Raw genomic sequence first — 57,671 nt, forward strand, 5'->3', positions numbered from 1 at the left:
ATAACGACCCCTAAGAATCCTGCAAACAATAAATCAGATACTTGCTCACGGTTCCAAACACCATCAGAACGATCTGCACGACGATTGGCAAGCCACATTGCAAACAAGAAACCGACCAGATACATCATTCCATACCAGCGTATAGAAATAGGGCCAATGGCGACCAGAACGGGGTCAATATTTGGGAACTGAAGATAACCCTGAGACATAAAATACGTTCTCTTCTACTTAATGAAAAAAGGAATTACTGAACCAGCATGGTTACAGCAACAAACATAAGAAATACAGCAAAAATTCGTTTCAGCGATGCCGTTGGGAGTTGTGTCGATAATTTCGCACCAATACGCGTAGTCATCATTGAAGTTGCCGCGATGGCAACCAAAGCAGGCAAATACACATAGCCCCAGCTGTACTCTGGCAAATCAACCACCTGATATCCGCTGACAACAAAACCGAGCATACCGGATACCGCGATGCCAAAACCGCACACGGAGGAAGACCCCACCGCTTTTCGCATTTCCACTCCGTGACGATTTAAAAACGGTACTGAAAGTGAACCGCCACCCACGCCAACAAGGCTAGAGACAATGCCAATTCCACCACCACACAACGCCGTGATCACTGCATTCGGCATGGGATGATGAGAGAGAACTTTAATCGAACGAAACATCTGCCAAGCCAGCATCATCACAATGATACTGAACACTTTGGGAAGATATTGATTGGGAATCCAATCAGCGACCGTTGCGCCGAAATAGCCGCCAAACAAGACACCCGGCATTAACCATTTCACAGCGAACATATCTACGTTACCGAGCTTAAGGTGGCTCAGCGCAGAAGAAAATGAAGTAAGAATAATGGTAGCTAAAGAGGTGGCTAATGCCATATGCATTAATATTTCGGAAGAAATGCCCGCCTTAGGTAACAGAAAAACCAACGCAGGAACAACAACTAAACCACCACCAATTCCCAGTAGACCTGCAAGCACGCCAACAACAGACCCTAACACCAGTAATAGAGCCAGTAATTCGAAATTCACATTTAATTCCTATTTCTTGCCAGCGCGGACAAAACCTGCAAGCCCTTGTTCTTCAATATAACCTAGCATCATATTATAAATATCTTTGCCGTAAGGCTGCATCAACGCTTTGTCAGCAAGTTCAACTAATTGTGATATTTTTGCATTTCGTACAAGGTATTTGACTTTAGCTACATTGGAGGTGTTCATACTCAGTGTGGTATAGCCTAAACCGATAAGCAGCATAGAACCTATCGGGTCACCAGCTAATTCCCCACAAACACACACCGGAATATTGTGTGTGGTACAAATTTGCTGAATTTGCTTAAGCGCCATAACAACAGCCGGATGCATTGATTCATAGACATCAGCAACGCGCGAATTGTTCCGATCTACGGCCAATAAATATTGAGTCAAATCGTTGGTACCGACTGAAACAAAATCAATTTTATCGGCAATCAGAGGAAGCAGATAGAGCATCGATGGCACTTCCACCATGATGCCGATTTCAGGCATCACTATGCTCGGGTCTAACTTCACCGCTTCACTATATGCTTGATGAATCAACTTGAGTGAATCATCTAACTCAGTGGTGCTAGAAATCATCGGCAGCAAAATACTGAGGTTATTGTGCGCTTTACTGGCGCGCATCATTGCCCTCAATTGGATAAGGAAAATATCAGGATGATCTAAGGTGAAGCGAATACCGCGCCAGCCAAGGAACGGGTTGTCTTCCTCTATTGGTAGATAAGGAAGCGGCTTATCACCACCGACATCTAATGTACGCATGACTACCCGTTTATCTGGGTAGGCATTGAGTACACTGCCGTATTGCTGAATTTGCTCTTCTTCTGAAGGAAAGCGGTGTTGCAGCAAAAATGAAAACTCGGTTCGGTATAACCCGACACCATCGACCCCTTTATTGATCGCAATATTGGTATCGGCGCTGAGCCCCGAGTTCAACATCAGCTCAATGTGAGAACCATCTTGAGTAATCGCAGGTTGATCAATGACTTCATTGACCATTTTAGACAGTTCAGTCTCTTCGTTCGCCAACGCTCGATATTCAGAGAGAATCGACTTCGCTGGTGAAATAAAGATCTTGCCACTGTAACCATCAACAATGCCGGTTTTGCCGTTGATATCTTTAAGGTTTAAAGACACCCCCATAACGGCGGGAATGCCTAACGCCCGTGACAAAATAGCCGCGTGCGAGTTAGCTGCCCCTTCAATAGAAACGACGGCTAATAATTTGTCTTTAGGTAACGCAGCCAAAATGGTGGCGGTTAGCTCACGAACAACCAAGATGATGGGTTTTTCTAACTGATGTTGTTCTTGCTCTGTATTGTGCAAAAAGAACAATAGACGCTGGCCAAGCTCGCGAATGTCTTGCGCTCTTTCACGAAGATACACATCTGACATGCGAGCAAACCGGTTGGAATAACTTTCCACCACTTGTCGCAAAGCCCAATCCGCTCTGTCACCTTTTTGAATCTGAGTTTTCAGATCCTTGCGCAGCATAGGGTCATTCAAAAGGTGAGTAAACAGATCGAAGATCGCCAGTGCTTCTTTGTTAATGTCACTGTCGAGCTTTTTGCGCATTTTGCGAAAATCGCCTAATGCACTCTCAATCGCCAGCGCTAACCACTCTTGTTCACGATCGATATCTAACGTCGATGCAGGGTAAACTTCAGAAAGTTGAGGTTGAGTGTCATCCCACCAAAACTCGCCAATCGCAACCCCAGAAGAGGCCGCAACACCAGAGATGGAATGTTGCTTCTTCTTTGATAGCAACCATTGTCCCTGAGTTTGAGCGTGCGCGACAATGACCGCAAGCTGAGCTGCTAATGTTACGAGGAAAGAAACTTCCATCTCGCTAAAAGAGCGAGGAGACTTTTGCTGAACAACCAGTACGCCGAGTACTTGTTTACGGTAAATAATTGGAGTGCCAAGGAAAGAGTGGTAGACCTCTTCCCCTAGTTGTTTGAAGTATTTGAAATTTGGGTGCTTAGACGCTTCTGCTAAGTTAATCGGTTCCGCTGAACGTTTGACTAAACCCACCAGACCTTCTTCGAAGCCGATATGAATTTTATCGCCTTTGAACTTCAAGCCTTGAGTTGCCATCAGTTCTAAACGTTGCATTTCCTCATTAGCAAGATAGACAGTGCAGCACTCTGTTGCCATAGCGCTGCACGTTTGCTTTACAAAGATATCTAACGCCTGATTGACATTCTCTACCTTTGAAACCTGTTCAACTATCTCCCTTAGCTGAGAAAGCATGTCTATCCTCTTCGATTTTTGCGTTTACCTTTAACTTTCCGCTCTCTAAACGGCATCGCTAATGAAGCAAATTCCTTCATTGCACGACGATATACATCACGCTTAAAAGACACCACTTGTCTCACTGGGTACCAGTAACTCACCCAGCGCCAACCATCAAATTCAGGGGAACTGCCACGTTGCATGTTAATCTTCGATTCATCACTTTCCAAACGTAGCAAGAACCATTTCTGTTTTTGTCCAATACAGACAGGTTGAGAATCCCAACGAACTAGGCGCTTTGGTAATTTATATCTTAACCAATGGCGGCTTGTCGCAATGATTTTCACATCTTTCTTTGTTAACCCAACCTCTTCGTAAAGCTCTCTGAACAACGCTTGCTCAGGAGTCTCACCTTCATCGATTCCCCCTTGAGGAAACTGCCATGAATGTTGTCCGTATCGTTTCGCCCAGAATACCTGACCATGGTTGTTACAAATCACAATACCTACATTGAGTCGGTAACCATCGCCATCTATCACTGGCAAACCTCTAGTAAAATCTGTAATTGTTCTGATTTTTCCACATATCCCCAATATGAGCAAACTTACTAGTGTGATTCACACGAGATTTATCGTCGACAACCCCTTAATAGAATAGTTTTTAATCAAAAAATAAGTTATCAACAAAAGAGTGGGAGCTAGACCACATTTATTCACGTTTTCTGTGAATAACCATGTGAAGAAGACAGTGAACTGTGTAAAAAAAACATAAGCCCAATAAATACCTAGCAGACAAATAATATAGAAAAACCAATTTAACCCTTAATAAACATAAAGTTAAAATTAAATTTCTGATAACCAACTTAAAACAATAGTCATTCTATTTTTTGATCACTTAGGCAGGTTAAAGATCAACCAATATCACTGTTATCCACACTACCAAAAAAAAATAGCTGAAAATAACGCCAACATAGTGGTAAATGACTGTACAAACCCCTGTTTATTCATACATGAAGGTATTATTTCATCTGCTTTAATGTATTTTTTGTGGATAACTTGAAAAAAGATCATAATTTACTCACTATGTTCATTCTGTCACCAAGATCCTTTATCACCATATTTTTGCTACAATCGCCGTTTTCGTCATCAAATTAGATTATTCAAACTCAGGCTATGAAACCAGAACCGAAAAGCGAACAAGAGCTATTAGAAAGAGCTTGGCAAATAGCTGGAATGAACTATCAACAGTTAGCAGATGAAGCCAAGATGATCGTTCCGCCTGATCTTAAAAAAGACAAAGGCTGGGTTGGTCAGTTGCTGGAGTGGCATCTAGGCGCAAGTGCAGGTAGTAAACCTCAGCAAGACTTTGAAGATCTCGGCATTGAACTGAAAAGTATCCCTATCAGCTACAGTGGCAAACCATTGGAGACAACCTTCGTTTGCGTTGCTCCCTTAACCGGAGTTCACGGACTCACTTGGGAGAATAGCCATGTGAGAAACAAGTTGTCGCGCGTGCTTTGGATTCCTGTCGAAGGAGAGCGCGAAATCCCACTAGCAGAGAGACGAGTAGGTTCTCCGCTGATTTGGAGCCCCTCTTTGGAAGAGGAAGCGCAACTTAAAGCGGACTGGGAAGAGTTAATGGAATTTATTGTGCTGGGCAATGTTTCGCAAATTACCGCTAAGCACGGAGAAGTACTGCAACTTCGCCCAAAGGCAGCCAACGGCAGAGTGCTAACGGAAGCATACGGCGCAAATGGAAAGCCAATTCGCACACTTCCACGCGGCTTCTATCTTCGCACCCAATTCACTGCCAAAATTCTACAAAACTACTACGCGTAAGATGGGTTCAGCCACACTCTATTATTCGTGTTTTCTGAAGCTTATCTCATTCATAACTGCCATTCCCCTATATGTGAAGAGGCGGCTTGCCTTGTCTGCTTCTTCCCTATTGAGCTAAGTGATAAATAAAATTCATTTCCGTTTCGACTCGTTATTCGCTTATAGTAAAAATCATCTTATAAAAAGCTGTTTTAAATTCAGCGCTCTACACCACTCGTCGTGGTGAACAGAGAACAAAAAACAGCGAATCTCGAGTTAAACAAGGAAGTGCTATGCAATATACCAAACTGCCACACTCAACCTTAGAAGTGAGTAAACTCTGTTTAGGTACAATGACATTTGGCGAACAGAACACTCAAGCAGAAGCGTTTAGTCAACTAGACTATGCTCTGGAACGTGGTATTAACTTTATTGATACCGCTGAAATGTATCCCGTTCCGGCAACGCTGGAAACTCAGGGAAAAACCGAAGAATTCATTGGCAACTGGATTGAAAAATCAGGCAAGCGTGAAAAAATCGTGCTTGCCTCGAAAGTATCTGGTCCAAATAGAAACGCACCGATTCGCGAGAATATGGCGCTCGATCATCGCAATATTCATCAAGCCATTAACGACAGCCTTTCTCGCCTAAAAACCGATTATATCGATTTATACCAACTGCATTGGCCTCAACGCCAAACCAATATGTTTGGTCAACTCAACTACCCTTATCCCGATAGTCAGGAAGAAGTCACGCTAATTGAGAGCCTAGAAGCGTTGAATGACTTAGTGCGTATGGGGAAAGTGCGTTATATCGGTGTATCTAATGAGACGCCATGGGGATTGATGACCTACCTGCGCTTGGCAGAAAAGCACGATTTACCTCGTATGGTCACCATACAGAACCCTTACAGCCTCCTAAACCGTTCGTTTGAAGTGGGCCTTTCTGAAATCAGTCACTTTGAAGGTGTTAAGCTGCTGGCGTATTCGCCATTAGCCTTTGGCGCTCTGAGCGGAAAATATTTGAACGGATCTCGACCTGAAGGGGCTCGTTGTAGCCTGTTTGAACGTTTCCAACGCTACTTCACTCCTCAAGGTGTCAAAGCAACGGAAGCTTACGTGAACTTGGCTCGAGAGTTTGGTTTAGATCCAGCACAAATGGCACTAGCGTTTGTTAATCAGCGTCCATTTGTCGCTTCGACAATTCTCGGAGCGACAAACTTGGAACAATTAAAAGCAAATATTGATAGTTTGGATATTGAACTAAGCGAAGAACTGCTGCTTAAAATTCAAGAGATTGGTACTACCTACTCCAATCCATGTCCTTAACAAGTTATAGGGGCTAGAGCAGTCACTAGCCCCTAGTATCACGTCGGTATTCGCAAACTTAAAACACGACGGATATGACGTACATGGCGCTTAGCTTTGGCTTCAATAGGAACACTCACACCAATCGGACGACCGTCTGGTTGTAAACCAATATCTTTCAAAAGATGAGCATTATGCCAAGGTAAGTCATAGCGGCTACGGCGTATTTTTCGCTTCCACTCTCTTTCTTCTCGACGTAAATCAGCACGAATTAAAAGTGTTGCTAGTTTTATATAAAATGAGTGACTCATGGTATTTCTCCAGTTGGTTAAAGTACTTGATTTAACAAGTAAGCTGAGAGAAATAGCGACTAAGTTAGAAAGCATCGTTAAGACGCAATAAGGGTAGGATTACCTCTAAACTTCGCTGCTATTTCCGCAGCCTGATTTAGAGGTTACGGATTAACTAGATATCTTTGTCTTGTTTGCTGATTTTTCGATCAGCCATGGACGCGGCCATACCCGCAGCAATAAAGGCGGTATTGGACGCATTACGGGCGCAAACAGTATGAACAGATACGAAATGTTTCATGGTGCGCCTCCAAGCAAAATAGTTAATCCAAAAGTTAGTGATTTCAGTAAGCTAGGCTTACGGTTAAATAGTATGCAACTCAGATAATAATTCAACCCCAAAAGATTAAAAAAGACAAAATAAAACCTTTCATCTATTCACCATATAAATACAACGATAAGCGTGAAACATTTCAATAACATTGAGCTAATGTGAAGAATTATTAACCAAAAAAGAGGCCACCAACTGGTGACCTCTTACTTAATCATCGATTACAGACCGATTATCCCGTGATTGAGATGCTGAATGCGGGTGTTTCCTCCTAAATGAGAAGGAAAAAAACAATCAATAAGTGCTGTCTGTGATTAAGTTGTGCTTATTGAGCAGACGATACATAGTGGCTCGTGATACTCCCAGCTCCTTAGCGGCAACAGAGACTTGTCCTGAATACGATTCCAATACTAACAGCAGCGCATCGCGCTCTGAACGCTCTCGAATACTCTTCAGACTACGTTTTCCGTCACTGCGCTTAGGAAGCTCTAGATGAGACTCTTCAAGCACCACTGTATCGGACATCAATACTACGCGTTTTATCTGATTCATCAGTTCACGAACGTTACCAGGCCAATGATAACGAGTTAACGCACGTGTCGCGTCTTCTGAGAAGCTTCTGGCTTGCGCATTGTACTCTTTCGAATACAGTTGTAAGAAATGACGAGCCAAAATGGCAATATCCCCTGCTCGCTCCTTCAAACTCGGCACATTGATACGCAAAACATTAATGTAGTGGTAAAGCTCCTCATTAAAGTTGCCATCTATCAATGCTTTTTCAATATCCGATGAGTTAGCAGACAGAATGCGAACATCCACTTCTTTCACTCCATCCGGAGTTTCTACCGTACCTTCTTGTAAAAAGCGCAACAGATTCAATTGCTGACTCTTTGGTAGTGTCAGGATGTCATTAAGCAGTACAGTTCCGCCGTCAGCTTGCAACAAAATAGGCATTTCACTGCCATCGTTACCGATACCAAACAGTTCGCTTTCAATTCGATTTTCAGGCATAGCACGGCAGTTTACTGACAAAAACGGTTTTTGCGCGCGTGCTGACGTTTTATGGATAGCTTTCGCCACCGTTTCTTTACCAGTACCGCTTTCCCCATAAATCAAAATGCTGACATCAGTTGGACCAATACGCTTAATTTGATCACGCAGGCGTTTGACTGGAATAGAATCGCCTATCAAACCCATATCGCTATTTGAGCCATAATGAGGCCAAACTTTTTTCTCTAGCTTTAGCATACCAAGCTGATGACCAATGGTACTTAACAGTTGAGTATCAGGAATTGGAGCAGTAAAGAAGTCGATACAGAAGTTCACAATAAACTGGCAGATGGTGTCAGAGCTCAGTTGAGATTCACGAATAAATGCCAACCAACGAACTTGCTTATGGTTGCTTACTAGGTTTGCTATGCCATTTAAACTGAACTCATCATGACACAGGTCAACAATACCAATACAAGGCCCTGTTTCCGCAAACAGCGTATCAGCCTGACGAAGATCCGCGCACTGCGTACATCTCCACCCTACTTGCTCTAAAACAGAAAGCCATGGTTCGTATGTGCCACCGACAACTATCAACGACCCCGGTACAGAGTCCATACGGAACTGATTAGCCATGAACTTATCCTTATTATTTAAATTCTTGATTTGCCACTGCTGTTTTACGCTCAGGCAACTGACGATACAGTATCGAGACTTAAGACATTAGTCTGTCTCATATATAAGACTAGTAAGGAAATGGAAATATTTCTAATTAAAACCTTTATGTTGATCGAAAAACTCAATTAAGAAGTTGATCATTAAGCGAATACACTTTCTAGAAAAGCAATTCTCACAGATCTGAAAATTGAAGACACAAAAAAACCGCCCGTAGGCGGTTTTCTCATATCGACAGAATTCGAAACGGGTTCGATTACTGTTGTGGACGCATTGCTGGGAACAGAATGACGTCACGAATAGTATGTGCGTTTGCAAACAGCATCGCTAGGCGGTCAATACCGATACCTTGACCAGCCGTTGGCGGAAGACCGTGCTCAAGAGCAGTAATGTAGTCTGCATCGTAGAACATTGCTTCATCATCACCAGACTCTTTCGCATCAACCTGTGCTTTAAAGCGAGCATCTTGGTCTTCTGCATCGTTAAGCTCAGAGAAACCATTCGCAACTTCACGACCACCGATGAAGAACTCAAAACGGTCAGTGAAGAATGGATTGCTATCACTGCGACGAGCAAGTGGAGAGATATCCGCTGGGTAACCAGTGATGAAAGTTGGCTGGATCAGTTTTGGTTCAGCTGTTTCACCAAAGATCTCTTCAAGTAGCTGACCACAAGTCCAGAAATCTTCAACTTCAACGTGAACAGATTTCGCGATAGAAATCATTAGGTCACGGTTTTGTAGATCTTCTTCAGTCAACGCTTGGATTTGAGCGTGGTTTGGATTGTAGTGCTTAATCGCTTCAAACATGCTCATACGAGCATATTTGCCACCAAATTCAACCATTTCGTCGCCATAAGGCATTGCTGTCGCACCAAGAACATTAATGGCTACGGTGCTTAGCATCTCTTCAGTCAGATCCATTAGATCATTGTAGTCAGAGTACGCTTGGTAGAATTCCATCATAGTGAATTCTGGGTTATGACGAGGAGAAAGACCTTCGTTACGGAAGTTACGGTTGATCTCAAACACACGATCAAAACCACCTACAACTAAGCGTTTTAGGTATAGCTCAGGTGCGATACGAAGATACATATCGATATCTAATGCATTGTGGTGAGTCACGAACGGACGAGCTGTAGCACCGCCAGGGATCACATGCATCATCGGAGTTTCAACTTCTAAGTAACCTTTAGAAGTCATGAAAGCACGAATTGCACTTACTAGCTTAGAACGGATGATAAACGTCTTACGTGAATCTTCGTTAACGATCAGGTCAACGTAACGCTGACGGTAACGCATCTCTTGGTCAGTCAGACCGTGGAATTTTTCTGGAAGTGGACGAAGTGCCTTAGTTAGCAACTCGTACTCATCCATGTTCACGTAAAGATCGCCTTTACCTGATTTGTGTAACGCGCCTTTCACACCGATGATGTCACCGATATCTAGACCTTGGTATTTCTCTTTCAGCTCTTTTTGTACATCTTTAGATGCGTAAGCTTGAATACGGCCTGAAGTCTCTTGAATAACAAGGAATGGACCACGTTTTGCCATTACACGACCAGCAATAGCAACGATATGGTTTAGCTCTTCTAGCTCTTCTTTTGTCTTTTCACCGAACTCAGCTTGTAGATCACCAGCTAGGCTGTCACGACGGAAATCATTTGGATGACCATTCGCTTTGCAGCTCTTACGGATGTGCTCTAACTTGCTACGACGCTCTGCAATCAGCTTGTTTTCTTCTTGCGCGATTTGTTCTTGATTCATTTCGTTTTGAACAGCATCAGTCATTTTGCATGTACCCTGTATTGTCGGTAAAAAGCTTAAAGGCCAGATTTCAGGCTAGCTTCAATAAATTTGTCTAAGTCACCGTCTAGAACCGCTTGAGTGTTGCGGTTTTCTACGCCAGTGCGTAAATCTTTAATTCTAGAATCATCTAGTACGTATGAACGAATTTGGCTACCCCAGCCGATGTCAGATTTCGCATCTTCATTCGCTTGCTTCTCAGCGTTTTGCTTCTGCAATTCAAGCTCAAACAGTTTCGCACGAAGCTGTTTCATCGCCTGATCTTTGTTTTTATGCTGAGAGCGGTCATTCTGACACTGTACAACCGTGTTGGTTGGAATATGGGTAATACGTACCGCAGATTCGGTGGTGTTAACGTGCTGACCACCAGCACCCGATGCACGATATACGTCAATACGTAGATCAGCAGGGTTGATATCAATCGCAATATTCTCATCCACTTCAGGATAGATAAACGCAGAAGCAAACGAAGTATGACGACGACCGCCTGAATCGAATGGTGATTTACGAACTAAACGGTGAACGCCCGTTTCTGTACGTAACCAACCGTAGGCGTAGTCACCAATGATACGAACCGTTGCTGACTTTAGACCCGCAACTTCACCTTCAGATACTTCAATCACTTCTGTTTTGAAGCCTTTAGCTTCAGCCCAACGCAAGTACATGCGCAGCATCATTGAAGTCCAGTCTTGCGCTTCTGTACCGCCAGAACCTGATTGAAGGTCGATATAGCAGTCAGATGAATCGTGGTCACCAGAAAACATACGACGAAACTCAAGTTGCTCTAACTTAGTTTCTAGTTCAGCCAATTCTGGCTCAATCTCATCAAATGTTTCTTGGTCTTCGGCTTCTACAGCAAGCTCAAGAAGTCCTTCAACATCGTCGACACCTTGATCAAGCTGGTTAATCGTTTCAACAACCGCTTCTAATGCTGAACGCTCTTTACCAAGCGCTTGTGCACGCTCAGGTTCGTTCCATACATCCGGTTGTTCAAGTTCTGCGTTTACTTCTTCTAGACGCTCTTTCTTAGCGTCGTAGTCAAAGGTACCCCCTCAGGATATTAGTGCGCTCTGACACATCCTGAATACGGTTTTTAATTGGATTGATTTCAAACATTTTTGCTTAAGCTTTATGAGTAGAATTTAACCGGAGAATTCTACTTAAAAATGTGATGAAGATACAGGAAAAAATGGGGATATTTTGATTGGAGGATATGCAGGGATTCTAGGTAGTCTGGCTAAATCTCTACCAATAAAAAAGGCGCTGAAGCTGTTTAAGGACAGTCTCAAGCGCCTCTTCAAAACGAAATAACAGTTACACCGCTTTTTGTTCTAACTCTGCTTTTGTTGAACCACCAACAAATGTCATCACAATCATCGCTACAAATGTAGGTAGCAACCAGCCCATACCAATTTCAAACAATGGTAGGAAGTTAAAGAACGAAACGTCTAAGCCAGACACTTTTGCCGCATCAATCAGAGCAAACAGCAGTGACACTAGAATCACCACACGGTATGCAGCTTGAGGGTTCGCAAGCTTAGTGCGGATGAAAGTCAACGCAACCAACGCAATCGCTACAGGATATAGTGCAAACAGTACTGGTACTGAAAGTGCAATCAACTGAGCCAGACCTACGTTCGCCACTACCGCGCACGCAACACCATTTATGACTACCCATGCTTTGTATGAGATAGGCGTGTGGGTGCTAAAGAAATCAGAACAAGCCGAGATAAGACCAATAGCTGTAGTTAAACATGCTAGTAGTACGATCACTGACAATACTAACTGACCTTTATCGCCAAATAGAGCAATAACGTATTGACTTAATACCACACCACCATTGTCGGCGTCAGCAGCAACAGAGGCACTGGTTGCACCTAGGTAGAACAGTGAAATATAAACAAACGCCAGACCAGCAGCGGCAATGACTGCAGCACTGATTAGGTATTTGGTTGTCGCTTTTTCTTCAGTGATACCTTTCGCTCTCAGAGCATCCACAATAAGGATACCGAACATCAGAGCACCAAAGGTGTCCATCGTGTTGTAGCCTTCCAAGAAGCCTTTTGTTAGCGGCTGTGTAGCGTACTCACCTTGCGCAGCAAGCATTTGTCCTTGTGGATCAATGAAAACCCCCAAAGCCAACACAATCAAACCGATGAATAACGCAGGAGTCAGCACTTTACCGATCACGTCAATCAATTTGCCTTGAGACCATGAGAAGAACATAGCCACAGCGAAGAATAAAATTGAGAAAACCGTCAGGTTAAGATCAGCAAACAGTGGTTTTACCGCCATTTCATAAGCAACGAGACCTGTACGAGGTGCTGCAAATGCAGGGCCGATAATAATAAAGATAAGAGCTGCCATCACCAAAGACGCTTTCGCAGGAAGGTGTTTGGTTAAGTGTTCCCAGCTACCACCTGAAATGGCAACGGCAATAATTGTCACTAACGGTAGGCCTACCGCAGTTACTAAGAACCCGCTCATTGCTGGAAATATATGGTCACCCGCTAATTGACCTGCCAGAGGAGGGAAAATGATGTTACCAGCGCCCAAAAAGAACGCAAAAAGCATAAAGCCTAAAGCTATAATATCTGTTAATTTCAAAGTCTGTTTCACAGATACCCCTTAATAATTATTTGTTAATGTAATACATCCTTCGCTTGAAAAACGGCTTTCCAAAGCTCAGGAGAGGTGGCGAATAATGACGAAACTATCATCACTTAGCAACCCGTGAGCCAAAAACGCCACATAAAACCATATTGAAAGCAAAAAACCAGTTCATAACACTAGATACAAAAACAAAACCAGAACAATTGACTATAATTTTAAGACATAAAATGAACACCAAATAGAACAAAAATCTATACATTTATGCAACACCAGCGTTAGTCACTTAAATTTCAACAAATACCGATATTTTCATGAAAAGTAGCACATTAAACACTAAAGGCTTTAAATTTAAGCAATTTTCGATTGAAGGTGGTCAAAGTGGCATGCCTGTCAGCACGGACGGAGTTCTTCTGGGATCGTGGGCTTTCCAAGATTCTAATTCTGCCAAAATGGCCCCATTGCATATCCTTGATATTGGAACTGGCACAGGACTACTGGCACTCATGTGTGCACAGCGCTTTCTCAATGCTGAAATACATGCGATTGATATCGATCAGAACGCTTACCATGCCGCGAAAATCAATATCAGCCATTCTCCATGGGCTAAGCGAATTGTTGTTGAACAGGCCGATATTTTAAATCTCACACAGAGTAAAACCTTCGATGCAATTATCTGTAATCCGCCTTACTTTAACGACGGTGAACACTCACAACATGCTCAACGGGCGACAGCCAGACACACTAAAACCTTAGAGCATAAGCAACTGATTCAGATCAGCTATCAGTTGCTCTCTGAGCATGGAATCGCCAGTTTTATTCTTCCCATAACGGAAGGTGAACAGTTTATAGCGTTAGCGAAAGAGTCGGGCTTTCACCTATCACGGTTATGCAAAGTTCAACCGACCGCCAATAAGCCCGTCAGCCGTCTTTTATTTGAACTGCAAAAACAAGAAACGAACACAGAGCATTCAGAGCTGATCATTCGTGATGAATTAGGCTACACTCAAGCCTTCACAGAGCTAACACGATCTTTTTATTTAAAGATGTAGAATTAAAGATGTGATCTAAGTGACGATCCATCTATAATGTGCGCCCTTAATTTTTACTGGTCAGCGATTGCTGATCGGCTTTGACTGCTCAGTCCGAGCGCTTGCGGAGTATTAACAGTGATCAAATCTTTTGCTGACTTAGAACTGGATCCAAACCTCATTGAGGCTATTGAAGAGATGGGTTTCGAACGCCCTACTCAAGTTCAAGCTGAAGCAATTCCTCAAGCCCTCGACGGAAAAGATGTGTTTGCATCAGCCCCAACAGGGACAGGCAAAACAGCTGCGTTTGTTATTCCAGCGCTGCAATACCTACAAGATTTCCCTCGTAAGAAAGCTGGCCCAGCTCGCGTTCTCATTCTGACGCCGACTCGTGAACTGGCACTGCAAATCACTGAGCAAGCGAAAGCTCTAGCGAAATACACTCGCATGAATATCTTCAGTATTACTGGTGGTGTTCAGTACCAAGAGCACGCTGACGTTTTAGCAACTACTCAAGATATCGTGGTTGCAACACCAGGCCGTTTATTGGAATACATTGACGCAGAACGTTTTGACTGTCGTGCAATTGAGTGGCTGATTCTTGATGAAGCAGACCGTATGCTTGATATGGGCTTTGGCCCTGTTGTTGATCGCCTATCGGCAGAATGTCGCTGGCGTAAACAGACCCTTTTGTTTTCAGCAACACTGGAAGGCAAAGGTGTTGATGGGTTCACCGCTGATCTGCTAAATGAACCTGCGATTGTCAATGCCGAGCCACCACGTCGTGAACGTAAGAAAATCACTCAGTGGTATCACCGTGCCGACGACATGACACACAAGCTTGATCTGCTGAAAAACATCTTAACTGAGCAGTCAGAACGCGCGATCGTATTCTTAAAAACTCGTGAACGCCTAGCAGAACTTCGTACAGAATTAGAACGTGCGCAGATCCCATGTGTATGGATCCAAGGTGAAATGCCACAGGATCGCCGTAACAACGCGATTGCTCGCTTCCGTGACGGTTCAGTCAACATTCTTCTGGCGACGGACGTTGCCGCTCGTGGTATCGACATTCCAGACGTAAGCCATGTGATTAACTTTGATATGCCACGTACTGCGGATGTTTATCTTCACCGTATCGGCCGTACCGCTCGTGCGGGTAAAAAAGGTAACGCGATTTCTCTGGTTGAAGCGCACGATCAACCAATGATTGAGCGCGTTGCACGTTACATCAAAGAAGAGATTAAAGAGCGATACATTGAAGGAATGCGTCCTAAACACAAAAAACCAGTGTTTAAGAAAAAGAAACCTGCAACGGTGAAGAAGAAAAAAGACACAGCTAAGAAGAAAGACACCACTAAAAAGAAAACTTCGGCGAAGAAAAGCAAATAATTCTGAGCGATGATTTCTGAACTATAAATAGTAGAAAGCCGATGCAATGCATCGGCTTTTTTACGTCTGGCAGAATCAATGCTGATTGGGTGTGGTGAAGCAAACATACAAGGGCATGGAAGCCCTTGTTTAAGCAAACAAGATGTCTTGAGCGGTTTGCGGAATCATACCCTATTAGCTAACTGAAGATTAATGTTCGCGTGTTGCGCGGAACTCAACTTCTGGTGAACGCTCTTGAGCCAAGTTCAGGTTAACCATAGTAGGCGCGATGTAAGTTAAGTTGTCACCGCCATCTAACGCTAGGTTGCTTTGGTTCTTGCGCTTGAATTCTTCAAACTTCTTAACATCTGAACACTCAACCCAACGAGCCGTTGCTACGTTCACGCCTTCGTAAATCGCTTCAACGTTATATTCAGATTTCAGACGAGCAACAACCACATCAAACTGAAGCACACCAACAGCACCAACGATCAAATCGTTGTTCTGCAATGGACGGAATACCTGAACAGCACCTTCTTCTGAAAGCTGAACCAAGCCTTTAAGCAGCTGTTTCTGTTTAAGTGGATCTCTCAGACGAATACGACGGAACAGCTCAGGAGCAAAGTTTGGAATACCTGAGAACTTTAGTTTTTCACCTTGAGTGAAGGTATCACCAATTTGGATCGTTCCGTGGTTGTGAAGACCGATAATATCGCCCGCATAAGCTTCTTCTGCACGAGAGCGGTCACCTGCCATAAACGTCACAGCGTCAGAGATGCTCACCTGCTTACCGATGCGTACGTGGTTCATCTTCATACCTTGCTTATAAGTACCCGATACGATACGCATAAACGCGATACGGTCCCGGTGTTTAGGATCCATGTTCGCTTGGATCTTAAATACGAAACCAGTGAAGGAATCTTCCGCGGCTTCCACAATGCGCTCGTTTGATTGGCGCGGTTGTGGTGCTGGAGCCCACTCAGTCAGACCATCAAGCATATGGTCAACACCAAAGTTACCTAATGCAGTACCGAAGAAAACAGGGGTTAGTTCACCTTTAAGGAACAACTCAGAATCAAACGCATGAGAAGCGCCTAGCACAAGTTCAAGTTCTTCACGCAGTTGGATTGCCAGATCTTCACCAATTGCAACATCCAACTCAGAATTGTCGAGGCCTTTGATGATGCGCTCTTCTTGAATGGTGTGACCGTGACCTGTTGAGTACAGAATCGTTTCATCACGGTGAATATGATAAACACCCTTGAACTCTTTACCACAGCCGATCGGCCAGCTCACAGGAGCACAAGCGATGTTTAGCTCATTCTCAACTTCATCTAACAGTTCCATTGGGTCACGAATATCGCGGTCCAACTTGTTCATGAAGGTGATGATCGGAGTATCACGCAGGCGAGTAACTTCCATCAGCTTACGCGTACGGTCTTCGACACCTTTTGCTGCATCAATAACCATCAAACATGAGTCAACGGCAGTCAATGTACGATAAGTATCTTCCGAGAAATCTTCGTGTCCTGGGGTATCCAGTAAGTTCACCAACGCATCACGGTAAGGGAACTGCATTACAGAAGTTGTTACCGAGATACCACGTTCTTTTTCCATCTCCATCCAGTCTGATTTAGCATGCTGAGATGAGCCGCGTCCTTTTACAGAGCCTGCGGTTTGGATTGCACGTCCGAATAACAACACCTTTTCAGTGATGGTTGTTTTACCAGCATCTGGGTGAGAGATAATCGCGAAAGTCCTACGTTTATTGACTTCGCTTAGAAAAATCGGGTCTGCCATTTGATCATTCTTTTCGTTTGAGCACGGATTAAGGGTACAAACAGCCACCTGCAAGGTGTTACTCGCACAAATCCGTTAGTTAATCGTGATTGGCGGGTATTTTCGCTGATTCTGCCTCCATAAACAATCAAAGCTTATATAAAGTAGTATCCACTGGCGGATTGGACTAGAAATGAAAACAAAAACATCATTAATTTCAGTCAACTAAGACAAAAACTTAAAACACCGTCTAGCCCCTCAACTATCTAAAAACATCAATATCAGATAATCACACTATTTCTATTGAGAAGATTAGATAATTAACTTACTGTAAATTTTAATCTTATTCGTGCGACACAGGGATAGCACAGTAAAATGGCAAGTCCTGTAGGATTTCAAGATAAGCCACCATTCAAAAGTTAAACAAACACTCATTATTGGGGATTAATTTTCAGCCAAGATGGGCTATAACTTTAGAAGAATAAAAGGACTTTTGGGCGCAATGGCTAAAACTAGACAGCTAAATTCATTGGCATTTAAACAAGCCAAAACTGTGTTCTTGGTATCAGTGATACTGGGGATATGTTTTAGTTTTTATCAAATTCTTATCGACCTTCATCAAGAGCAGAAAAAAGTAGAAGAAAGTTACCATTTCAAGCTGATGCAAAGTTATGCCAATGCTAGCCTTGCTGCCTATCACTTAAACAACCTTCTAGCTGGACAAGTTGCCACCAGCTTAATGGCGGATCCCGCTATTTATCGTGTAGAAATTATTGATGATTTCGGTGATACGTTAATCGTGCAGCAGCGCCCTATCCCGGATATGAACGAGTTTGTCAAACTGCTTTCTCACTACTTCACTCCGAATATCCCAAGCTTCACGACCGATCTGCACAAACCGGAATCAAATGTATTGGTTGGCCGCTTAAGTTTCTCTGTTGACGGTACTTCTCTAGCAACAGAATTCATCAACAAAACGACTCAGGTGCTTCTGTTTGATCTGTTGAGAAATGTTCTGTTGACCAGCATCTTGCTACTTTTCTTTTATCGGAAGCTCTCCTTACCCATCATCAACTTAAACAAATGGGTTCGCTCGCTCAAACACAAGCAGCACATCACACTTCCTCCAGTCCGAGAACATAAAGATGAGATCAGCGAACTGGCTTTTACTTTCCACAAGTTGTGGAAGGACAGAGAAGAAGCAGAAGCAAAACTTAATCAACTTGCTTATTACGATAGTCTGACTGGGTTAGCAAACCGTAGCTTATTGTTGCAAAACCTATCAGAAGCGATTGATAAAGCGCGACTTCTCAAAACAACGGGGGTGCTTTTTTATATCGACATTGACCGCTTTAAAACCATCAATGATTCATTAGGCCACACTATCGGTGACAAGTTGATCAAAGCGATTGCTCTGCGGATGGAAGGGTGGGCTAAAAAAGGCTACATGCCAGCACGAATTGGCGGTGACGAGTTTGCTATTCTTAATCACGATGTCGCCGCTAGAGATATCGAGAGCGCTGCCAAGCAGCTACTTGCTTTAATTTCAAACCCCTATTTAATCGATGGTCACCAGCTCTACTGCACCGTTAGTCTTGGTATCACAACCTTTCCAGAGAACATCACCACAAACATTGACCTCCTGCGTCAGGCAGACACAGCCTTATACCGAGCCAAAGTGGGTGGACGAAACAATTATGTTTTTTACAGACCCGAGATGCAGGCGCAAATTGAATCGTTCTTAGCCATAGAAAAAGGGCTGCATGAGGCGCTTTCAAATAATCAGCTTGAACTCTATTACCAGCCTCAAGTAGACATTCACCATAATATCGTCGGTGTTGAAGCATTGATTCGCTGGAATCACCCTCAAAAAGGTCTGTTACCACCGGGATTATTTATGCCTATCGCAGAAGAAACCGGGCAAATCCTTCAAATTGGCAACTGGATTATAGAACAAGCTTGTTATCAGTATGCACAGTGGAAAAAAGCCGGAGTGCTTCCGCCACATTTCCGCCGCTTAGCCATCAACATCAGTCCTTTACAGTTTGCTCAAGACAGCTTCGTTGAGTTTATCAATGACATTTTGCAACAAGTGGAAATCTCAGGGGAACACATAGAACTAGAGATAACCGAAGGTCTGCTGCTAGAGAATGTTGAAAGCTCTATGGAGAAAATGGCAAAGCTCAAGCAGAACCACATCAATATCTCTATCGACGATTTTGGTACAGGCTACTCGTCACTTCGCTACTTAAAGCATCTCTCTGTCGATATGTTGAAAATCGACCGTTCTTTTGTGACTCAGCTTCATTTGGATGAAAGTGATCAAGCGATTGTCGATACGATCCTCATGATGGCTCGAAGACTCAATTTGGAAGTGATCGCGGAAGGGGTGGAAAATATTGATGAACTCAATGCGCTAAAAGAACTAGGATGTGAGCAATTCCAAGGATATCTATTTGATAAACCACTTCCAGTAAATGACATTGAGCAGCGCTTTCAAGACAATCACTATAAAGATATAGCCAACCATAGCCACGTTATTCGCCTTGGCAACAAATAGCCACCAGCCGCGGCGACTAATCGTTACGAGAAGAAGTAGTAGCTCATAATAATGGCGTCTTCTTTACCTTTTTCTGTCGGATAGTAGTTCACACGGCGGTCTATCTCGTTGAAACCGAGATTTTGGTATAGATCAAACGCGCGAGTATTACTTTCTCGAACTTCAAGCCAGGCACTCTCCGCTTTGACGTCTTCACAATGAGTTAAGAAAAATTCAGCCAGTTGCTTACCGTAACCCTTTCCCTGCAATACAGGATCAATCGCGATATTAAGCAAAGAGACTTCACCTACGATGTTTTGCGCATAGAAATAGCCAATCACTTTATCGTCTAGCAACATACAAAAGTGACAAGCACCTCGGCTGTCTAGCTGACGAACCATTGACTCTTTCCAAGGATGGCTGTGAGCCTGCTGCTCGATTTGCCACACTGAATCCAGATGTTGTTCTTCTATCGGTAAAAACTGAATCGACATAAAATTAATTCGCCTCGTAAGAACATATCTGCTGCCATAAATCGCGGCGGTGTTGGGTGTTACCGTCTACTTCGGACAATGGTGGTGTGTGGAGTTTTTTGATGCCGGAAATACTTGTATCATCGCAACCTGCAAACCAGATCCACTCTAGGCTTGAAAGATCTAAACTCGCCAAATTGTGCAAATAAACATGCTGAGCTTGCTGCAATTCCACATTGAAGCTCTTCAACACTCTTTCAAACAGTGTCACTTCGCTTGGGGTTGGATAGCTTTCACTGACCAGCAACAATTTACACTCTTTGTCTAAGCCGACTTTCGAAGCTTGATAACCTTGTAAACGCTCAGGATGAACCAGCTCCCAGCTTTGAATTCCCATCGCTTGTAAGTATTGTTGCTCTTGATTAGGCATAGTAATGATCAGTTCAGGCCTGTTGGCTAAGTTGTACATGATGATGTAAGCGAATGCTAACAAACTTCCTGTGGAATCACCACAGCTCATAGAGAGCGTAAAGCTATTAAGGCATCAGCCGAAATTGCTTGTTCAACAGGTGATAACTCGAATAGAAATATCTAGATAAATCAACAAAGGTAAGAAGTAAGAAGAAGCGGACGCTTCTTCTTAATGGAACGATTTAAGCGAGTTCATTAAACTCTGGGCAATATTCAATTAGCCCTTGGCGGTTATCGAGTTCGTTTTCCCACAATGCGACAATTTGAAATGCGTTCGCAGGTACTTCCCACTGGCATGTAAAGCCGAATTGATTGGCTGGTTTAAAGCCAAAACGTTGGTAGTAATCAGGGTTACCAAGAACAACGCAGGCTGGATAGCCCAGTTCACCAAGAGAAGCCAAACCTTCGTTAACTAACTCTGCACCAATGCCCTGTTTACGGTACTCTGCTTTCACAGCTAAAGGAGCCAAACCTTGCCAATTGAGGTGTTCACCAGCCAGTGATACTGGGCTAAACATCGCGAACCCCACCACTTCGCCATCATCTTCACAGGCAACCAGTGACAGCGTGCGATTACTATTCTCGCGCAGAGCCATTACTAAGTTTGCTTCCGCTTCGGTATCAAATACCGATTTCAGTAATTGGTCTACAACCAGAATATCGGCTGGAGCCTCAGTTCGAATAAGCATTCACTACCTCTTTATGTGCGTTAGGTGCTTGCATGCCTTTATGCACAAAATCGGCCAGTTGGTGAAGTAAAATTTGCAAAGCTTTCGGTAATTGTTCCAAATCCACACTGTCCATCAAGTTTTTGACTTCTAAGCCTAGCTCGGTATCGCCTTCAATTGACAGTCTGCGCTGGAAAAATAACGTGTCCGGATCTTCTTTGCGACCTGCAATCAGAACCAGATCATTCAAGTTGCCGCTGAAACTCACATCTTCATCTTTAATGTTGTCTGCAACCACAAGCTTGTCGTCTTCATAGCTGACATACCAACACAAGTTCATATCGCGAATTTCAACTTTTAACCACTTGCCTTCGAGGAACTCAAAATCACCATCTTCAAGCGCTTCATGGAAGACCATTTTCATGCCATCGAGTAAGGCTTTTTTTTGCACAAACTTAGGCAATAAGTGGACTGGAGATCTCAAAATTGATGCTGCATTTTGAACTAGTTGAATACGAATGTTGTTAATCACGCCCTTTATCCGTTACCTTTGTCTTTGGAAAACTCATCATACGGGATGTGATAGTGGCGAACCCTGTTATGCATCAAGAAATTGTGCAACGCAGAGAAGCTTTTCTAACCGTGAAATCAACGTTATAGTTAGTACGTATCGCTCTTAAATAATTCTTATTGAACAAATAAGCGCTTAAACACAGTTGGTAGTTTCTTAATGCCGTCGCAAATGCCTTCGCAACATTTACAGCACTGGTTCGCAAAAATAACGTCTAACAGTCCGTTCTTTTTTGCCATATTAGATGACCAACATAATTATGTCATGGTCAACGAAAGGTATTGTGATGTCTCGGGTTTAACCGCGACTGAACTGGTTGGAATGAATGACTCGCAAATTCTTGGTGAGCGATTTTACAACCACCTCAAAGGCTATTACCAAAGAGCATTCGATGGCGAAACTCTAGAAGCTGAAATGACACTCCATGACATCGACATGGAAATGAGTCTTCACTTCTCACTCTCTCCCATTTTCAGTGACAAAAAAGACGTGGAATACATTGTTTTCCATGCCATTGATACCTCTGAGAAACAAATCCTCATCCGCTCTCTGGAAGATTCTGAAAACAAATTTTCGACCCTGACCACTTTATTGCCGGATGGCTTACTGTTAGTCGAAGATGATTTCATTATTTCAGCCAACCCTTCAGCAGCTCGCTTACTGGGATTTGAAGATACCTCAGATTTGCTGGATGAAGAGCTGTCACGCTTGTTTATTGATGAAAAAACCAAAGGCGTATTTAACGCTAAGTTGGGTGAACTTTTAACAGACAACCCACTGGTATGTTTAACTGGCCCTCGTTGTGGTTTTGAGCGCAGAGTACAGCTGCATGCTGGTACAACTCAAATACTGGGCAGCAACTCCCAGTTAATTCTGATTCAGGATGCTTCTCAAGCGACGAAACAGCTTTCCGCTACCAGTCATACAGATATCCATGTAGACGCATTAACGGGGTTGTACAACCGATTAGGTTTTACTAAACGCCTAGAGCATTTAATTCAAAACGACACGCCATTGGTGATGTTGTATTTGGATATCGATAACTTTAAGAATATCAACGACTCTCTGGGTCACCACATCGGTGATAAAGTCATTCAGGAAGTATCGTCACGTCTGAAACGTTTGCTGCCACAACAAGCAATTTTAGGCCATTTAGGCGGTGACGAATTTGGTCTGATTTTGCCAGAGCCAGAGCACAACCGCTCTGCGGAAATGTTGGCTGAACGCATAATCTCTTTGATCAACCAACCGTTTGATTTGCACCACTTCAGTAAGCGCCTAGCCTGTTCGATTGGTAGTGTGCAATATCCGGGCGACGGTAACGACGCTCGTATTTTGCTGCAAAATGCCGATACCGCGATGTATGAAGCGAAAGATCGTGGCCGTAACCGCCTTATCAAGTTCCACGATCAGATGAACAAAGAAGCGCGCATGCGCTTATGGCTTGAGATCGAACTGCAAAAAGCCCTTCAGCAAAATGGCTTAGAAGTGTGGTATCAACCAAAAGTGAATGCTCGTGATTTCAGCGTCAACGGCGCAGAAGCTCTGGTTCGCTGGAAACACCCTGTTGAGGGCTACATCAGCCCTGCGGCATTCATTCCTGTCGCGGAAAAAGCAGGTTTGATTGAACATCTTGGCCGCGTGGTCATGCGTGATGTCTTCGCCACGGTGAAACGTTGGAAACAACAAGGCATTCTTCCGGGACGAGTGGCGATCAACATCTCTCCAGAGCAATTTGGTAACCCACAATTAATCGACTATCTCGAGAAGCTACTGCGGACTACATCGCTTGATCCAAGCTGTATTACTTTCGAACTGACTGAAAGTGCGGTAATGAGTGATAGTGAACACACGCTGCAAATGCTTAACGCAATCAAGAAGTTGGGCTTTAACCTCTCTATCGACGATTTCGGTACGGGCTACTCATCACTGGCGTATCTTGCAAGATTCCCTATTGATGAACTTAAGATTGACCGTGCTTTCATTACTGATATCGATACGCTACCTAAGCAGATAACCGTAATCGAAAACATCATTAACCTTGGTCGCTCACTGAACTTATCTGTGGTTGCAGAAGGTGTTGAAACACAACAACAAGCAACCCTGCTCTCCAACCTGAATTGTCATTCAATTCAAGGGTTCCATTTCCATCGCCCACAGCCTAAACATGAAGTTGAAGAACTGTTCGCTAAGCACCGTCGCCACCGTAAATCACTCTAAGTGAGTAAATTTTTCCTTATTCACTGAAACCTGCCTTACATCAAATTGATATCCAGTGTTTATTCTTAAAATATGGTCACTTTTTCATAAAAATAAGTAACCGAGCAATGGAACTTCTCTGTCCAGCTGGTAATTTACCCGCTCTAAAAACAGCCATTGATTGTGGTGCAGATGCCGTTTATATCGGCTTCAAAGACGACACCAATGCCCGCCACTTTGCAGGGTTAAATTTCACAGGCAACAAACTGAACAAAGCCGTTCAATATACTCATGATCATGGAAAGAAAATCCATGTCGCCTTAAACACTTTCGCCCATCCAGATGGTTTTGAACGATGGACTAACGCTGTCGATCAGGCTGCGGATCTTGGTATTGATGCCTTGATCGTGGCTGACGTTGCGATTCTTGATTACGCTGCGAACAAATACCCAGATTTGGAACTACACCTTTCGGTTCAAGCGTCAGCAACCAACGTCAAAGCCGTTGAGTTTTACCACAACAATTTCAACGTTAAACGAGTGGTATTGCCTCGCGTACTCTCTATCCATCAAGTAAAACAGCTTTCTCGTAACATTCCTGAAGGCGTAGACCTTGAAGTCTTCGCGTTTGGTAGCTTATGCATTATGTCGGAAGGTCGCTGTTATCTTTCCTCTTACATGACGGGTGAATCGCCAAATACGGTAGGCGCGTGTTCTCCGGCGAAATATGTGCGCTGGCAAGAAACTGAGTCAGGCTTAGAGTCACGACTGAATGAAATTCTTATCGACAAGTACGCAACGGGCGAAAATGCGGGTTACCCAACCTTATGTAAGGGTCGCTTTATGGCGAACATTGATGGTGAAGAAAAACGTTACCACGCGTTAGAAGAACCAACCAGTCTGAATACGCTTTCGCTGTTACCTGAGCTTTTTGCAGCGAATGTTGCCTCGGTAAAAATTGAAGGCCGTCAGCGTAGCCCTGCTTATGTAGAACAAGTGACGCGCACTTGGCGCGCAGCGATTGATCGCTACCTTGCTAATCCTCAAAGCTATCACGTAGAAAGTGCTTGGGATGCCACACTTGCAAACGTATCTGAAGGCACGCAAACCACGCTCGGTGCATATCACCGAAAATGGCAGTAATCAGTAGTAAGGGGAAATTATGAAATACGCACTAGGCCCGCTACTTTATTTCTGGCCAAAACAAGATGTCGAAAACTTTTACCAACAAGCTAAAGAGAGCAGCGCTGATATTATTTATCTGGGCGAAACGGTTTGCTCCAAACGTCGTGAGATGAAACCACAACACTGGTTTGATATTGCTAAAGAGCTCTCTTCTGCTGGTAAACAAGTGGTTCTTTCGACTATGGCACTATTTGAAGCGCCAAGCGAAATCAACGTACTAAAGAAGTATATAGATAATGGTGACTTCGCGATTGAAGCCAATGACGTTTCTGCAATTCAGATGGCTCATGAGAAAGGAATACCTTTCATTGTGGGACCTGCCGTGAATACCTATAACGCATACGCATTACAGCTCTTTCTAAAGCAAGGTATGACTCGCTGGTGTATGCCTGTTGAACTATCACGCGATTGGCTTAACAACGTTTTGCTTCAGTGTGAAAAAATCGGTATTCGCAATCAATTTGAAGTGGAAGTCTTTAGTCACGGCTATCTCCCTCTCGCCTATTCAGCTCGCTGTTTTACTGCTCGCGCAGAGAACAGAGCTAAAGATGAATGCGAAACCTGCTGTATTAAGTATCCAACCGGTATTCAAGTCAGCAGTCAGGAAGGTCAATCCGTTTTCAACTTAAACGGTATCCAAACTCAGTCTGGCTATTGTTATAACCTGATGAACGACTTACCGAGCATGGAAGGATTAGTGGATGTGGTTCGTTTAAGTCCTCTGGGTGTCGAAACCTTTCAGCACTTAAACAACTTCAAACAAAACGAACATGGTGGTCATCCAACCAAGTTAGAGAGTCAGCAATGTAATGGTTACTGGCATCAACTGGCAGGTCTGGAAGTAAAAAACATCTAGTTGAGTGACATTAAAAAAGCGAGGTTCCAACCTCGCTTTTCTGTATTTCAAATTAGACTCAGACAAACCTTACGGCTTACTTTGCCAACTAATTTTCTGATGCTTAACCAAACCAGCAGAAAGAATACACAGCACACCACCAAGGCCAGCGTAACGCACCGCAGTTTGCGCTTTAGCTTCAACTTTAGGTTTGGCATGGAAAGCAACGCCAAGACCAGCTGCTTCCATCATTACAAGGTCATTCGCGCCGTCACCAACAGCAACAGTATTGTGCATTTCAATATCAAACTGAGTCGCGAGTTCCTCTACGATATCCGCTTTGGTTTGAGCCGTCACAACATCGCCAAGCACCTTACCAGTCAGCTTACCATCGATAATTTCTAAGGTATTTGATTGAGCATGATCTAATTTGAGCATCGCTTTCAAATGATCAGAGAAGTAGGTAAAACCGCCAGAGGCAATCGCTGTTTTCCAGCCAAATGCTTGTAGCGTTTCAACCAGCTCTTGCAGCTCTTCCATCAAAGGCAGTGTTGAACGAACAGGCTCTAAAATCGATTCATCGGCACCACTCAGTTTTCCTACACGCTGACGCAGGCTTTGTTCGAAATCGAGTTCGCCTTGCATCGCACGCTCTGTTACTTCGGCAACTTCATCACCAACACCCGCAAGCTTGGCGATTTCATCAATACACTCAATCTTGATTGCTGTGGAGTCCATATCCATGACAATCAAACCCGGTTTTGATAAATCAGGTACTTCATTGATGCGAGCGTAATCTAGGCCTAAACCCTGTAAGATTTTCTCATGCTCGCCCGTCAGCTCACCGGACATCAAAGCAACTTCATAAGGACCGACTTTCCACGCATCTATAATGGCGTTGAAATAACCAGTAAAGAAATCAATGTCGTCAAACTGCTGCGCTGTTAAAAAGTGGCCAAAAACAATCCAGTTGGCTTTGCTTTTGTCTAGTTGACGAGATAAACGAGTTTCAGGCAGACGATTGATAAGAGACGTATGTTTTTTGATAGCTAGCATAATAGTTAAGGCATCCATGTCTTCGTATAAGCAGACGTTACCCTATTGCAATTTAAAAACGCAAGTCTCAATATGTGCAAAGTCTGATTTTCTTTGGATTAACTCGATTATGGACGGTTCTTTGTTCTCGTTTCGTATGGTTATTCGCCTACTAACCTTACTGCTGTTGATTGGCATGTTCGTTATCACAATTAAAAATAGTGTTGTGATCAGTAAAGGTAACGAACGTATTCAAGCAAACCAGCTAGAAACACTCACGAAGGTATTGATTACTCAAGCCTCGCTAACCGCAGGCAGAAGTATCGCAGAGCAGGATCAAGAGCGTCTGCTTAATCTCACCAATCAACTTGCCCAAGACCGCTTAGTATTTGATGCAACGATTTATGATTCTGAAGGTGTAAAACTCGCCTCCAGTGATTCAGCGTTAAGCGTAAGAGAAGTGCTTGGGTTGGATACACCTTTGCAAACGGCAAGTATTGGTCGCCAGCAACTTGTAGAGCCAGTAATGCATGATGGCAACCTGATCGGTTTTGTTCGCATTACGTTTGAGACCGGTAAGGTGACAGCAATTTCCGATCATCACTATCGTAAAAGTGATCGTTACATGTACCTAATGGTTATCATGAGCTTTATCAGTGGCGTGTTGTTCACTCTGCTACTGAAACGTAAGCCGAAGTCGAAAGGTGAAAACCTGCTGCTACAGAACGCGGAATAGAGTTTTAGTTGAGGACGTTAGCTAAAACGCATCATATAAACAAAAACCTCAGCCAAAGCTGAGGTTTTTTCTTTTATTCAGAATAAATAAGCGAATAGATAAGAAAGATTAGTAACCTTCTTGATCACCAATCAATACTGAATCTAATGCGATAAGCATCATGTCGTTAAACGTGGTTTGACGCTCTTCAGACGTGGTCGCTTCGCCTGTTTTGATGTGGTCAGATACAGTACAGATAGTCAGCGCTTTTGCACCGTATTCTGCAGCAACACCGTAGATACCCGCCGCTTCCATTTCAACACCAACGATACCGTATTTGTCCATTACGTCGAACATAGATGGGTCTGGAGTGTAGAACAGTTCAGCAGAGAAAAGGTTACCCACTTTAACGTCGATGCCGCGAGCTTTTGCTGCTTCTTCTGCCGCTTTCACCATTTTGTAGTCTGCAATTGCAGCAAAGTCGTGGTCTTTGAAGCGAATACGGTTCACTTTAGAATCCGTACATGCGCCCATGCCGATAACGACATCACGTACTTTGATATCTTCGTTAACAGCACCACAGCTGCCCACGCGAATCACTTTCTTCACGCCGTAATCTTTGATTAGCTCAGTTACGTAGATAGAACATGATGGGATACCCATACCGTGGCCCATCACAGAGATCTTACGGCCTTTGTAAGTACCAGTGAAACCAAACATATTACGTACGTCACACACTTGAACAACGTCTTCTAAGAAGGTTTCAGCGATGTATTTCGCACGTAGTGGATCACCCGGCATCAGTACGACGTCAGCGAATGCACCCATTTCAGCATTAATATGAGGAGTAGCCATTATCTTGTTCCTTATGATGTTAGATGCTCAAATTGCACCTTTACCAAACTGATAATTGGGGCTCAATGCTATCCTATTCACTAAGACAGAGACTAAGCCCCTAAGAAATTACAAAAAGTTCTTACCGTAATCCATTGGTGAAATACCAAAGTAGCTTGCTAGGCTTTGACCGATATCGGCGAATGTTTCGCGACGGCCTAATGAACCCGGAGCCACTTTCTTACCGTAAACAATCACTGGGATGTGTTCACGAGTATGGTCAGTACCCTGCCATGTTGGGTCACAACCATGGTCAGCCGTCAGAATCAGTACATCATCTTCTTGCATCAATTCTAGAACTTCAGGTAGACGCTTATCGAAATATTCTAGTGCTGCTGCATAGCCTGCTACATCACGACGGTGACCATAAGCTGAGTCAAAATCAACAAAGTTAGTGAAGACGATAGTGTCATCACCCGCTTGTTGAATCTGCTCTAGTGTTGCTTCAAACAGCGCAGGAATACCCGTTGCTTTCACTTTCTTAGTGATACCGCAGTTTGCGTAGATGTCTGCGATCTTACCGATAGACACTACATTGCCCTGCTTCTCTTCAACCAGCTTTTGCAGCACTGTTGCTGAAGGTGGCTCAACAGAAAGGTCGCGGCGGTTACCCGTACGCTCAAATTGACCTTTACCAGCACCAACGAATGGGCGCGCAATAACACGACCAATGTTGTAATCCGCCAGTTCTTCACGGGCAATTTGGCAAAGCTCAAGTAAGCGATCTAAACCAAAAGTCTCTTCGTGACACGCGATTTGGAATACTGAGTCAGCAGAAGTATAGAAGATAGGCTTGCCAGTCTTCATATGTTCTTCACCTAGATCATCCAGAACCTGCGTACCAGAAGCGTGACAGTTACCTAAGAAATCATCCAGACCTGCGCGAGCAAGAATGCGATCAGTCAGCTCTTTAGGGAAACTGTTTTGTTTGTCAGTGAAATAGCCCCATTCAAATAGAACAGGAACACCAGCAATTTCCCAGTGACCAGACGGAGTATCTTTACCAGAAGACAGCTCAGCCGCATGACCATAAGCACCGATGATGTCTGCTTTATCATCCAATCCCGGAGCAAAACGACCAGTAGACTCTTTGTGCGCCATTGCAAGACCAAGCTTAGACAGGTTTGGCAATGTTAGTGGACCTTTACGATCAGCGTTATCTGCTAAACCTTGTGCACATTGATCAGCAATATGACCGAGTGTATCTGCGCCAACGTCACCAAAATCTTTAGCATCCGCGGTTTCGCCGATACCGAATGAATCTAAAACTAAAATAAATGCTCTTTTCATAACTCTTTCCTCACCAATCTTTCCTGAACGAATTACACGTCTTCTGCACGGATCTGACGGTAAACATCAGGAGTTGGGACGTATTCACCACCGACTTTAATCGCATTTTGTAGTGCGTTTGCCGCTTCTTGCCACTGCTCTTCACTACGAGCGTGAATGAACGCTAACGGTTTGTTGCTATCTGCCACTTCACCAAGACGAATGAAGTTATCAAAGCCTACAGCGTAATCGATAGTATCTGTTGCTACACGACGACCACCGCCCATACCAACCACAGCCATACCAATCGCACGAGTATCCATAGCCGATACCACACCCGACTGAGCTGCATAAACAGGTTTGATGATTTGAGCTTTATCTAAGTAGTTTTCGTAGTTTTCAACGAAGTCTGCTGGGCCACCAAGTCCTGCAACCATCTTACCAAAGCGCTCTGCTGCTTGGCCGTTGTCCAATACTGCTTGCAGTTTTTGACGAGCTTCAACACTGTCTTTGGCAAGTTTTCCTAGCACCAACATTTCAGCACAAGAAGCCATAGTCACTTCAAGTAGACGAGGGTTACGGTATTCACCCGTTAGGAAACGAACCGCTTCACGGACTTCAACAGCGTTACCCGCAGAAGAAGCCAATACTTGGTTCATATCCGTTAAAATTGCTGTTGTTTTGGTACCAGCACCATTCGCAACCGCAACGATAGATTTTGCTAGTTCTTCTGACGCTTCATAAGTTGGCATAAATGCGCCAGAGCCTACTTTCACGTCCATCACTAATGATTCAAGACCTGCGGCTAATTTCTTCGAAAGAATAGAAGCAGTGATCAGCGAGATATTATCTACGGTTGCTGTGATATCACGTGTTGCGTACACGCGTTTATCTGCTGGCGCTAAATCACCAGTCTGACCGATGATCGCCACACCTGCTTGCTTAGTCACTTGACCAAACACGTCATTCGTTGGAGTGATGTTATAGCCAGGGATAGACTCTAATTTATCAAGAGTACCGCCAGTGTGGCCTAATCCACGACCAGAGATCATAGGAACATAACCACCGCAAGCCGCAACCATAGCGCCTAGCATCAGTGAAGTTACGTCACCCACACCACCTGTCGAGTGTTTATCAACAATCGGGCCATCAAAGTTCATATGGCTCCAATCGATAACCATGCCTGAATCACGCATTGCACACGTCAGTGCGATACGCTCTGGCATGGTCATTTCACGGAAGAATACAGCCATTGCGAATGCTGCAATTTGTCCTTCAGAAACCGTGTTTTTAGCCACACCTTGGATGAAGAAGTTGATCTCTTCTGTGGTCAGGATTTCACCGTCACGTTTTCTGCGAATAATTTCTTGAGGTAAATACATTAGTGCCTCCCTAGCCCCGAACCAATTGGATGGGTAGCTATGGTTTTTTGCTATTTAGAAATGAAGATGGCGCTGTGCGCCATCTTGTAAAACAGAACGATTAGTAAGCCGCTGGATCAGCTTTCTCGTTTGTTACTTCTAATGTATTTAGTAGATTGGTTAGCAGGCTTGACGCACCGAAACGGTAGTGACGGCTGTCCACCCACTTGTCACCTAGGATTTCGTCAGCCATCGCTAGGTAATCACGAGCATCTTCAGCTGTACGCACACCACCTGCAGGTTTAAAACCTACAGTTTCAGCAACGTTCATGTCACGAATCACTTCTAACATCATACGTGCGTATTCAGGCGTTGCATTTACTGGCACTTTACCTGTTGAGGTTTTGATGAAGTCTGCGCCCGCTTCGATAGAGATTTGTGAAGCTTTCTTGATTAGTGCTTCTTCTTTTAGTTCACCAGTTTCGATGATCACCTTAAGAAGAACATCTGAACCACACGCTTCTTTACATTGCTTAACTAGGTCAAAACCCACTTTCTCGTTACCAGCGATTAGAGCACGGTAAGGGAAAACGACGTCTACTTCGTCAGCGCCGTATGCTACTGCTGCTTTCGTTTCAGCCACTGCAATTTCCACATCGTCATTACCGTGTGGGAAGTTAGTTACTGTTGCAATGCGAACTTCTGGGGTGCCTTGCTCACGAAGGGTCTTCTTAGCAATAGGAATAAAGCGAGGGTAAATACAGATTGCAGCAGTATTGCCTACTGGGCTTTTTGCATCGTGACAAAGCTGGATTACTTTCGCATCCGTGTCATCATCATTCAGTGTTGTTAAGTCCATCAGTTTAAGTGCACGTAGTGCTGCTGCTTTTAAATCGCTCATTTCTAACTCCGATCAATATATTCAATTAGTTCACTACCAAGGCGACTGTCATACGTCTATTTTGATAGCCACAAATGAACGGACTTGGTTCCTTGAAGACTCGGTGAGTGTTTACTGCTCACCAATTGCTATCCTTGTCACCGCACAGTACCCATTTGGGTCTATGGCACAACAATCTGTGATTGCGGTGTCTTACAGTTTCAGTTTCAGGCAGTGTCAGTTTTAAACATGATCTGTTTTAGACATTAGCTGCCTTTCAAAAACGCCGTGGTGGTTAGCCTATCCAATTGGCTTCACTACGTCGTTTTGATATTCGCTTACTTCCTTCGGCAAGTGAATACAGTATAGATATTTATCACAAAACTGTAGTCCCATTCGAAGAGCAAACGGTTTGTATCTCAAAAATGGTCAATTTCTGACATCCTTGAGACACAAGGCTTTTCAATGCAATCCATTACAAAAAATCACTCTTTGTCATGCCCTGAAAAGCAAAAACACCCCGCAGCAATATTCTTGCTACGGGGTGAGATTAAACGGCGTCTATATATCGTTCTCTAAATCAAATTAGAAAGAGATAAAGAAGCCAGCAATTGTTGCAGCCATCAAGTTAGATAGCGTACCAGCAATAACTGCTTTGATACCCATACGAGCGATATCGTGACGACGAGTCGGAGCTAGACCACCTAGACCACCTAGCAGAATCGCGATAGAAGATAGGTTCGCGAAGCCACATAGAGCGAATGAGATGATTGCTTGAGTCTTCTCAGACATCAATTGACCAGTTGCTGCAACTACTTGAGCGTTTTCACCCACGTATGGTACGAAGTTTAGGTAAGCAACGAATTCGTTTACAACAGTCTTCTGACCGATGAATGAACCTGCAATTGTTGCTTCTTCCCATGGCACACCGATTACGAATGCTAGAGGAGCGAAGATCCAACCTAGAAGAAGTTCTAGAGTTAGTTCAGGCATACCGAACCAACCACCTAGACCGCCTAGGATACCGTTAATAAGTGCGATCAGACCGATGAATGCGATTAGCATTGCACCAACGTTCAGAGCAAGTTGTAGACCTGCTGCTGCACCGCCCGCTGCTGCGTCGATAACGTTAGCTGGTTTGTCGTCGCCGCCTTCAAGAGCATCTTCAATGTTCTCTTGTGGTTGATCAACTTCAGGGAAAAGGATCTTAGCGAACAGTAGACCACCTGGTGCCGCCATGAATGACGCTGCAACTAGGTACTCTAGTGGAACACCCATTGATGCGTAACCCGCAAGTACACCACCAGCAACCGAAGCCAAACCACCACACATTACTGCGAACAGCTCAGATTGAGTCATTTTTGGAACAAATGGGCGAACAACAAGTGGAGCCTCAGTTTGACCAACGAAAATGTTAGCTGCTGCAGACATAGATTCTGCGCGAGATGTGCCTAGAGCTTTCTGCAGACCACCACCTAGAATCTTAATTACCCATTGCATGATGCCTAGGTAGTAAAGAACCGAGATTAGTGCAGAGAAGAAAATCAGTGTTGGAAGAACACGGAAAGCGAAGATGAAACCGCCGCCACCGAATACTTCGAACATCTTGTCAGAAACAAGACCACCGAATAGGAAAGAAGTACCGTCATTACCGTAGTTAATAACGTTAGATACCCCGTTTGAGAAACCAGCAAGTAGATCGCGGCCCCATGGGACATAAAGTACAAATGCACCTAGTGCAAATTGGATAGCGAATGCGCCACCCACGGTTCTTAAGTTAATAGCTTTGCGGTTGTTTGAAAGTAGTACTGCGATTGCAAGTAAAACCAACATACCGACTAGGCTCATAAACGTACTCATAGTTTATGGCTTCCTTATAGTTTAATTTGGCGTGTTAAACATTGGGTTGTTTTCGGGGTGCGATTATACGCATCTCTCACAGCAAAAAGTAATATATGCATCACGCATTTTTAGGCAATGACTCAACATTACATTCAAAAACAAGAAGCAAGTCACAATAAAACCCCAAAACAGAGGGGTTTTAACCTTATCAGCAACATGTAGCCAACAAATTGTAGCCTACATTCCATAAAATGCTGCAACCGTTTGCTCATAAAAGAAGAAGACAAATTTTCGAATTTTAACGACACATTCTTGGCATTTATCACCCAAGTCAACGACAAACACTGATTTTATTTCAAACCAAAACATGAGCGTTTCATCACACTCGAATGTTACATTTTTCACTCAACCACACTACAAATTTGTATTCAAACGCACATTCAACACCGAGAAAATTAGAACAAGATTCATCCATACATATCCCCAATAAGTTGGCTTACCATTTGCTTAGTCAGCTAGACGCTATGAAAACAACGAATAGCAAAGCAATCAAATCGTCATTTTGCACTAATTTGGTGATTCAAATCACACATTTGGTGAACCTAATTTCTTGTAAACGCTAGGAATTAACAAATAAACATACATTTATGGCGAATTAGTTTCTTCCTTCACAAAAAAATGTGATTTGGTGTGAGGTATTCGACTTTTTTTTGCAGCGCAAACGATAAACTTATACACGATCAAACTAGCTCACCAATAATTCATTCAAACTATTGATATTTTGTTTTTGGGTTTGTTGGACTTTTGTTAAAGGTCAGCAGTCTCTCGTCTAGTACAGTGGTATTGCAACATAGGTATATAACAGTGAAAAAATCTATTATAAAAATCTCAGCACTTGCTTTAGCGGTTTCGTCATTTCACGTTTTCGCAGAAGCAAAACCAGCCGTAATTTATGATACAGCGGGTAAATTCGATAAATCGTTCAACGAAGCGGTATATCAAAATGGTGTAAAAGTGATGGCTGCGGAAGGTACTGAAGTTCGCGAATTTGAACCTCAAAATGAGGCGCAACGTGAACAAGGTCTTCGTCGTTTAGCAAGCCGCGGTTTTAGCCCAATTGTTGCAGTAGGCTTTAATATGGCGTCAGCTGTAGAAAAAGTAGCAACTGAGTTCCCAGACATTCACTTCACAATTCTTGACTCAGTTGTTGATAAACCAAACGTTCAATCAATCGTATTTAAAGAACACGAAGGTTCATTCCTAGTGGGTGCACTTGCTGCGAAAGCGTCAAAATCAGGCGTAGTTGGCTTCGTTGGCGGTATGGATATCCCTCTTATCCGTAAATTCCAATGTGGTTATGAGCAAGGTGCTAAATACACCAACCCAAGCATCACTGTTCTACAAAACATGACAGGTTCAACGCCAGCAGCGTTTGCTGACCCTGCAAAAGGCTCTGAGCTTGCGAAATCTCAATTCTCTAAAGGTGTTGACGTTGTTTACGCGGCAGCTGGCGGTACTGGTCTAGGTGTTTACCAAGCAGCGAAAGATGCGGGCAAACTAGCGATCGGTGTTGACTCAAACCAAAACCACCTACAACCAGGCACAATGCTAACTTCAATGGTTAAGCTAGTAGGTGCTGCTTCAGTTGAGACTTGGAAAGAAGAAATGAACGGTACTTGGCAACCAGGTATCAAAGCTCTAGGTCTTAAAGAGAATGCGGTTGACTGGGCATACGACGACAACAACAAATCTCTGATCACTGACGAAATGAAAGCTTACATGGATACACTAAAAGCAGACATTATCGCAGGCAAAATCAAGATTCACGACTACATGTCTAACAACAAGTGTGAGTACTAATTTAGTTCTTAATACTTAGTTAAAACAATACGTTCCGTTTGGAAATGTCATACGCCGCTGCTTGCTCAGCGGCGTATGGTTTATTTGGCTGCTCGATCAAGCGCATCCATTTGAATATGGCCTTAGGGTCTGTTGACCTCATTAGTTCAGGAAGTTTTTACGTGACGCAATCTCAAAACTATGCCATCGAGCTTAAAAAAATCGATAAACGCTTTGGTACCGTTCACGCGAATAAAGCTATCGATTTAAAAGTTCCAGCAGGTACGATTCACGGCATTATCGGTGAAAATGGCGCTGGTAAATCCACCTTGATGAGCATCATCTACGGTTTTTATACACCAAACTCAGGTGAGATGTTTGTCGATGGTAAACCATATAACCCTAACAACTCTCAAGAAGCGATTGCCGCAGGGATAGGCATGGTTCACCAACACTTTATGTTGGTTGATACCTTCACGGTTCTTGAAAACGTCGTTCTCGGCGCTGAATCAGGCTGGAAACTAGAAGACAGCTTAAAAGCTGCAAGAAAGAAACTGCACCAAATAGAAAAAGACTACGGTTTAGATGTTCCACTGGATAAATTGGTTGGTGACCTACCTGTTGGTTTGCAACAACGAGTTGAAATTCTTAAAGCTCTCTACCGCGATGCAAAACTGCTTATTCTTGATGAACCAACTGGCGTGTTAACGCCTCAAGAAGCGGATCACTTATTCGCGATTCTGGACAAGCTTCGCAGTCAAGGCACAACGGTTATCATCATCACTCATAAACTGCGTGAAGTACTGGCTATTACCGATAACATTTCGGTGATGCGTCAAGGCCAAATGGTTGCCGATGTCAAAACCTCAGACACCAACCGCGAAGAGCTTGCAGAGCTGATGGTAGGACGTAAAGTTCGCCTAAAAGTTGATAAGTCTGAAGCCAAACCAGCCAAAGAGTTACTGAAGGTAAACAAGCTAGGCTACGTCGATCATAGCGGTGTTAAGCGCGTCAAAGACATCAGCTTCTCAGTACGAGCAGGTGAGCTGGTCGGTATTGCTGGGGTATCCGGCAATGGTCAATCAGAGATCCTGTCACTGCTGTCTGGCATCTTAAAGCCAACATCGGGCAGCTTTGAACTGAACGGTCACACGATTTCTGTCGATAAACCGGCGGATCCACAGCAAGTGAGAGCGATGGGTGTGGGTCATATTCCAGAAGATCGCCACAAACAAGGTTTGATCAATAAATTTGAAGCTCAAGAAGCTTACATCTTGGGCTATCACAATCTGCCAAAATACAACAAAGGCTTACTGCAAGACAAAGCCGCGATTTCGAAGATTTGCCAAGAGAGCATGGATAAGTGGGATGTTCGCCCGAATGATATCCACCTAAAAACGGCAAACTTCTCTGGTGGTAACCAGCAAAAACTGGTGATTGCCCGTGAAATGGAAGAGAACCCAGACGTCCTTCTGATTGGTCAACCCACTCGTGGTGTAGACATCGGCGCGATTGAATATATCCACCAACAAATTATCGCTAGCCGCGATGCAGGCAAAGCCGTGCTATTAGTTTCGGTAGAACTGGATGAAATCCTCAGCCTTGCCGATCGCATATTGGTTGTGTTTGATGGCGCTATTGTCGGTGAACTGCAAGCTCATCAGGCTGATGAGAAAACATTAGGTCTTATGATGGCAAACATCATTCCAGACCACATAAAAGAGAGTATTGCCCAAGGAGAGACGGCATGAGTCAGGCAAAAGTGCCCGCTTGGGTAACCATTGCGCTGTTACCTGCGATTAACGTTTTGGTCGCGTTTTTAGTTTCAGCTTTGTTATTTATCTATATTGATATCAACCCATTAGATGCCATCAAAGTCATGTGGACAGGGGCGTTCGGTTACGCTGAAGGCTTCGGTTACACCCTTTACTACACCACCGGTTTTATCTTTACCGGTTTAGCCGTTGCAGTGGCCTATCACGCAGGGCTATTCAACATCGGTGTGGAAGGTCAGGCCTATATTGGTGGTCTGGGTGTCGGGATAATCTGTTTAACCCTCGGTGAATATGCTCCTTGGTATGTGGTATTTCCTGTAGCGGTTATCGCTGGCGGCATTTTTGGTGCAGCTTGGGCGTTTATTCCTGCTTACTTACAGGCAAAGCGAGGTTCTCATATCGTAATTACAACGATCATGTTTAACTTCATTGCAGCTTCGCTTATGGCCTATCTTCTCGTCGACATTCTGAAGCCAGAAACCACGATGGCAACAGAGAGTCGCGTATTTGCACAGGGTAGCTGGTTACCAAAAATGCACGAATTGTTTGCTGTATTTGGTATCAACGTTGCGCCAAGCCCACTCAATATCAGTTTTATTTTCGCTCTGTTGTGCTGTGTGTTTGTGTGGCTCTTCATTTGGCACTCACGTTGGGGCTATGAGATTCGCTCTATCGGCGCGAATGCGTCTGCTGCATCTTACGCAGGTATTAACTACCTGAAGATAATCGTCATTACTATGCTGCTTTCTGGCATGTTGGCAGGCTTCTTTGGTATCAACGTGCTGCAAGGTGAACTTCACCAGATCAAACTGAACTTCGTAGAAGGGTTTGGCTTCACTGGTATTGCAGTAGCTTTGATGGGACGAAACCACCCAGTAGGTGTTGTTCTTGCAAGTTTGCTGTTTGGCTTCCTCTATCAGGGCGGCGCTGAGCTGAGCTTCGATTACGGCGTTGACCGTAACATCGTTGTGGTACTGCAAGGTCTGGTGATTCTTTTCTCTGGTGCGCTTGAGTACATGTTCAAACCTTCAATTGAACGCATTTATCTGCGCTTATTTGGCAAACAAGAACATGGAGTTGCGTAATCATGTTTGAAACCATCATTTTAATGGCTGATGCCACAATTCGTGTTGCCACCCCGCTTATTCTTGCCGCTCTAGCCGGTATGTTTAGTGAGCGTTCAGGTGTAGTAAACATCGCACTGGAAGGTAAACTTTTGGCAGCCGCTTTCGCAGGTGCTGCGACAGCTTACATCACTGGCTCAGCTTGGCTCGGTGTTTGTGCTGGTGTGCTAGTGTCTATTCTGCTTGCTTTACTTCACGGCTTTGCTTCGATTACACACCGTGGCGACCAAGTAGTCAGCGGTATGGCAATCAATATTCTAGCGACAGGTTTAACCGTAACTCTAGGACGTTACTGGTTCAATCAAGGCGGTCAAACACCAGCGCTTTCTGGCGATGCTCGTTTTGCACCAATAACCTTACCGGGCGCTGATGCGTTGCAAGATGTTCCTGTTGTTGGGCTCATCTATTCTGAGCTAATCAGCGGTCACTCGATTATTGAGTATGTGGCTTTAGCGGCAGTACCTTTGTCTTGGTACGTATTGTTCAAAACTCGCTTCGGCTTACGCTTAAGAGCAGTAGGTGATTCTCCAGCGGCAGTGGATACAGCCGGTATTTCGGTTGCTGGCATGCGTTATAGTGCCATGGTGATCTGTGGCTTATTGGTGGGTTTGGCTGGCGTGTACCTTTCTGTAGGTCAAACTGCGCAGTTCATTCCTAACATGAGCGCAGGTAAAGGCTATATGGCACTAGCAGCCCTTATCTTTGGTAAGTGGCGTCCTGTGACAGCTATGGCAGCCTGTTTGCTATTCGGCTTCCTTGATGCGCTGGCAATTCGTCTGCAAGGCGTGAGCGTTGGTGAGTTCCCTATTCCGGTTCAAGCCATCGAAGCGTTGCCGTATATCTTGACGGTATTTCTACTTGCAGGATTTATTGGTAAAGCAGTTGCGCCAAAAGCAATTGGTGTTCCATACACCAAAGAGCGCGAATAACGACTTAATCTTTTTACCTAACACAAAGGGGAGCGAATTTCGCTCCCCTTTGCTATTCATCAATCCGAAACAGCTCAATACTGTTTGCCCAAAGCTGAGATGCCAGTTGTTCTTTATTGGTGTCTCTCAGCGCCACCAACTCTTCTAAGACGTCAACTAAGTATTTAGGATGATTCGCCTCGCCTTGCCTGCCGGATAACGGCATGTCCGGTGCATCGGTTTCTAAAACCAGAGACTCTATCGGTAATTGACTGATCGCTTGTCGAGTTTTATTAGCTCGTGGGTAAGTAATCACTCCGCCTACACCGATTTTAAAGCCAAGGTCGATAAATTGTCTGGCTTGTTGTTCACTGCCGGAAAATGCATGTAACACACCACCTTGAGTAAAGCGATGTTGTTTAATTAATTGCAGCAATCGGTTATGCGTTTTGCGGCTATGCAAAATGACCGGAAGACGGGCGTGTTGCGCCATGGCTAGTTGGCCAATGAAAACACGTTCTTGCAGCGAGGCATTGACCTCAACCATAGCGTCTAATCCACATTCGCCAACGGCAACACATGCGCTCTCTCGCAGTGCTAATTCATCTTCTAGCAGTTGCAACTGTTCATCGGCAAAGTGTTCAAGAAAATAAGGATGAAAACCAAGGGCGTATCGAAGGGTTGCTGGGTATTGTGCTGCGAGATTTTTCACTCGCAGCCAATTAAAAGCACCAACAGATGGTATAAGGATTTTATCTACCTGAGCATACGTTGCATCGGACATTTGCTCCGGAAACGATGCGGCAAACTCATCAAAATCAAAGTGGCAATGAGTGTCAAACAGCCGCAGCTTATTATTTTTCAATGTCTTTGCCATGAGAAGGGGCTTTATCATGGCTCGGTTCTTTATCATGAATTGGATCTTTACGATAAGGAACGCAGCAACGTTTTTGATCTGGCGTCAAGCCCATGCTTTGGCACCAATCATCATAACGTGCCAGCCATTTTTTAAACCAAGTTAGCATAACAACCTCATCTATAGGCTTATTGTTCTTCTCGTTTGAATACAAGCTCTGTTGCTGTCGATTCAGCGGCACAGTAGTAGTAACCAGCAGTATCAAAAGATTCTAACTGCTTCACCGACTCAATACGGTTTTCAATAATGTAGCGTGCCATCATGCCGCGGGCTTTTTTAGCAAAGAAGCTGATCACCTTATATTGACCATTTTTGCAGTCTTTAAACACAGGAGTGATCACTTGGGCCTCTAAAGCTTTCGGTTTAACGGCTTTAAAGTATTCATTCGAAGCCAGATTGATCAGCACATTATCTTCTTGCGCGTTAATCGCTTCATTTAGCTTATCGGTAATGATGTTGCCCCAGAACTGATAGAGATTGCTGCCACGTTCATTGCCCAGCTTAGTACCCATTTCGAGACGGTAAGGCTGCATGAGATCTAGAGGCTTCAACAAACCGTATAAGCCTGACAGCATTCGCAGATGAGTTTGCGCATAATCTAAATCCGCTTCAGACAACGTTTCTGCTTCGAGGCCTGTGTAGACGTCACCTTTGAAAGCAAAGATCGCAGGGCGAGAATTATCAGGTGTGAAGGTTTCGGTCCACTGCTCAAAGCGTGCCACGTTCAAACCAGCAATTTTGTCACTGACTTTCATTAAGTCGGCAATATCTTGCGGAGTCAGTGTACGGCACACTTTGATTAATTCCGCTGAATGCGAAGTCAACTCTGGCTGGGTAAAGCGCGTTGTTGGCAATGGAGATTCATAATCCAATGTTTTTGCTGGAGAGACCACGATAAGCATAAGGTTTCCTTTGTAAATTCTGTTGAGCTGACTTTTATAGCTTTTGAACGATAGCTTACAAAAAAAGCCATGCAGTGTCTGCATGGCTTTTCCAATCTATAACATCGGTACTATCTATTAGTGTACTTAGTTTGCTTTATTCGACTTCGATTGATCCCAGATTCCGTCTTCAAGTTGAGTTTTTAGTTCTGGGTAGTCATTGGCATTAAAAGTCGGTACTTTGCCCGCGTCTAGCTGACGGTTGTAGTCTTTCGCAAGCTTAATTACGGTTCCAGACAGAAGCAGAATCGCAATCAAGTTAACAATCGCCATCAAACCCATAGAAACATCGGCCATAGCCCAAACCGTAGGCAGTGTCGCTAACGCACCAAACATCACCATACTTAAGAAAATCAGACGAAATACAACTAAACCTTTCTTGTTATTGTGCTCAAGGAATATCAGGTTCGTTTCCGCATATGAATAGTTCGCAATGATTGAGGTGAAGGCAAAGAAGAAAATCGCCATCGCAATAAACACCCCGCCCCAATCACCGACTTGTGAACTGAGTGCACGTTGCGTTAGTTCGATACCTGTAATTTCACCGTGCGGAACATATTCACCAGACACTAGGATGATCGCCATGGTCGCTGAACAGATCACGATGGTATCGACAAATACGCCCAGCATTTGCACATAACCTTGAGACGCAGGGTGTGGAGGATAAGGCGTTGCCGAAGCCGCCGCATTCGGAGCAGAACCCATACCCGCTTCGTTTGAGAACAATCCACGTTTAACACCGTTGATCATTGCCTGTGCAATCGCATAACCAAGGCCACCAGCGGCAGCTTGTTCAAAACCGAAAGCACTTTTAATGATCAGAGAGAATACAGCAGGTACTTTCTCTATGTTCATGAACACAACCACAAGCGCAATCGCTAAGTAGGCAATTGCCATAAATGGAACGATAAGCTCAGCGGTACGTGCAATTTTACGAATACCACCGAAAATAACGAAGGCGGTAAGTAGCACAATACCTACCCCCACCATCATTGGATCAAAGCCAAATGCATTGCTCATCGCATTTGAAATCGAGTTTGCTTGTACTGCGTTAAACACCAATCCGAATGCAATGATAAGGAAGATTGAGAAAAGAACGCCCATCCAGCGCATACCCAAGCCTTTCTCCATGTAATAAGCAGGACCACCACGGTAGTTGCCGTCCTTATCACGTGACTTATAAAGCTGAGCAAGAGTACTTTCTGCAAATGATGTCGCCATGCCTAGCATTGCAGTCATCCACATCCAGAAGATTGCACCAGGGCCACCAACGGTTAATGCAACCGCAACACCGGCCATGTTGCCTGTACCTACGCGAGCAGCAAGACTGGTACAAAGAGCTTGAAAAGAGGAGATACCAGCATTGTCAGCTTTACGGCTGTTTCTCAGCACACTGAACATGTGCCCAAAATGGCGAAATTGGATGAAGCCTAAACGCAATGTGAAGTAAATACCGACACCAACAAGGAGATACACCAGTATCGATCCCCAAAGCAGGTCGTTCATTAAGTTAATTAAGTCTGTCACAAAAACCTCTAAAAAGAGTAAGTATTAGAACCTGAAAATAAAAGTTAGCACTTTAACTACACGCTCGCTGGCTGCGATTTGCTTTTATAATGGTGTGTAGTTCAGGAGAATGGCGACACCTAATCGGTTTAGGTATCTATATGATGGGCGAGAATGATGCAGGCAGGGTTGTTAAAAATCAATATGAGTGAAGTTGCACTTGTGAGAATCCATCAACGCTATTCGCACAAACAACCCCAAGCACACACCACACAAATAAAACATTATCGTTACATTAATTAAACATCATTCCACTCATCAAACTTAGCTGATACACAATAAGTTAAAGCCACGTTACCCCCTAAAGCTCTATATGCCCCATCACAAAATGAGTTCACATTGCGCAAGTTGAAACATTTAGAAACTTAGCGAGCAAATATCAACCAACCGTGAATCCCTCGGTCTGGGTTGATAACCTTTTCTTAACATCAGCCAATTATCAATAAATAAGAAACACGGTATCCAACCGGTTAAATAACAACCAACCCAATGCTAACAAAGTTTATATTCCTAGAAGAAATCCATAAAAATTTCATATCAATGAAACAAATGAGAAATAAATCATAGTTATTGTCCTTAAAAATATGATATTTAGAAAAAACTCCAGGAAAGGAGACAACCAGAAAGAGGCTTGCTTATGGATGACTTGCACTTCGATGAACTGTTAGATGCACAGATCGCAAAGCTCCGCACAAATGCGAGTAGCAGAGCGAAACCAGCTAAAAGGATGTGGCGTGAGATAGAAGCTATACGAGATCGAAAACGGTTGGAAAGAGAGTTATTAGAAATGGATGTCTGTCTAGAACTTGATGACCTCAAATTATAAATAGAAGAGGCGCCTTTATTGGCGCCTCTTCTCGTTTCTTCACTCAGACTTTTTACTACTTAGCTTATTTTTACGACTTAGCTTAGTTGCATTCTGTTTCGCTTTTTCTTACTCGACGAGCAAGCTGAGCGTATCTTTCCGCAATGGTTGATCCAAATACAGGGTCATCTTCATTGCAATTCCACTCAGATTCTACCTTCTGCCAATCTGCGACGCTAAAAGTCCGATTAATCAGCGGTAAAACCGTTTGCTCTTCCATTTCTAAATGTTGACGCTGTGAATTAATGAATTGCTCCAACTGCTCCATGAATACATCTTGAGGAACAACTGCATCATTTAAGATCATCTCAACGGTATTCAAAAACTCATGGGTTGATTTGGATAATTGAGCATGTTCTTTTTCTAAATCCGATACTTCTTCATGCTCTCCATAGTGCTGAATGTAATGCCGATAAAGAATGTCTTCTTTAGGGTGATGGACACTTTCAGAATGCCTTGAAAGATAATCCACAATCTCCTTAACGAGGCTGTAGTTAATCGGTTTTTCGTCTTTAAGAAGCTGTAACTTTCCGCGCAAAATAGCCAACAGTCGAGTCATGTATCCATGTTCACGTCTGATTCTTTCAATCATCATTGTGCGTCTCCCTTACACAGTCATGTAGGTAAAGTCTATATAAGGAATGACTAATCCGCTTTGATTTTGGTCGAAAAAACAGCAATACGAACAACCATTCATCACATCATTGATTCGAATCAAGAGTTGGTTGCCAATCAATTGGCATTTGCCCTAACTGTTTGAGTATCTGATTTGTTTGCGAAAAATGCTTACAGCCTAAGAATCCTCGATGCGCTGATAACGGCGAAGGATGAGGAGCCATAAGTACATGATGCTTACTTCTATCTATCATCTGCCCCTTTTTCTGCGCATGAGATCCCCAAAGAAGGAAGATCACGCCTTGACGATGTTGGTTTAACGCATCAATTACACGGTCCGTGAACGTTTCCCAACCCGTTTTAGCATGTGAATGTGCTTTCCCCTGCTCTACCGTTAAAACAGTATTGAGCAACAAGACGCCCTGATCCGCCCAGCTTTTTAAATAGCCATGATTCGGGATCTGAAAGCCGTCAATATCTTGAGCCAGTTCTTTATACATATTCACCAGAGAAGGAGGCGTTTTCACTCCCGGTAAAACAGAAAAGCACAAGCCATGCGCCTGATTAGGCCCATGATAAGGGTCTTGTCCGAGGATAACGACTTTAACGTCATCAAACTCAGTAAAACGAAATGCATTAAACACATCTTTAGCAGGCGGGAAAATGACTTTACCAGCGGCTCGCTCAGCTTCGACAAACTTCAGCGTTTGCTGGAAATATTCTTGTTCTTTCTCTAGACCAATGACATCGTGCCAAGTCAAGGAATGGCTCATAACAGCTCCTGAGTATAAAAATAATTGCTTTATCTTATACCCACGAGCACAAAGTTGCAGCCAGACAGCTCTCGTAAAATCGAATACGACATCCCTGAAACCTCAGATTTTGGTCAAGAATGTCGTAAACAATTCACAAATGTCATCAACACAACAACCAAGATTTCATCTTACCGACCAACAGCAGTTCTCATCAGTAAGCCTTACTTGCAATGAGATTTACTTGGTTGCGGTGAACGATGGTGGCCTCTACCTGTTACATGCCGATTAGGCACTGGCATACGGGCAGCAGGTCGAGCACTGAATGATGAGGTAACACAAACTGAAGAGAACATAATTGGGCATCCTTCTTTACAACGTTTCATGAAAACGTCATGAGAAAAGCATGCCAATATCGTGATCTCAAACGAACAATTTATACACTTAAATGGTGATCGCGCATTGTTTGGATCTCTAAATGCCAAATATCAGGATCAATTGTTTCTAAAATCAATGGGATATTATCAAAACGAGGATCTTTAGAGATGTATTCAAAGCAATCCCAACCGATCTCACCTTTGCCCAATGAATGGTGGCGATCCAGCTTACTGCCTAGTCCACCTTTTGAGTCATTAATATGCATTGCTCTTAAATAGTGCATACCGACAACACGATCAAACTCCGCAAAAGTAGCTTCACAAGCGGCAAAGCTACTTAAATCGTAGCCAGCGGCAAAGGTGTGGCAAGTATCGAGGCAAACACCGACACGAGATTTGTCTTCTACTTGATCAATGATTGCCGCCAAGTGTTCAAAGCGCCAGCCTAAGTTCGTTCCTTGCCCTGCTGTATTCTCGATAACAGCAATCACATCAGGTACAGCTTTATGAGCAAGGTTGATTGACTCTGCAATAGTCGCAAGGCACTGCTCTTCAGACACCAGTTTTAAATGGCTCCCCGGATGAAAGTTCAGCAGTTTCAATCCTAGCTGATTGCAACGCTCCATCTCATCAATAAATGCTGCACGCGATTTTTCCAACTTCTCTTCTTCAGGCGCGCCCAAGTTAATTAAGTATGAGTCGTGAGGCAAAATATAGTCAGCAGAGAAACCTAAACGCTGACATTGCTCTTTGAAACGTCTTATTGTTGACGCTTCTAGTGGCTTCGCTACCCATTGACGCTGATTTTTAGTGAAGATAGCAAACGCGTTTGCACCAATCTCTTTTGCTCTTAATGGCGCCTGATCGACGCCACCAGCAGCGGAAACATGAGCACCAATATATTTGTTGCCAAGAGGCTTTACTTCTTTTGTCATTTAATCACTTTCTACTTTCAAATTGGCTTTTATAACTTACTGATTTGTTCTAGTTAGCTTGTTCTAGCACGTTAAAATGTAGTTTTATTACCACAAATAGAACAAAACTTGACCATGAAATATTTTTTAATAGTTAAAATTTAATTGAATAATTATATTTATTAAACACTTATTGATTAACATCAATTTATTCACCTTAAACTAATTAAGGTTTTATGTTGTTTTTTGACCTATATCAATACTATAATTATGGATATAAAATATATAATACGAAGCTCAACAATAATTACGAAATTTAACACCAATAAATACCACTGAAAGTGGACTAGGAGATATTGATGATCCAAGGTATCCAAATCACTAAAGCAGCTAATGATGACCTACTTAACTCTATTTGGCTAATCGATAGTGAAACAAACGAAGCTCGTTGTGTTGCAGCAACTGGTAGCTACTCAGAAGATCAAGTTGTTCCAGTATCTGACCTTGGCGAGTACGAAAGCCGTGAAGTGGCTATCGAAACAACTCCAAAAATTGAAGGTGGTCAACACCTAAACGTTAACGTTCTTAAGCGTGAAACGTTGGAAGATGCCGTTGCTCATCCAGAGAAATACCCACAGCTAACTATCCGTGTATCAGGATACGCTGTTCGTTTTAACTCTCTAACTCCAGAGCAACAACGCGACGTTATCGCTCGTACTTTTACTGAATCTCTATAATTCAGTTTCGCAAATTAAAAAAGCGGTGCTCTTACAGTAGCACCGCTTTTTTATGCTTTGTTGGTAGAGAGTCAGTAATGATTCTCTACCTTGTATTACTCGCCACGAACCTTGATTAGAAGCTTTCTCAGTGCTGCGAAGTCAACGTCCATCTCATCAGACAGTAGTTCCATAACAGCATGCTTAGCCAAAGGTGCTGGTAATTCGATGTCCGTACCTAAAATCTCATCAACCACTTCTTTGAACTTAGCTGGATGTGCAGTACATAAGAACAGACCGGTTTCACCTTCTTGAAGTTGCTGTTCAAGAACGCGGTAGGCAATTGCACCGTGTGGTTCACACAGATAACCCAATGCGTTCAGCTCTTTCACTGATTCCGCACTTTCGTTATCGAGAACCGCACCTTTACCTAAAGTTTCCAAGCCCCAATCTTTGATTTTGCATAACTCTTCAATACGAGGCCAGTTGTTTGGTTGGCTCACATCCATCGCATTTGAAGTGGTCGCCACTGTTGGTTTTGGATCCCATTTGCCAGTTTCTAGATAACGAGGCACAGTGTCGTTTGCGTTCGTTGCAGCGATAAAACGTTTGATAGGTAAACCCAACGCTTTAGCTAATAAACCTGCAGTAAGGTTGCCGAAGTTGCCACTTGGAACTGAAACGACAAGATTTTCGCGCTCTGTTTTGCTCATTTGCGCAGCCGCTTCGAAGTAGTAGCAGATTTGTGCCATTAAACGGCTAATGTTGATCGAGTTAGCTGAGTTAAGACCTACTTTCTCACGCAGTTCTGCATCATCAAATGCGCTTTTAACCAATGCTTGGCATGCATCGAAATCGCCATTGACAGCAACAGTGTTAATGTTCTTACCTAGTGTACAGAACAGCTTCTCTTGAAGTGGGCTGATTTTACCTTTTGGATAAAGGATCACTACATTGATGTCTTCCATGCCGTAGAAAGCATGAGCAACCGCAGCACCTGTATCACCAGACGTTGCAGTTAGAATCGTGATTTTTCCGCCATTAGATACAGCCGCAAGAGATTGAGCCATAAAGCGACCGCCAAAGTCTTTAAACGCAAGCGTTGGACCATGGAACAGTTCAAGAGCATAAACGCCATCTTTTACTGATTTGATTGGCGCAGGGAATTGGAACGCAGATGCCACCATCTCATTCACTTTCTCGCTTGGCAGTTCATCACCGATCAAAGCTGAAAGAATCTTGGTACTGCGAGTGACGAAATCTTCCGCTAATAGCGCATCAATATCATCAAACTTTGGTAATTCCGACGGGAAAAATAGACCTTGGTTACGGCCTAACCCTTGGCGCACGGCTTGGCCAAAGGATACTTGTTCATCATTTTCTTTTATGTTGTAAAGCTTCATAGCTCACTTCCTGTAACTTTTGAACCGTTTTTGTCTAGACGACAAACGTGAACGAATCCTTCTTCGTTTTGTACGTAGTTTTGTTCCAGCCAACGCGCAACGCGCTCGGCAACATCTTTTTCTTTGCACACACTAAATAGCGTTGGACCGCTACCAGAGATGCCTGTCGCCAATGCACCAGCAGAAAGCGCATATTGACGAGCTTTCGCAAAACCAGGCAGCAGTTTCTCACGATAAGGTTCTGCGATCACGTCTTTGATCATTTTCGCGGCTAACTCAGGCTGATTGGTGTGGCAGGCATGAATAAAGCCAGCCAGATAACGACCATGAGCGATGATATCTTGGCGGCGATACTGAGACGGTAAGATAGCACGCGCTTCAGCCGTTGAAACCTTAATACCCGGATAAGCCATTACCCAGTACCAATCATCAAAACAAGGCACTTCTTGGCTGATAATGCCAAGCTCTTCAAGCATCAGTTGTACGCCACCGAGATAGCATGGGGCAACGTTGTCATAGTGAATGCCGCCCGAGATCTTTCCTTCCATTTCACCCATTAATGCCAACAGTTCAGTTTCGTTTAATGGTTGATCATGGAATCGGTTCAGCGCATCCAGTGCAGCCACAATTGAACAAGCACTTGAACCTAAACCTGAACCTATAGGCATGTTCTTCTCTAGCGTCATTTCAAGAGGCTTCAGTTCAACCTGCTTTTTCTCTAGCTCACGAGCGAACACTGTCCAACAATCGTAAACAATATTTTCTTTCGGGTTTTCTGGAAGCTTAGAAACAAAGCTGCCTGCCGTTTTCAGTGTAAAGGGTTCTGAACCCGCTTTTACTTGTACACGATCACCAAGCAGTGTTCCGTCAATCGGTGAAACCGCAGCACCCAATACATCGAAACCAACACTTACGTTACCGATAGAAGCTGGGGCGTAAACGACTACGCCCATGTCACTTGAACTCATTGATTAAATCCCTAATTTCCAGCCAAGCGTACGCATGACATCCGAGAACACACCAGCAGCAGTTACTTCAGTACCTGCACCGTAACCGCGTAGCACTAAAGGAATTGGCTGATAGTAGCGGCTGTAGAATGCCAGAGCGTTCTCGCCATCTTTAATTTTGAACATAGGACCATTCTCATCGACCATCGCGATGTGTACTCGGCATTCACCTTCCGCGATCTCACCTACGTAACGAAGAACTTTGCCTTCCTCCGCCGCTGTGGCTGACAGCTGTTGGAAATATTCATCCGCTTGAGGCAAGCGAGCCATGAAGTCTTCAACACTACCTGATGCATCAAAGCCCGGTGGTAACGCTTGTTCTACTTTAATATCTTCTAGCTCTAATACCATTCCCGCTTCACGAGCAAGGATAAGTAGCTTACGAGCAACATCCATACCTGATAGATCATCACGAGGATCCGGCTCTGTGAAACCTTTTTCTTTAGCAATCGTTGTTGCTTGGCTCAGTGTCAGACCTTCATCTAACTTACCGAAGATGAATGATAGAGAGCCTGATAAGATACCGTTGAATTTCTCTAGTTCATCACCTGCAGCAATGAGGTTCTGCAGGTTTTCAATAACTGGCAGACCCGCCCCAACTGTTGTTTCATACATCAATTTACGACGAGAGTGACGAGCCACTTCGCGCAACTGATGGTAATACGCCATGCTTGCTGTGTTTGCTTTCTTATTTGGAGTTACAACGTGGAAACCTGCCGCTAAGAAATCTGTATATTGATTCGCGATGGCTTCACTAGAAGTACAGTCTACCAGCACAGGGTTGATGATATGGTTACGGTTCACAAGTGCAATCAAGCGAGCTAATGAGAACTCTTCAGACGCTGCACCCATGCGGTCACGCCAGTTATCAAGAGGTAAACCTTCACTATCAAGCAACAAGCCCTTACTGTTCGCCAGACCACATACGCGAATCACGATACCTTTTTCAGCCAGTTTCGCCTGTTGACGGTTAATTTGATCAACCAGCTCACCACCAACACCACCAACACCAACAACAAAAACATCAAGGAAGTGTTTAGAGTTAAATAAGTTTTCGTGACACGCTTTAATTGCGGAGGACACTTTGTCTTCTGGAATAACCGCTGAAATAGCTCGCTCTGATGAACCTTGAGCAATCGCGACGATGTTGACGTGAGCTTCTGTTAACGAAGCAAAAAACTGAGAAGCAACACCGCGCGACGTACGCATACCATCACCAACAAGAGTGATGATCGAAAGATCTTCCATAAACTCAACTGGCTCCAACAAACCATCTTTAAGTTCGAGTTCGAAAGCTTCTGACAATGCTTGTTGAGCTAGCACTTTGTGCTCCGCTTCAATACAGAAACTGATGCTGTATTCCGACGAAGACTGTGTGATAAGAACGATAGAGACACCCGCAGCAGACATTGCTCCGAACACTCGGCTAGCCATACCCACCATGCCTTTCATGCCAGGGCCTGAAACGTTGACCATAGTTAGGTTGTTAAGCGTTGTGATACCTTTGATCGCCAGATTATCTTCACCAGTATCAAGACCAATTAAAGTGCCAGGACCTTGAGGATTAAAACTGTTTTTGATTAGACAAGGAATGTGGAACTGAGCAATAGGAGCGATAGTTTTTGGATGGAGAACGGAAGCACCAAAATAGGAGAGTTCCATTGCTTCTTGATAGCTCAGAGATTTAAGTAAGCGAGCATCGTCAACTAAACGTGGGTCACAGTTATAAACGCCATCCACATCAGTCCAAATTTCACAGCACTCAGCGCGCAAACAAGCGGCTAAGACGGCTGCAGAATAATCCGAACCATTACGGCCTAGACAAACCAATTCACCTTTCTTATTACCTGCTGTAAAGCCCGGCATAATGTGGACATGTTTTTCTGGAAGAGGGCTTGCCTTGAAGTTTTGAGTTGAAACTTCAACATCAACCATCGCTTCTAAATAATCGCCTTTCGCTAGCAGATATTTTACTGGGTCAATTAGGTTGGCGGCTAATCCTTTTGCTTCCATTACCGCTTTCATTAGCTGAATAGAAACACGCTCACCTTTACTGATAATGCGAGCATTCACATTATCAGGACACATGCCTAATAGACTGATGCCATGCACGAACTGACGTAGCTGTGACATTGAAGACTTGACTTGATTATCAAACGCAGCACCATCGATGTTTGGCAATACTGCTTTTACATCTTCAAATAAAGTGTTGAACGAAGATTCCAACTCTTTAATTTGTAGTTCTGCTTCTCCATTACGCATCGCGCTATCGATCACTGCCACAAGTTTATTTGTGGTTTTACCCGGTGCAGAAAGAACAACGGCAACGTCTTCCTGCTGAGCGTTATTGGCAATGATGTCTGCTGCCCGTAATAAACGGTCAGCATCAGCTAACGATGAACCTCCAAACTTTAGAACTCGCATCCCTTTACTCCAAGTCATTAAAAATAGGCATAAAAAAAGGCCTGTATCGGTGGGGATACAGGCCTTCTTTGAAAATTTTACGCTTAGCAGCCTGCCCCAACACGCGTAATGTCGGTAATAATAATGGTGGTTGTCATCATTACTAGGCTGTTATTAAACATAGAAATCTTACTTCGTTTGTGTGTTTGCTTACCCCTACGTTTAACCTATTTTTTATCGCATAGTCAACGAAAAAGTAGTTTTTTTTTATGTTTCATTCTGATTAGTTAGCTAAGTCTCTAAAAAATCAACAATCATTATTTGAGCAAACAAAACCGACTAAGCAAATAACCAAATACTCTAACGACTCCTCTGCCGACTCTGTTTTTTGTGCCTAGACTTTGTAAAGCGCAGTGGAAAAGTCATTTAAAAAATTTATAACTACAAGGGGGATATCATGAGACTTAGTCTTGGTATTACCTGCATGCTCATTGTTTTTAGTGCTCGCTCCGAACAACTTCCTACTCTGCCTTCAATGCAGAAGGATTCCCCACATCGATTGTTTCTTACAAGTGAACAGATCACCAGCGAACAAAACAGAGATGAATTTGGAGGTTGGGATATCAACATTGATGGTGGATACGCCTATGCGATATTCAACGATATTGATGTTTATGTCGGCGCCCGCATCAACCAATCTGACTCTGGCAACAACAGTTTTAGAGAAAATGGATTGCTCAGTGGAGTTAGCTACCAGCTAACTGAAAAAGTAACATTAAGCAGTTCAGTACAATCCTATTTTTCGGATAAAAACAGTGAGAGAACTTCAAATATTGGGGCAGAATTATCCAGTCGATTACAGCTTTCTGATGATTTAGATTTGCATGCCACCCTTGGCTATCAAGAGTGGCAACAAGGTGTTGAAGTGGGTTTAGGATTTCGTTTTTAGCTCAAATCAAGCGCTTGCTTAGAGAGCAAGATTCCATTCCAGTCGGCATAGACATAATCCCCCGGCAACACCATTTGATTGTGCATAGCCAGGGCTACATTCACTTTACCTACACCTCGCTTTTCGGTTTTAAATGGGCAAGCATCTAATGCTTTTATCCCTAAATCCATTTGCGAAAGCGCGACAACGTCTCGAACTGCGCCATAGATAATCACGCCTTCCCAACCGTTATCAATCGCCATCATAGCAACCTGATCTCCCATCAGTGCTTTGCGGCGAGAGCCGTGACCGTCAACCACCAGTACTTTTCCCTTGCCATTCTGGCTCAAGACTTCACGCACTTTTGAATTATCGTGATAGCAACGGACTGTCACTATCTCTCCCCAAAAACTGCTTCTCATACCGTAATTTTGCAAAGGTAAGTCGAGTAAAGTCACCTGTGACTCGTAGCGATCACATATATCCGGTGTGATATCTTTCATCGTTCCTCCATGATTCTCGTAATTGTAATTTCAAAAAATAATTAGGCTCTAAAGGGGGAATAACCTCTTTTGGGTTACAGTTTGAATAAATTGAAATCCCCTAAGCACTCCCGTAGTTCTCCCTTACAGGAATGTAAATAAAGCATGTTGTTACACACGTAATAGATGGCATTCTGCCTATAAACTCTGCCGAGAACTAACGCCTTGTCAAAAGGCATATTCACGGCAAAACTTTCTTCAAACCAATAAAACTCTGGATCACCAACGCGAACAGAGCACCAATCATAACTAATCAGCTCATTCTGTAAACGTTGATTATTTACGCAATTCTCATATTCTGACAACTTATCACTATCAGGGTTCCATGCGGTAATGATGGCGTAGTTTTCAAAGGCCATTTTATGTTGAAGATCAAATTTCACGTTGGAATAAGCTTGCCAAAGGTTTGCATTTATTTTCATGAAGTTACTGGTGTTACATCTCGTCATTAGTTTTAATATCTGTTACATTCTAACAATTGATGTAAATCAACAAAGTGATTGGAATTAACATTTGGCCGTTGTTAGCATGCTGTTAACATTATAGAATCCGGCTCAAAGACTAGTAGAACCAAAGAGGTATTGGATTCCTCATAAACTAGTATTCCACGGATGGCGGGCAACCCGAGAGTAGATTTTTTACATAAATTAAGTTTTATTGTTAACATCAAATTACCCTATGTTATGTTTTTGCCTAGAATGAGTTCTATTAGCACAAATTTTTCACAAGTTTAGGTACCGCCAATGCAAACCCCGCAGATTCTTATCGTTGAAGACGAGCAAGTTACTCGTAACACTCTAAAGAGTATTTTTGAAGCCGAGGGATACGATGTTTTTGAAGCTAGTAACGGTGAAGAAATGCACCACGAACTATCTGACAACAACATCAACCTAGTGATCATGGACATCAACTTACCGGGTAAAAACGGTTTGTTGCTAGCTCGTGAGCTTCGTGAGCAAGCTGATGTTGCTCTAATGTTTTTGACTGGTCGCGACAACGAAGTAGATAAAATCCTTGGTCTAGAAATCGGTGCAGATGATTACATCACTAAACCATTCAACCCTCGTGAACTTACTATTCGTGCTCGTAACCTACTAAGCCGTTCTATGAACACTGGCGTAACTCAAGATGAGAAACGCTCTGTTGAGAAATACGAATTCAACGGTTGGGTACTAGACATTAATAGCCGTTCACTGGTTAGTCCAAGTGGTGATGGTTACAAACTGCCTCGTTCAGAATTCCGTGCACTACTGCATTTCTGTGAAAACCCAGGCAAGATCCAAACTCGTGCAGATCTTCTGAAAAAGATGACAGGCCGTGAGTTGAAACCACATGACCGTACTGTAGACGTAACGATTCGTCGTATCCGTAAACACTTTGAGTCAGTGTCTGGCACTCCAGAAATTATCGCAACAATTCACGGTGAAGGTTACCGTTTCTGTGGCGACTTAGAAGAATAAGCCAGAGCTGTTCTTACTACTAAAGAATGCAAAAAAGCCCCTAAATGGGGCTTTTTTATTATGTCTTGGGTTCTCTATTTGGGTTTTATTCGCAATAGAAAATGCTGTGAATCGACCTTACCGAACGTTAGGTTCTATCGTTCAGTAGACCTTATCAATAGTGACATTACGTTCCACCAGCCAGACATCACCGTTGCTGTCACTAAGCTCTAAAGCCACGTGAACGCTCTTTTCAACATCCACTGGGATCTCTGTTGCGAACACCACTTCCCAAAGGTTTTCACTCAATGTTCTCAGTTCAGTCTCATCGCCTTGAACAATCCAAGTATTGTCTTTCTGCTTGATAACCACCATTTCAACAACAAGTTCCGCTGACAGTTCACCAGACGTGTCTAGCATCAACGTGCCGTTAAGAGGTTGGCTCTCAGACGTGCCATCAACTTTAGGCATCTTGTCTGTCCACAGATTACTTTTAAGCTGGATGTCAGTCTCAGATAACGCAGCAAGATTACCCTGTTTCCAGTTAATATTTTCGTGATTAGAAGTCTGAGAAGTACATGCAGCCATTGTCAGAGCTAATAAAGCGAGAGCAAGTTTTTTCATTTTATTTCCTTTGTTCCAACCACTGTTTGAGTACTTCAATATCGTTGAGGTATTCATTTTTAATTTCCTCAACCCAATCTGTTATGTTTTCCCACCAGGCAGGTGCTTCTGGCGATTGCGCTTTTTGCGCCACACTTTGAATGTGTTTTAAACCTATAGATCCTGCTGCGCCTTTTATTTTATGCGCTTCAGAAACAATACCGTCTTGATCTTTCGCCACCATGTTGGAATCCAAGACTTCAATATAACTTGGCATCATCTCTTCAAACATTTTAATGCTATCAAGCACAGGCTTCTGCCCAACAATATCAACGTAAGAAGTCAGCATATCGAGATCAAGCAGTCGAACATAAAGATCGTCGTTGCCTTCAATGTGTTTTTCCATAGGTTTTGCCTCGTCTGTTGTTTGCAGAGGATTCATTGTGACCTTGCTTATCACGTCCTGAACAGCTGAAACCGACAGTGGCTTACTTATCGCGTCATCCATGCCTTTTTCAAGATATTCTGAACGGTCTTTAAGTACGTTGGCGGTCAACGCCACCAGTGGTGGAAGCTCTTGATAGTGGCTGCGGTAGTACTGCGCAATATCAAAGCCCGTCATATCAGGAAGCTGAATATCCAAGAAGACCAAGTCATACAGTTCAGGTTTGAAAGTATCGATCGCAGCTTGTCCTGTCATGGCAACAGTCACCTTATGACCAAGACTTTCAAGCAATGAACGAGCAACGGTGACGTTGAGTTCAATGTCTTCCACCATGAAGATATTCAAACTGCGCTGAACAGCTTCCGGAGCCTTCTTCACTTCAGATGCTTCCACCAAAGGTACACTGATCGACACCGTAAAAGTACTGCCAAAGCCCTCTTCACTGCTTACGGTAATATCACCGCCCATTAAATTAACCAACTGACGCGATACCGCAAGACCGATACCTGTACCGACTGCGTGTAAGTTATCCTCGCCAGACTTCACCTGATAGTACATAGCGAAAATCTTATCGAGTTCCGATTCAGGAATACCAATACCCGTATCTTCAATATCCATAGTGATATGTGCCATACCATCTTCGATATCCGCACTGACGTTCATCACGACTCCACCCTCTTTGGTGAATTTCATTGCGTTACTGATCAAGTTCCACAGAACTTGGCGAAGTCGCGTCGCATCCACACTGACGAGTTCAGGTAAATCCGTTAATCGCTCCAAATCAAAGCGCAGACCTTTCTGCTCCGCCATCAGAGCCGACAAGCTTTCTAGCTCGACAACAAATTCTTCAAAGTTCAAAGGCGCAGGGAATAACTCTAGCTTGCGACGGTCAAACTTATCCATATCGATAATATCGTTAAAGATATTACCCAAGGTAACAGCACTGACATTAATGGTCTGCATGTGTTTGCGCTGCTCTGGCGTCATTGGCGTATCCAGCAGCATCCGGCTTAAACCAACAATACCATTGAGCGGTGTGCGCAACTCATGGCTGATGGTCGAGATAAATGTGGTTTTATCGCGGCTGGCTTTTTCCAAAGACTCTTCATGACGTTTGCGTTCAGTGATATCACGACCAAAGCCAACCAGACCTAAGTGACGGCCATCTTTGCTGTAAAACGGTACTTTGCGTAGCTCGAAATAGTTTTTGTGGCCATCTGGATATTCCAGCCACTGCTCATAAGTGATAGCGCGGTTGTCTTTGAATACGCGTTGATCGGTTTCAACAATCGACTGAGCAATCTCTTTACGGTAAACATCCCATGGGGTTAAGCCAACCAACTCGCTTTCTCTTTTACCGGTCAGTTCTTCC

Annotated in this window: 52 protein-coding genes and 1 other annotated feature (2 of these 53 only partly in view); of the genes, 17 read left to right on the forward strand and 35 right to left on the reverse strand. The window is 43.6% G+C overall.

Going from position 1 to position 57,671, the window contains the following annotated elements:
* The 4 genes in view from lgt to rppH are tightly spaced (at most 35 nt apart) and all read right to left on the reverse strand, a layout consistent with a single transcriptional unit that may run on beyond the window.
* On the reverse strand, window positions 1-209 hold the 5' portion of the coding sequence (lgt, locus tag AAGA51_RS12215) for a prolipoprotein diacylglyceryl transferase (protein ID WP_042480278.1). 610 nt of this gene lie to the left of the window's left edge; the window shows 209 of its 819 coding nt (coding positions 1-209); its start codon is at window positions 207-209; the stop codon falls past the left edge of the window.
* Window positions 210-244: 35 nt separating this feature from the next.
* Complete coding sequence (locus AAGA51_RS12220; protein ID WP_042480281.1) at window positions 245-1,039, reverse strand: sulfite exporter TauE/SafE family protein; 795 nt, start codon at window positions 1,037-1,039, stop codon at window positions 245-247.
* Window positions 1,040-1,048: 9 nt separating this feature from the next.
* Window positions 1,049-3,298: a phosphoenolpyruvate--protein phosphotransferase gene (ptsP, locus tag AAGA51_RS12225; protein WP_042480283.1), complete on the reverse strand. Its 2,250-nt coding sequence runs from the start codon at window positions 3,296-3,298 to the stop codon at window positions 1,049-1,051.
* Window positions 3,299-3,300: 2 nt separating this feature from the next.
* Entirely contained in the window at window positions 3,301-3,819 is a 519-nt protein-coding gene (gene rppH, locus AAGA51_RS12230) for an RNA pyrophosphohydrolase (protein ID WP_042480286.1), read from the reverse strand.
* A gap of 633 nt (window positions 3,820-4,452) precedes the next feature.
* On the opposite strand from rppH, the gene mutH reads away from it, so the two are divergent.
* Together mutH and AAGA51_RS12240 are read left to right on the forward strand one after the other, a co-directional pair.
* On the forward strand, window positions 4,453-5,118 hold the full coding sequence (gene mutH, locus AAGA51_RS12235) for a DNA mismatch repair endonuclease MutH (RefSeq protein WP_042480287.1): 666 nt from the start codon (window positions 4,453-4,455) through the stop codon (window positions 5,116-5,118).
* 272 nt (window positions 5,119-5,390) lie between these two features.
* Window positions 5,391-6,425, forward strand: a complete 1,035-nt coding sequence (locus AAGA51_RS12240; RefSeq protein WP_042480289.1) for an NADP(H)-dependent aldo-keto reductase — start codon at window positions 5,391-5,393, stop codon at window positions 6,423-6,425.
* A 38-nt stretch (window positions 6,426-6,463) separates the two neighbouring features.
* Here the strand turns inward: AAGA51_RS12240 and AAGA51_RS12245 are convergent, their stop codons facing one another.
* The 6 genes from AAGA51_RS12245 to brnQ form a co-directional block, all read right to left on the reverse strand.
* A complete protein-coding gene (locus AAGA51_RS12245; RefSeq protein ID WP_042480291.1) occupies window positions 6,464-6,715 on the reverse strand; it encodes a hypothetical protein in 252 nt (83 codons plus the stop codon).
* Between the two features lie 154 nt (window positions 6,716-6,869).
* Entirely contained in the window at window positions 6,870-6,995 is a 126-nt protein-coding gene (locus AAGA51_RS12250; protein ID WP_255209347.1) for a hypothetical protein, read from the reverse strand.
* 324 nt (window positions 6,996-7,319) lie between these two features.
* On the reverse strand, window positions 7,320-8,651 hold the full coding sequence (gene vpsR / locus AAGA51_RS12255) for a cyclic-di-GMP-binding transcriptional regulator VpsR (protein WP_042480294.1): 1,332 nt from the start codon (window positions 8,649-8,651) through the stop codon (window positions 7,320-7,322).
* A gap of 295 nt (window positions 8,652-8,946) precedes the next feature.
* A complete protein-coding gene (lysS, locus tag AAGA51_RS12260) occupies window positions 8,947-10,479 on the reverse strand; it encodes a lysine--tRNA ligase (RefSeq protein WP_042480297.1) in 1,533 nt (510 codons plus the stop codon).
* Between the two features lie 32 nt (window positions 10,480-10,511).
* Window positions 10,512-11,610, reverse strand: a protein-coding gene (gene prfB / locus AAGA51_RS12265) for a peptide chain release factor 2 (protein ID WP_102954389.1) whose coding sequence is annotated in 2 segments (ribosomal slippage) — window positions 10,512-11,534 and window positions 11,536-11,610 — 1,098 coding nt in all. Because the reading frame shifts where the segments join, the coding sequence is not laid out codon by codon here.
* Between the two features lie 198 nt (window positions 11,611-11,808).
* Window positions 11,809-13,113, reverse strand: a complete 1,305-nt coding sequence (brnQ, locus tag AAGA51_RS12270) for a branched-chain amino acid transport system II carrier protein (protein WP_042480303.1) — start codon at window positions 13,111-13,113, stop codon at window positions 11,809-11,811.
* A 305-nt stretch (window positions 13,114-13,418) separates the two neighbouring features.
* On the opposite strand from brnQ, the gene AAGA51_RS12275 reads away from it, so the two are divergent.
* A complete protein-coding gene (locus AAGA51_RS12275) occupies window positions 13,419-14,156 on the forward strand; it encodes a tRNA1(Val) (adenine(37)-N6)-methyltransferase (protein WP_042480304.1) in 738 nt (245 codons plus the stop codon).
* A gap of 117 nt (window positions 14,157-14,273) precedes the next feature.
* Entirely contained in the window at window positions 14,274-15,527 is a 1,254-nt protein-coding gene (srmB, locus tag AAGA51_RS12280; protein WP_042480307.1) for an ATP-dependent RNA helicase SrmB, read from the forward strand.
* 189 nt (window positions 15,528-15,716) lie between these two features.
* Here srmB and prfC read toward each other — a convergent pair whose 3' ends face one another.
* Window positions 15,717-17,306: a peptide chain release factor 3 gene (prfC, locus tag AAGA51_RS12285; protein WP_042480310.1), complete on the reverse strand. Its 1,590-nt coding sequence runs from the start codon at window positions 17,304-17,306 to the stop codon at window positions 15,717-15,719.
* Between the two features lie 481 nt (window positions 17,307-17,787).
* On the opposite strand from prfC, the gene AAGA51_RS12290 reads away from it, so the two are divergent.
* A complete protein-coding gene (locus tag AAGA51_RS12290; RefSeq protein WP_042480312.1) occupies window positions 17,788-19,845 on the forward strand; it encodes a putative bifunctional diguanylate cyclase/phosphodiesterase in 2,058 nt (685 codons plus the stop codon).
* A gap of 23 nt (window positions 19,846-19,868) precedes the next feature.
* On the opposite strand, the gene rimI is transcribed toward AAGA51_RS12290, so the two are convergent.
* From rimI to ubiT, 4 genes are all read right to left on the reverse strand, one after another.
* Window positions 19,869-20,318 carry a ribosomal protein S18-alanine N-acetyltransferase gene (rimI, locus tag AAGA51_RS12295; RefSeq protein ID WP_042480315.1) on the reverse strand — a complete coding sequence of 150 codons (450 nt, stop codon included), beginning with the start codon at window positions 20,316-20,318 and terminating at the stop codon, window positions 19,869-19,871.
* 4 nt (window positions 20,319-20,322) lie between these two features.
* The gene (locus AAGA51_RS12300) at window positions 20,323-20,727 is read right to left on the reverse strand and encodes a DNA polymerase III subunit psi (RefSeq protein ID WP_042480771.1); all 405 of its coding nucleotides are present in this window, start codon (window positions 20,725-20,727) and stop codon (window positions 20,323-20,325) included.
* 223 nt (window positions 20,728-20,950) lie between these two features.
* Window positions 20,951-21,457: a GNAT family N-acetyltransferase gene (locus tag AAGA51_RS12305; RefSeq protein ID WP_042480317.1), complete on the reverse strand. Its 507-nt coding sequence runs from the start codon at window positions 21,455-21,457 to the stop codon at window positions 20,951-20,953.
* Entirely contained in the window at window positions 21,441-21,968 is a 528-nt protein-coding gene (ubiT, locus tag AAGA51_RS12310) for a ubiquinone anaerobic biosynthesis accessory factor UbiT (RefSeq protein ID WP_042480318.1), read from the reverse strand. The genes AAGA51_RS12305 and ubiT overlap by 17 nt, the downstream gene beginning before the upstream one ends.
* 198 nt (window positions 21,969-22,166) lie before the next feature.
* On the opposite strand from ubiT, the gene AAGA51_RS12315 reads away from it, so the two are divergent.
* From AAGA51_RS12315 to AAGA51_RS12325, 3 genes are all read left to right on the forward strand, one after another.
* Window positions 22,167-24,227, forward strand: a complete 2,061-nt coding sequence (locus AAGA51_RS12315; RefSeq protein ID WP_102954395.1) for an EAL domain-containing protein — start codon at window positions 22,167-22,169, stop codon at window positions 24,225-24,227.
* 107 nt (window positions 24,228-24,334) lie between these two features.
* Window positions 24,335-25,348 (forward strand): ubiquinone anaerobic biosynthesis protein UbiU, encoded by a 1,014-nt coding sequence (ubiU, locus tag AAGA51_RS12320; RefSeq protein WP_042480321.1) that lies wholly within the window; start codon window positions 24,335-24,337, stop codon window positions 25,346-25,348.
* Window positions 25,349-25,367: 19 nt separating this feature from the next.
* Window positions 25,368-26,246 carry a U32 family peptidase gene (locus tag AAGA51_RS12325; RefSeq protein ID WP_042480324.1) on the forward strand — a complete coding sequence of 293 codons (879 nt, stop codon included), beginning with the start codon at window positions 25,368-25,370 and terminating at the stop codon, window positions 26,244-26,246.
* 69 nt (window positions 26,247-26,315) lie between these two features.
* Here AAGA51_RS12325 and serB read toward each other — a convergent pair whose 3' ends face one another.
* Window positions 26,316-27,299, reverse strand: coding sequence for a phosphoserine phosphatase (serB, locus tag AAGA51_RS12330; protein ID WP_042480327.1), 984 nt, complete (start codon window positions 27,297-27,299; stop codon window positions 26,316-26,318).
* 91 nt (window positions 27,300-27,390) lie between these two features.
* Here serB and AAGA51_RS12335 point away from each other — a divergent pair, with 91 nt between their 5' ends.
* Entirely contained in the window at window positions 27,391-27,996 is a 606-nt protein-coding gene (locus tag AAGA51_RS12335) for a YtjB family periplasmic protein (protein WP_042480329.1), read from the forward strand.
* 108 nt (window positions 27,997-28,104) lie between these two features.
* Here the strand turns inward: AAGA51_RS12335 and deoD are convergent, their stop codons facing one another.
* The 5 genes from deoD to AAGA51_RS12360 form a co-directional block, all read right to left on the reverse strand.
* Complete coding sequence (gene deoD, locus AAGA51_RS12340) at window positions 28,105-28,830, reverse strand: purine-nucleoside phosphorylase (protein WP_042480330.1); 726 nt, start codon at window positions 28,828-28,830, stop codon at window positions 28,105-28,107.
* Between the two features lie 108 nt (window positions 28,831-28,938).
* Window positions 28,939-30,159, reverse strand: coding sequence for a phosphopentomutase (locus AAGA51_RS12345; protein WP_042480333.1), 1,221 nt, complete (start codon window positions 30,157-30,159; stop codon window positions 28,939-28,941).
* A gap of 32 nt (window positions 30,160-30,191) precedes the next feature.
* Window positions 30,192-31,520: a thymidine phosphorylase gene (gene deoA, locus AAGA51_RS12350; RefSeq protein ID WP_042480336.1), complete on the reverse strand. Its 1,329-nt coding sequence runs from the start codon at window positions 31,518-31,520 to the stop codon at window positions 30,192-30,194.
* A gap of 100 nt (window positions 31,521-31,620) precedes the next feature.
* Window positions 31,621-32,400: a deoxyribose-phosphate aldolase gene (deoC, locus tag AAGA51_RS12355; protein ID WP_042480339.1), complete on the reverse strand. Its 780-nt coding sequence runs from the start codon at window positions 32,398-32,400 to the stop codon at window positions 31,621-31,623.
* A gap of 564 nt (window positions 32,401-32,964) precedes the next feature.
* Complete coding sequence (locus AAGA51_RS12360) at window positions 32,965-34,239, reverse strand: NupC/NupG family nucleoside CNT transporter (RefSeq protein ID WP_042480341.1); 1,275 nt, start codon at window positions 34,237-34,239, stop codon at window positions 32,965-32,967.
* Window positions 34,240-35,085: 846 nt separating this feature from the next.
* On the opposite strand from AAGA51_RS12360, the gene AAGA51_RS12365 reads away from it, so the two are divergent.
* From AAGA51_RS12365 to AAGA51_RS12380, 4 genes are all read left to right on the forward strand, one after another.
* Window positions 35,086-36,081 (forward strand): BMP family lipoprotein, encoded by a 996-nt coding sequence (locus AAGA51_RS12365; protein WP_217995490.1) that lies wholly within the window; start codon window positions 35,086-35,088, stop codon window positions 36,079-36,081.
* A gap of 161 nt (window positions 36,082-36,242) precedes the next feature.
* Window positions 36,243-37,811 (forward strand): ABC transporter ATP-binding protein, encoded by a 1,569-nt coding sequence (locus AAGA51_RS12370; protein WP_042480780.1) that lies wholly within the window; start codon window positions 36,243-36,245, stop codon window positions 37,809-37,811.
* Complete coding sequence (locus AAGA51_RS12375) at window positions 37,808-38,920, forward strand: ABC transporter permease (protein ID WP_042480344.1); 1,113 nt, start codon at window positions 37,808-37,810, stop codon at window positions 38,918-38,920. Before AAGA51_RS12370 ends, AAGA51_RS12375 begins: the two co-directional genes overlap by 4 nt.
* Before the next feature lie 2 nt (window positions 38,921-38,922).
* The gene (locus tag AAGA51_RS12380) at window positions 38,923-39,888 is read left to right on the forward strand and encodes an ABC transporter permease (protein WP_042480347.1); all 966 of its coding nucleotides are present in this window, start codon (window positions 38,923-38,925) and stop codon (window positions 39,886-39,888) included.
* 52 nt (window positions 39,889-39,940) lie between these two features.
* Here AAGA51_RS12380 and AAGA51_RS12385 read toward each other — a convergent pair whose 3' ends face one another.
* The 4 genes from AAGA51_RS12385 to AAGA51_RS12400 form a co-directional block, all read right to left on the reverse strand.
* Entirely contained in the window at window positions 39,941-40,762 is an 822-nt protein-coding gene (locus AAGA51_RS12385; RefSeq protein ID WP_415679580.1) for a TatD family hydrolase, read from the reverse strand.
* The gene (locus AAGA51_RS12390; RefSeq protein ID WP_167828589.1) at window positions 40,722-40,892 is read right to left on the reverse strand and encodes a DUF5363 family protein; all 171 of its coding nucleotides are present in this window, start codon (window positions 40,890-40,892) and stop codon (window positions 40,722-40,724) included. The genes AAGA51_RS12385 and AAGA51_RS12390 overlap by 41 nt, the downstream gene beginning before the upstream one ends.
* Before the next feature lie 19 nt (window positions 40,893-40,911).
* The gene (gene yaaA, locus AAGA51_RS12395; protein WP_042480783.1) at window positions 40,912-41,685 is read right to left on the reverse strand and encodes a peroxide stress protein YaaA; all 774 of its coding nucleotides are present in this window, start codon (window positions 41,683-41,685) and stop codon (window positions 40,912-40,914) included.
* Window positions 41,686-41,811: 126 nt separating this feature from the next.
* Window positions 41,812-43,251, reverse strand: coding sequence for an alanine/glycine:cation symporter family protein (locus AAGA51_RS12400; RefSeq protein ID WP_042480352.1), 1,440 nt, complete (start codon window positions 43,249-43,251; stop codon window positions 41,812-41,814).
* Between the two features lie 676 nt (window positions 43,252-43,927).
* Between AAGA51_RS12400 and AAGA51_RS12405 the strand changes: the two genes are divergently transcribed.
* The gene (locus tag AAGA51_RS12405) at window positions 43,928-44,116 is read left to right on the forward strand and encodes a DUF3545 family protein (RefSeq protein ID WP_042480353.1); all 189 of its coding nucleotides are present in this window, start codon (window positions 43,928-43,930) and stop codon (window positions 44,114-44,116) included.
* A gap of 82 nt (window positions 44,117-44,198) precedes the next feature.
* Here AAGA51_RS12405 and AAGA51_RS12410 read toward each other — a convergent pair whose 3' ends face one another.
* From AAGA51_RS12410 to nfo, 3 genes are all read right to left on the reverse strand, one after another.
* Window positions 44,199-44,750 (reverse strand): hemerythrin domain-containing protein, encoded by a 552-nt coding sequence (locus AAGA51_RS12410; RefSeq protein ID WP_042480356.1) that lies wholly within the window; start codon window positions 44,748-44,750, stop codon window positions 44,199-44,201.
* Between the two features lie 106 nt (window positions 44,751-44,856).
* Window positions 44,857-45,543 carry a uracil-DNA glycosylase gene (ung, locus tag AAGA51_RS12415; RefSeq protein ID WP_042480359.1) on the reverse strand — a complete coding sequence of 229 codons (687 nt, stop codon included), beginning with the start codon at window positions 45,541-45,543 and terminating at the stop codon, window positions 44,857-44,859.
* Window positions 45,544-45,958: 415 nt separating this feature from the next.
* Window positions 45,959-46,834, reverse strand: coding sequence for a deoxyribonuclease IV (gene nfo, locus AAGA51_RS12420; protein ID WP_042480362.1), 876 nt, complete (start codon window positions 46,832-46,834; stop codon window positions 45,959-45,961).
* 338 nt (window positions 46,835-47,172) lie between these two features.
* Here nfo and grcA point away from each other — a divergent pair, with 338 nt between their 5' ends.
* Entirely contained in the window at window positions 47,173-47,550 is a 378-nt protein-coding gene (gene grcA, locus AAGA51_RS12425; RefSeq protein WP_042480363.1) for an autonomous glycyl radical cofactor GrcA, read from the forward strand.
* A 95-nt stretch (window positions 47,551-47,645) separates the two neighbouring features.
* On the opposite strand, the gene thrC is transcribed toward grcA, so the two are convergent.
* The 3 genes from thrC to thrA are packed head-to-tail and all read right to left on the reverse strand — an operon-like array spanning window position 47,646 to window position 52,363.
* Entirely contained in the window at window positions 47,646-48,932 is a 1,287-nt protein-coding gene (gene thrC / locus AAGA51_RS12430; RefSeq protein ID WP_042480364.1) for a threonine synthase, read from the reverse strand.
* Complete coding sequence (gene thrB, locus AAGA51_RS12435) at window positions 48,929-49,885, reverse strand: homoserine kinase (RefSeq protein ID WP_042480786.1); 957 nt, start codon at window positions 49,883-49,885, stop codon at window positions 48,929-48,931. Before thrB ends, thrC begins: the two co-directional genes overlap by 4 nt.
* A gap of 18 nt (window positions 49,886-49,903) precedes the next feature.
* On the reverse strand, window positions 49,904-52,363 hold the full coding sequence (gene thrA, locus AAGA51_RS12440; RefSeq protein ID WP_042480366.1) for a bifunctional aspartate kinase/homoserine dehydrogenase I: 2,460 nt from the start codon (window positions 52,361-52,363) through the stop codon (window positions 49,904-49,906).
* Between the two features lie 30 nt (window positions 52,364-52,393).
* Window positions 52,394-52,511 (reverse strand) — a sequence feature (Thr leader region).
* 288 nt (window positions 52,512-52,799) lie between these two features.
* Here thrA and AAGA51_RS12445 point away from each other — a divergent pair.
* Entirely contained in the window at window positions 52,800-53,291 is a 492-nt protein-coding gene (locus tag AAGA51_RS12445; RefSeq protein ID WP_042480371.1) for a hypothetical protein, read from the forward strand.
* On the opposite strand, the gene AAGA51_RS12450 is transcribed toward AAGA51_RS12445, so the two are convergent.
* Together AAGA51_RS12450 and AAGA51_RS12455 are read right to left on the reverse strand one after the other, a co-directional pair.
* The gene (locus AAGA51_RS12450; RefSeq protein ID WP_042480372.1) at window positions 53,288-53,773 is read right to left on the reverse strand and encodes a putative 4-hydroxy-4-methyl-2-oxoglutarate aldolase; all 486 of its coding nucleotides are present in this window, start codon (window positions 53,771-53,773) and stop codon (window positions 53,288-53,290) included. The two genes, AAGA51_RS12445 and AAGA51_RS12450, sit on opposite strands and share 4 nt — an antisense overlap.
* Before the next feature lie 74 nt (window positions 53,774-53,847).
* The gene (locus AAGA51_RS12455; RefSeq protein ID WP_042480374.1) at window positions 53,848-54,234 is read right to left on the reverse strand and encodes a DUF3293 domain-containing protein; all 387 of its coding nucleotides are present in this window, start codon (window positions 54,232-54,234) and stop codon (window positions 53,848-53,850) included.
* A gap of 321 nt (window positions 54,235-54,555) precedes the next feature.
* Between AAGA51_RS12455 and arcA the strand changes: the two genes are divergently transcribed.
* A complete protein-coding gene (gene arcA / locus AAGA51_RS12460; protein ID WP_042480376.1) occupies window positions 54,556-55,272 on the forward strand; it encodes a two-component system response regulator ArcA in 717 nt (238 codons plus the stop codon).
* 141 nt (window positions 55,273-55,413) lie between these two features.
* Here arcA and AAGA51_RS12465 read toward each other — a convergent pair whose 3' ends face one another.
* Both AAGA51_RS12465 and arcB read right to left on the reverse strand, forming a co-directional pair.
* Window positions 55,414-55,875, reverse strand: a complete 462-nt coding sequence (locus AAGA51_RS12465; RefSeq protein WP_042480378.1) for a hypothetical protein — start codon at window positions 55,873-55,875, stop codon at window positions 55,414-55,416.
* 1 nt (window position 55,876) lies between these two features.
* Window positions 55,877-57,671: the 3' portion of an aerobic respiration two-component sensor histidine kinase ArcB gene (gene arcB / locus AAGA51_RS12470; protein WP_042480381.1), read on the reverse strand. Its footprint extends 551 nt past the window's final position; the window shows 1,795 of its 2,346 coding nt (coding positions 552-2,346); its start codon lies beyond the right edge, outside the window; the stop codon is at window positions 55,877-55,879.

Source organism: Vibrio diazotrophicus (assembly GCF_038452265.1).
GTDB classification, from domain to species: Bacteria; Pseudomonadota; Gammaproteobacteria; order Enterobacterales; family Vibrionaceae; genus Vibrio; species Vibrio diazotrophicus.

Excerpts from the sequence above, each read along its gene's own strand:
- ptsP (WP_042480283.1), bottom strand. The coding sequence starts at position 3,298 with ATGCTTTCTCAGCTAAGGGAGATAGTTGAACAGGTTTCAAAGGTAGAG.
- mutH (WP_042480287.1), top strand. The coding sequence starts at position 4,453 with ATGAAACCAGAACCGAAAAGCGAACAAGAGCTATTAGAAAGAGCTTGG.
- AAGA51_RS12240 (WP_042480289.1), top strand. The coding sequence starts at position 5,391 with ATGCAATATACCAAACTGCCACACTCAACCTTAGAAGTGAGTAAACTC.
- AAGA51_RS12245 (WP_042480291.1), bottom strand. The coding sequence starts at position 6,715 with ATGAGTCACTCATTTTATATAAAACTAGCAACACTTTTAATTCGTGCT.
- AAGA51_RS12250 (WP_255209347.1), bottom strand. The coding sequence starts at position 6,995 with ATGAAACATTTCGTATCTGTTCATACTGTTTGCGCCCGTAATGCGTCC.
- vpsR (WP_042480294.1), bottom strand. The coding sequence starts at position 8,651 with ATGGCTAATCAGTTCCGTATGGACTCTGTACCGGGGTCGTTGATAGTT.
- lysS (WP_042480297.1), bottom strand. The coding sequence starts at position 10,479 with ATGACTGATGCTGTTCAAAACGAAATGAATCAAGAACAAATCGCGCAA.
- AAGA51_RS12275 (WP_042480304.1), top strand. The coding sequence starts at position 13,419 with ATGAAAAGTAGCACATTAAACACTAAAGGCTTTAAATTTAAGCAATTT.
- prfC (WP_042480310.1), bottom strand. The coding sequence starts at position 17,306 with ATGGCAGACCCGATTTTTCTAAGCGAAGTCAATAAACGTAGGACTTTC.
- AAGA51_RS12290 (WP_042480312.1), top strand. The coding sequence starts at position 17,788 with ATGGCTAAAACTAGACAGCTAAATTCATTGGCATTTAAACAAGCCAAA.
- rimI (WP_042480315.1), bottom strand. The coding sequence starts at position 20,318 with ATGTCGATTCAGTTTTTACCGATAGAAGAACAACATCTGGATTCAGTG.
- AAGA51_RS12300 (WP_042480771.1), bottom strand. The coding sequence starts at position 20,727 with ATGCCTAATCAAGAGCAACAATACTTACAAGCGATGGGAATTCAAAGC.
- AAGA51_RS12305 (WP_042480317.1), bottom strand. The coding sequence starts at position 21,457 with ATGCTTATTCGAACTGAGGCTCCAGCCGATATTCTGGTTGTAGACCAA.
- AAGA51_RS12315 (WP_102954395.1), top strand. The coding sequence starts at position 22,167 with ATGCCGTCGCAAATGCCTTCGCAACATTTACAGCACTGGTTCGCAAAA.
- ubiU (WP_042480321.1), top strand. The coding sequence starts at position 24,335 with ATGGAACTTCTCTGTCCAGCTGGTAATTTACCCGCTCTAAAAACAGCC.
- AAGA51_RS12325 (WP_042480324.1), top strand. The coding sequence starts at position 25,368 with ATGAAATACGCACTAGGCCCGCTACTTTATTTCTGGCCAAAACAAGAT.
- serB (WP_042480327.1), bottom strand. The coding sequence starts at position 27,299 with ATGGATGCCTTAACTATTATGCTAGCTATCAAAAAACATACGTCTCTT.
- AAGA51_RS12335 (WP_042480329.1), top strand. The coding sequence starts at position 27,391 with ATGGACGGTTCTTTGTTCTCGTTTCGTATGGTTATTCGCCTACTAACC.
- deoD (WP_042480330.1), bottom strand. The coding sequence starts at position 28,830 with ATGGCTACTCCTCATATTAATGCTGAAATGGGTGCATTCGCTGACGTC.
- AAGA51_RS12345 (WP_042480333.1), bottom strand. The coding sequence starts at position 30,159 with ATGAAAAGAGCATTTATTTTAGTTTTAGATTCATTCGGTATCGGCGAA.
- deoA (WP_042480336.1), bottom strand. The coding sequence starts at position 31,520 with ATGTATTTACCTCAAGAAATTATTCGCAGAAAACGTGACGGTGAAATC.
- deoC (WP_042480339.1), bottom strand. The coding sequence starts at position 32,400 with ATGAGCGATTTAAAAGCAGCAGCACTACGTGCACTTAAACTGATGGAC.
- AAGA51_RS12360 (WP_042480341.1), bottom strand. The coding sequence starts at position 34,239 with ATGAGTACGTTTATGAGCCTAGTCGGTATGTTGGTTTTACTTGCAATC.
- AAGA51_RS12375 (WP_042480344.1), top strand. The coding sequence starts at position 37,808 with ATGAGTCAGGCAAAAGTGCCCGCTTGGGTAACCATTGCGCTGTTACCT.
- AAGA51_RS12380 (WP_042480347.1), top strand. The coding sequence starts at position 38,923 with ATGTTTGAAACCATCATTTTAATGGCTGATGCCACAATTCGTGTTGCC.
- AAGA51_RS12385 (WP_415679580.1), bottom strand. The coding sequence starts at position 40,762 with ATGATAAAGCCCCTTCTCATGGCAAAGACATTGAAAAATAATAAGCTG.
- AAGA51_RS12390 (WP_167828589.1), bottom strand. The coding sequence starts at position 40,892 with ATGCTAACTTGGTTTAAAAAATGGCTGGCACGTTATGATGATTGGTGC.
- yaaA (WP_042480783.1), bottom strand. The coding sequence starts at position 41,685 with ATGCTTATCGTGGTCTCTCCAGCAAAAACATTGGATTATGAATCTCCA.
- AAGA51_RS12405 (WP_042480353.1), top strand. The coding sequence starts at position 43,928 with ATGGATGACTTGCACTTCGATGAACTGTTAGATGCACAGATCGCAAAG.
- AAGA51_RS12410 (WP_042480356.1), bottom strand. The coding sequence starts at position 44,750 with ATGATGATTGAAAGAATCAGACGTGAACATGGATACATGACTCGACTG.
- ung (WP_042480359.1), bottom strand. The coding sequence starts at position 45,543 with ATGAGCCATTCCTTGACTTGGCACGATGTCATTGGTCTAGAGAAAGAA.
- nfo (WP_042480362.1), bottom strand. The coding sequence starts at position 46,834 with ATGACAAAAGAAGTAAAGCCTCTTGGCAACAAATATATTGGTGCTCAT.
- grcA (WP_042480363.1), top strand. The coding sequence starts at position 47,173 with ATGATCCAAGGTATCCAAATCACTAAAGCAGCTAATGATGACCTACTT.
- thrC (WP_042480364.1), bottom strand. The coding sequence starts at position 48,932 with ATGAAGCTTTACAACATAAAAGAAAATGATGAACAAGTATCCTTTGGC.
- thrB (WP_042480786.1), bottom strand. The coding sequence starts at position 49,885 with ATGGGCGTAGTCGTTTACGCCCCAGCTTCTATCGGTAACGTAAGTGTT.
- thrA (WP_042480366.1), bottom strand. The coding sequence starts at position 52,363 with ATGCGAGTTCTAAAGTTTGGAGGTTCATCGTTAGCTGATGCTGACCGT.
- AAGA51_RS12445 (WP_042480371.1), top strand. The coding sequence starts at position 52,800 with ATGAGACTTAGTCTTGGTATTACCTGCATGCTCATTGTTTTTAGTGCT.
- AAGA51_RS12450 (WP_042480372.1), bottom strand. The coding sequence starts at position 53,773 with ATGAAAGATATCACACCGGATATATGTGATCGCTACGAGTCACAGGTG.
- AAGA51_RS12455 (WP_042480374.1), bottom strand. The coding sequence starts at position 54,234 with ATGAAAATAAATGCAAACCTTTGGCAAGCTTATTCCAACGTGAAATTT.
- arcA (WP_042480376.1), top strand. The coding sequence starts at position 54,556 with ATGCAAACCCCGCAGATTCTTATCGTTGAAGACGAGCAAGTTACTCGT.
- AAGA51_RS12465 (WP_042480378.1), bottom strand. The coding sequence starts at position 55,875 with ATGAAAAAACTTGCTCTCGCTTTATTAGCTCTGACAATGGCTGCATGT.